This window comes from Epilithonimonas tenax DSM 16811 (assembly GCF_000428485.1).
Lineage (GTDB): Bacteria > Bacteroidota > Bacteroidia > Flavobacteriales > Weeksellaceae > Epilithonimonas > Epilithonimonas tenax.
Genome location: NZ_AUAA01000019.1, coordinates 1 through 57671, shown reverse-complemented (window position 1 = coordinate 57671; position 57671 = coordinate 1). Strand labels below are relative to the sequence as shown.

General features: G+C 37.3%; 52 protein-coding genes, 1 tRNA gene and 1 pseudogene (1 of these 54 running past the window's edge). 24 read left to right on the top strand and 30 right to left on the bottom strand.

Features of this window, described 5'->3' with window-relative positions:
- The 7 genes and pseudogenes from F564_RS19955 to F564_RS0110870 all read left to right on the top strand — a co-directional run.
- Positions 1 to 370: the 3' portion of a hypothetical protein gene (locus F564_RS19955; RefSeq protein ID WP_028122675.1), read on the top strand. Its footprint begins 344 nt before the window's first position; only the last 370 of its 714 coding nucleotides appear in the window; its start codon lies off the left edge, out of view; its stop codon occupies positions 368 to 370.
- A complete protein-coding gene (locus F564_RS21105; RefSeq protein WP_028122674.1) occupies positions 361 to 618 on the top strand; it encodes a S8 family serine peptidase in 258 nt (85 codons plus the stop codon). Before F564_RS19955 ends, F564_RS21105 begins: the two co-directional genes overlap by 10 nt.
- Positions 619 to 629: 11 nt before the next feature.
- Positions 630 to 1253: pseudogene (locus tag F564_RS20980) on the top strand (S8 family peptidase); the annotation flags it as partial.
- Positions 1254 to 1607 (top strand): T9SS type A sorting domain-containing protein, encoded by a 354-nt coding sequence (locus F564_RS20975; RefSeq protein ID WP_316928799.1) that lies wholly within the window; start codon positions 1254 to 1256, stop codon positions 1605 to 1607.
- Between the two features lie 11 nt (positions 1608 to 1618).
- Positions 1619 to 2269, top strand: a complete 651-nt coding sequence (locus tag F564_RS0110880; protein ID WP_028122672.1) for a T9SS type A sorting domain-containing protein — start codon at positions 1619 to 1621, stop codon at positions 2267 to 2269.
- A 144-nt stretch (positions 2270 to 2413) separates the two neighbouring features.
- A complete protein-coding gene (gene atpD, locus F564_RS0110875; RefSeq protein ID WP_028122671.1) occupies positions 2414 to 3922 on the top strand; it encodes a F0F1 ATP synthase subunit beta in 1509 nt (502 codons plus the stop codon).
- A gap of 55 nt (positions 3923 to 3977) precedes the next feature.
- The gene (locus F564_RS0110870) at positions 3978 to 4259 is read left to right on the top strand and encodes a FoF1 ATP synthase subunit delta/epsilon (RefSeq protein WP_028122670.1); all 282 of its coding nucleotides are present in this window, start codon (positions 3978 to 3980) and stop codon (positions 4257 to 4259) included.
- 64 nt (positions 4260 to 4323) lie between these two features.
- Here the strand turns inward: F564_RS0110870 and F564_RS0110865 are convergent, their stop codons facing one another.
- From F564_RS0110865 to F564_RS0110835, 7 genes are all read right to left on the bottom strand, one after another.
- A complete protein-coding gene (locus F564_RS0110865) occupies positions 4324 to 4965 on the bottom strand; it encodes a response regulator (protein WP_028122669.1) in 642 nt (213 codons plus the stop codon).
- Positions 4962 to 6284, bottom strand: coding sequence for a sensor histidine kinase (locus F564_RS0110860; protein ID WP_028122668.1), 1323 nt, complete (start codon positions 6282 to 6284; stop codon positions 4962 to 4964). The genes F564_RS0110865 and F564_RS0110860 overlap by 4 nt, the downstream gene beginning before the upstream one ends.
- Complete coding sequence (locus F564_RS0110855) at positions 6274 to 7140, bottom strand: sensor histidine kinase (protein WP_228373894.1); 867 nt, start codon at positions 7138 to 7140, stop codon at positions 6274 to 6276. The genes F564_RS0110860 and F564_RS0110855 overlap by 11 nt, the downstream gene beginning before the upstream one ends.
- 857 nt (positions 7141 to 7997) lie before the next feature.
- Complete coding sequence (locus F564_RS0110850) at positions 7998 to 10187, bottom strand: B12-binding domain-containing radical SAM protein (RefSeq protein WP_028122666.1); 2190 nt, start codon at positions 10185 to 10187, stop codon at positions 7998 to 8000.
- A gap of 41 nt (positions 10188 to 10228) precedes the next feature.
- Positions 10229 to 10303: transfer RNA gene (locus tag F564_RS0110845), tRNA-Arg, on the bottom strand.
- Between the two features lie 25 nt (positions 10304 to 10328).
- A complete protein-coding gene (locus F564_RS0110840) occupies positions 10329 to 10844 on the bottom strand; it encodes a helix-turn-helix domain-containing protein (RefSeq protein WP_028122665.1) in 516 nt (171 codons plus the stop codon).
- A gap of 941 nt (positions 10845 to 11785) precedes the next feature.
- Complete coding sequence (locus tag F564_RS0110835; RefSeq protein WP_028122664.1) at positions 11786 to 12844, bottom strand: TerC/Alx family metal homeostasis membrane protein; 1059 nt, start codon at positions 12842 to 12844, stop codon at positions 11786 to 11788.
- A 341-nt stretch (positions 12845 to 13185) separates the two neighbouring features.
- Here F564_RS0110835 and F564_RS0110830 point away from each other — a divergent pair, with 341 nt between their 5' ends.
- Positions 13186 to 14289 carry a M14 family zinc carboxypeptidase gene (locus F564_RS0110830; RefSeq protein ID WP_028122663.1) on the top strand — a complete coding sequence of 368 codons (1104 nt, stop codon included), beginning with the start codon at positions 13186 to 13188 and terminating at the stop codon, positions 14287 to 14289.
- Between the two features lie 193 nt (positions 14290 to 14482).
- Positions 14483 to 15004, top strand: coding sequence for a hypothetical protein (locus F564_RS0110825; RefSeq protein ID WP_051259647.1), 522 nt, complete (start codon positions 14483 to 14485; stop codon positions 15002 to 15004).
- A gap of 128 nt (positions 15005 to 15132) precedes the next feature.
- Here F564_RS0110825 and F564_RS0110820 read toward each other — a convergent pair whose 3' ends face one another.
- The 6 genes from F564_RS0110820 to F564_RS0110795 form a co-directional block, all read right to left on the bottom strand.
- Positions 15133 to 16572 carry a glycoside hydrolase family 30 protein gene (locus tag F564_RS0110820; protein ID WP_028122661.1) on the bottom strand — a complete coding sequence of 480 codons (1440 nt, stop codon included), beginning with the start codon at positions 16570 to 16572 and terminating at the stop codon, positions 15133 to 15135.
- A gap of 46 nt (positions 16573 to 16618) precedes the next feature.
- A complete protein-coding gene (locus F564_RS0110815) occupies positions 16619 to 17419 on the bottom strand; it encodes a glycoside hydrolase family 16 protein (protein ID WP_034981390.1) in 801 nt (266 codons plus the stop codon).
- 34 nt (positions 17420 to 17453) lie between these two features.
- Complete coding sequence (locus tag F564_RS19135; protein ID WP_051259646.1) at positions 17454 to 18920, bottom strand: glycoside hydrolase family 30 protein; 1467 nt, start codon at positions 18918 to 18920, stop codon at positions 17454 to 17456.
- Positions 18921 to 19097: 177 nt separating this feature from the next.
- A complete protein-coding gene (locus tag F564_RS0110805) occupies positions 19098 to 19970 on the bottom strand; it encodes a hypothetical protein (protein ID WP_028122659.1) in 873 nt (290 codons plus the stop codon).
- A gap of 10 nt (positions 19971 to 19980) precedes the next feature.
- Entirely contained in the window at positions 19981 to 21465 is a 1485-nt protein-coding gene (locus tag F564_RS0110800; protein ID WP_228373893.1) for a RagB/SusD family nutrient uptake outer membrane protein, read from the bottom strand.
- 54 nt (positions 21466 to 21519) lie between these two features.
- Entirely contained in the window at positions 21520 to 24426 is a 2907-nt protein-coding gene (locus tag F564_RS0110795) for a SusC/RagA family TonB-linked outer membrane protein (protein WP_028122657.1), read from the bottom strand.
- A 206-nt stretch (positions 24427 to 24632) separates the two neighbouring features.
- Between F564_RS0110795 and F564_RS0110790 the strand changes: the two genes are divergently transcribed.
- Together F564_RS0110790 and F564_RS19130 are read left to right on the top strand one after the other, a co-directional pair.
- Positions 24633 to 25826 (top strand): MFS transporter, encoded by a 1194-nt coding sequence (locus tag F564_RS0110790; protein WP_028122656.1) that lies wholly within the window; start codon positions 24633 to 24635, stop codon positions 25824 to 25826.
- The gene (locus tag F564_RS19130) at positions 25810 to 26577 is read left to right on the top strand and encodes an NUDIX hydrolase (RefSeq protein WP_034981371.1); all 768 of its coding nucleotides are present in this window, start codon (positions 25810 to 25812) and stop codon (positions 26575 to 26577) included. Before F564_RS0110790 ends, F564_RS19130 begins: the two co-directional genes overlap by 17 nt.
- Positions 26578 to 26689: 112 nt before the next feature.
- Here F564_RS19130 and F564_RS0110780 read toward each other — a convergent pair whose 3' ends face one another.
- Genes F564_RS0110780 through polA form a run of 5 tightly spaced genes read right to left on the bottom strand, consistent with a single transcriptional unit; the run spans position 26690 to position 31626 of the window.
- Complete coding sequence (locus tag F564_RS0110780; protein ID WP_028122655.1) at positions 26690 to 27715, bottom strand: M28 family metallopeptidase; 1026 nt, start codon at positions 27713 to 27715, stop codon at positions 26690 to 26692.
- A gap of 40 nt (positions 27716 to 27755) precedes the next feature.
- Positions 27756 to 28103, bottom strand: a complete 348-nt coding sequence (locus F564_RS0110775) for an SdpI family protein (RefSeq protein ID WP_034981367.1) — start codon at positions 28101 to 28103, stop codon at positions 27756 to 27758.
- A gap of 16 nt (positions 28104 to 28119) precedes the next feature.
- A complete protein-coding gene (locus tag F564_RS0110770) occupies positions 28120 to 28470 on the bottom strand; it encodes a bleomycin resistance protein (RefSeq protein ID WP_028122653.1) in 351 nt (116 codons plus the stop codon).
- 12 nt (positions 28471 to 28482) lie between these two features.
- Entirely contained in the window at positions 28483 to 28752 is a 270-nt protein-coding gene (locus F564_RS0110765; protein ID WP_028122652.1) for a YciI family protein, read from the bottom strand.
- Positions 28753 to 28791: 39 nt separating this feature from the next.
- A complete protein-coding gene (polA, locus tag F564_RS0110760; RefSeq protein WP_028122651.1) occupies positions 28792 to 31626 on the bottom strand; it encodes a DNA polymerase I in 2835 nt (944 codons plus the stop codon).
- Positions 31627 to 31758: 132 nt separating this feature from the next.
- Here polA and F564_RS0110755 point away from each other — a divergent pair, with 132 nt between their 5' ends.
- Both F564_RS0110755 and mgtE read left to right on the top strand, forming a co-directional pair.
- Positions 31759 to 32313 (top strand): hypothetical protein, encoded by a 555-nt coding sequence (locus F564_RS0110755; protein WP_028122650.1) that lies wholly within the window; start codon positions 31759 to 31761, stop codon positions 32311 to 32313.
- 89 nt (positions 32314 to 32402) lie between these two features.
- Complete coding sequence (mgtE, locus tag F564_RS0110750; protein ID WP_028122649.1) at positions 32403 to 33722, top strand: magnesium transporter; 1320 nt, start codon at positions 32403 to 32405, stop codon at positions 33720 to 33722.
- 305 nt (positions 33723 to 34027) lie between these two features.
- On the opposite strand, the gene F564_RS0110745 is transcribed toward mgtE, so the two are convergent.
- From F564_RS0110745 to F564_RS0110715, 7 genes are all read right to left on the bottom strand, one after another.
- On the bottom strand, positions 34028 to 34648 hold the full coding sequence (locus F564_RS0110745; protein WP_028122648.1) for an inorganic pyrophosphatase: 621 nt from the start codon (positions 34646 to 34648) through the stop codon (positions 34028 to 34030).
- Positions 34649 to 34663: 15 nt separating this feature from the next.
- Complete coding sequence (locus tag F564_RS0110740; protein ID WP_028122647.1) at positions 34664 to 35173, bottom strand: DUF7935 family protein; 510 nt, start codon at positions 35171 to 35173, stop codon at positions 34664 to 34666.
- 241 nt (positions 35174 to 35414) lie between these two features.
- Positions 35415 to 36320, bottom strand: coding sequence for a hypothetical protein (locus F564_RS0110735; protein WP_028122646.1), 906 nt, complete (start codon positions 36318 to 36320; stop codon positions 35415 to 35417).
- Positions 36320 to 36997 (bottom strand): RadC family protein, encoded by a 678-nt coding sequence (gene radC, locus F564_RS0110730; protein WP_028122645.1) that lies wholly within the window; start codon positions 36995 to 36997, stop codon positions 36320 to 36322. Before radC ends, F564_RS0110735 begins: the two co-directional genes overlap by 1 nt.
- Positions 36998 to 37021: 24 nt before the next feature.
- Positions 37022 to 37582 (bottom strand): murein L,D-transpeptidase catalytic domain-containing protein, encoded by a 561-nt coding sequence (locus F564_RS0110725; RefSeq protein ID WP_051259644.1) that lies wholly within the window; start codon positions 37580 to 37582, stop codon positions 37022 to 37024.
- A 202-nt stretch (positions 37583 to 37784) separates the two neighbouring features.
- Positions 37785 to 38453 carry an ABC transporter ATP-binding protein gene (locus F564_RS0110720; protein WP_028122643.1) on the bottom strand — a complete coding sequence of 223 codons (669 nt, stop codon included), beginning with the start codon at positions 38451 to 38453 and terminating at the stop codon, positions 37785 to 37787.
- A 93-nt stretch (positions 38454 to 38546) separates the two neighbouring features.
- Positions 38547 to 40874, bottom strand: a complete 2328-nt coding sequence (locus F564_RS0110715; RefSeq protein ID WP_028122642.1) for an ATP-dependent helicase — start codon at positions 40872 to 40874, stop codon at positions 38547 to 38549.
- A 147-nt stretch (positions 40875 to 41021) separates the two neighbouring features.
- Here F564_RS0110715 and F564_RS0110710 point away from each other — a divergent pair, with 147 nt between their 5' ends.
- Positions 41022 to 42110, top strand: coding sequence for an FUSC family protein (locus F564_RS0110710; RefSeq protein ID WP_028122641.1), 1089 nt, complete (start codon positions 41022 to 41024; stop codon positions 42108 to 42110).
- Here F564_RS0110710 and F564_RS0110705 read toward each other — a convergent pair.
- The 3 genes from F564_RS0110705 to F564_RS0110695 form a co-directional block, all read right to left on the bottom strand.
- Positions 42107 to 43150 (bottom strand): hypothetical protein, encoded by a 1044-nt coding sequence (locus tag F564_RS0110705; RefSeq protein ID WP_028122640.1) that lies wholly within the window; start codon positions 43148 to 43150, stop codon positions 42107 to 42109. The genes F564_RS0110710 and F564_RS0110705 overlap by 4 nt on opposite strands.
- Before the next feature lie 134 nt (positions 43151 to 43284).
- Positions 43285 to 44193 (bottom strand): glycosyltransferase family 2 protein, encoded by a 909-nt coding sequence (locus F564_RS0110700; RefSeq protein ID WP_028122639.1) that lies wholly within the window; start codon positions 44191 to 44193, stop codon positions 43285 to 43287.
- Position 44194: 1 nt separating this feature from the next.
- Positions 44195 to 44995 carry a class I SAM-dependent methyltransferase gene (locus F564_RS0110695; protein ID WP_028122638.1) on the bottom strand — a complete coding sequence of 267 codons (801 nt, stop codon included), beginning with the start codon at positions 44993 to 44995 and terminating at the stop codon, positions 44195 to 44197.
- Positions 44996 to 45119: 124 nt separating this feature from the next.
- Between F564_RS0110695 and F564_RS0110690 the strand changes: the two genes are divergently transcribed.
- The 4 genes from F564_RS0110690 (at position 45120) to F564_RS0110670 (ending at position 50461) form a co-directional block, all read left to right on the top strand.
- Positions 45120 to 46214, top strand: a complete 1095-nt coding sequence (locus F564_RS0110690) for a TlpA family protein disulfide reductase (RefSeq protein WP_028122637.1) — start codon at positions 45120 to 45122, stop codon at positions 46212 to 46214.
- Between the two features lie 81 nt (positions 46215 to 46295).
- A complete protein-coding gene (locus F564_RS0110685) occupies positions 46296 to 47483 on the top strand; it encodes an MFS transporter (protein ID WP_028122636.1) in 1188 nt (395 codons plus the stop codon).
- Between the two features lie 249 nt (positions 47484 to 47732).
- The gene (locus F564_RS0110680) at positions 47733 to 49328 is read left to right on the top strand and encodes a peptide chain release factor 3 (protein ID WP_028122635.1); all 1596 of its coding nucleotides are present in this window, start codon (positions 47733 to 47735) and stop codon (positions 49326 to 49328) included.
- A 194-nt stretch (positions 49329 to 49522) separates the two neighbouring features.
- Entirely contained in the window at positions 49523 to 50461 is a 939-nt protein-coding gene (locus F564_RS0110670; RefSeq protein ID WP_028122634.1) for a DUF4349 domain-containing protein, read from the top strand.
- Between the two features lie 54 nt (positions 50462 to 50515).
- Here the strand turns inward: F564_RS0110670 and F564_RS0110665 are convergent, their stop codons facing one another.
- Positions 50516 to 51067: a tetratricopeptide repeat protein gene (locus F564_RS0110665; RefSeq protein ID WP_028122633.1), complete on the bottom strand. Its 552-nt coding sequence runs from the start codon at positions 51065 to 51067 to the stop codon at positions 50516 to 50518.
- Positions 51068 to 51280: 213 nt separating this feature from the next.
- Between F564_RS0110665 and F564_RS0110660 the strand changes: the two genes are divergently transcribed.
- Genes F564_RS0110660 through F564_RS0110635 form a run of 6 tightly spaced genes read left to right on the top strand, consistent with a single transcriptional unit; the run spans position 51281 to position 55938 of the window.
- Complete coding sequence (locus F564_RS0110660; protein WP_028122632.1) at positions 51281 to 51946, top strand: MarR family winged helix-turn-helix transcriptional regulator; 666 nt, start codon at positions 51281 to 51283, stop codon at positions 51944 to 51946.
- A 3-nt stretch (positions 51947 to 51949) separates the two neighbouring features.
- Positions 51950 to 53419 carry a phytoene desaturase family protein gene (locus tag F564_RS0110655; protein ID WP_028122631.1) on the top strand — a complete coding sequence of 490 codons (1470 nt, stop codon included), beginning with the start codon at positions 51950 to 51952 and terminating at the stop codon, positions 53417 to 53419.
- 7 nt (positions 53420 to 53426) lie between these two features.
- Positions 53427 to 54263, top strand: coding sequence for a phytoene/squalene synthase family protein (locus F564_RS0110650; protein WP_028122630.1), 837 nt, complete (start codon positions 53427 to 53429; stop codon positions 54261 to 54263).
- Between the two features lie 51 nt (positions 54264 to 54314).
- On the top strand, positions 54315 to 54788 hold the full coding sequence (locus tag F564_RS0110645; protein ID WP_028122629.1) for an SRPBCC family protein: 474 nt from the start codon (positions 54315 to 54317) through the stop codon (positions 54786 to 54788).
- Positions 54785 to 55246: a sterol desaturase family protein gene (locus F564_RS0110640; RefSeq protein WP_028122628.1), complete on the top strand. Its 462-nt coding sequence runs from the start codon at positions 54785 to 54787 to the stop codon at positions 55244 to 55246. The genes F564_RS0110645 and F564_RS0110640 overlap by 4 nt, the downstream gene beginning before the upstream one ends.
- Positions 55243 to 55938 carry a lycopene cyclase domain-containing protein gene (locus F564_RS0110635; protein WP_028122627.1) on the top strand — a complete coding sequence of 232 codons (696 nt, stop codon included), beginning with the start codon at positions 55243 to 55245 and terminating at the stop codon, positions 55936 to 55938. Before F564_RS0110640 ends, F564_RS0110635 begins: the two co-directional genes overlap by 4 nt.
- Positions 55939 to 56212: 274 nt before the next feature.
- Here F564_RS0110635 and F564_RS0110630 read toward each other — a convergent pair whose 3' ends face one another.
- Complete coding sequence (locus tag F564_RS0110630) at positions 56213 to 57163, bottom strand: hypothetical protein (RefSeq protein WP_154656851.1); 951 nt, start codon at positions 57161 to 57163, stop codon at positions 56213 to 56215.
- Positions 57164 to 57671 lie beyond the last annotated feature (508 nt).

Here is a 57671-nt window from a genome sequence, read left to right as displayed (position 1 = left end):
CGGAGATGCAGAACCTGTTGGGATTTCTAAACATTTTTATGTAAAACTTAAAAACACAAATGACTTTAATGTTTTGCAACAAATAGCATTACAAAAAAATGTAGAAATTATTAAACAAGTTCCTCATATGCCACAATGGTATATAATGGCAGTATCGAATGGAAACACGAATACTTCGTTAGAACTAGGAAATCAATTTTACGAAACCGGATTATTTCAAGCTGTCGATCCTGCTTTTATGCTAAATTTTTCTACAGATCCTAGTATTGAAAGTACAGAAGTTGGAAATAAAATTCCAGTGGATGACGGTAGTAATAATGATGCAAGAATATGTGCAAATGATCCCAATTTTAGTTTACAATGGGGTTGAAAAATACTTCAAATCCTGCTATTGATATTAATGCTTGTGAAGCTTGGCGGATTTCTCAGGGTAAGAACATTAGTGTTGCGGTTGTAGATAACGGTATTTATTTCCCTCATTTAGATTTGAATCCAAATATTGGTAGTGCAGGATATGATGCAAAATCAGGCACAGCTGGAAGTGTTTATATCGTAGAAAGACCCCACGGAACACGTGTGGCAGGCATAATAAGTGCTGTTAGAAACAATAACAACTAGTTGGAGTTGCTCCAAAATCCAAGATTATCCCAATTAGCCATGATTTAAAAAATGACATTATTGAGGGTATTGTGGCAAGTACATTTTCTGCACAACTTGCTTCTGGTATTACTTGGGCTTGGGAAATGGAAAATGCTGACATAATCAATTGTTTTTGGTTCTCAAATGCTGGATGGTTAGATAGTGAATTATTAGAAGAAGCAATTATGAATGCTATTGAAAACGGTCGTGATGGAAAAGGATCTTTGGTTGTATTTGCAGCTGGAAATTTTGGAAATAATGGTCCTTCTATGATTTATCCGGGTAATTTTGATAATCGAATTTTAACGGTGGGAGGTGTAACACAAACTGGTAGTAGATGGTTTAAGTCTGGATATGGAGATAAATTAGATGTCGTCGCTCCAGGTGTTGGAATTTGGACAACAAGTCCAGAACAAAACATTATAGAAGAGGAGGGAACTTCTTTTGCAGCACCACATGTTTCCGGAATTGCTGCTTTGATTTTATCTGTTAATCCATGTTTATCAGGGCAACAAGTAAGAGACATTATCGAGCAAACGTCTCAAAAAATTAGAAGTGATACTTACAATTATACGATTTCTTCAAATAGACCAAATGGAACTTGGAATAACCAAATGGGTTATGGATTGGTAGATGCTCATGCAGCAGTTTTGATGTCAAGAAGTTTACTTTCTGCTTATCCTTGCGAACAAGGTTTCCAAGAACCACTCCAAAGGAGCACTTTAGAAATTATTGCTCCAAATCCTGTAATTAGCTTTGTTAATGTTCATTACAATTTAGTTCAAGCCAATTCTGCATCATTAGCAATTGCAAGCCAGACAGGAAATGGTTCAGTAAATACTTTTCATTTAGACCTACATACAAAGGAAACTACTATCAACCTTAGCAACTATTTGCCTGGCATTTACACCATTGCATTGGTTGTAAATGGTAACGTCGTAGATTCAAAAACCTTAATCAAACAATAAATACTATTATTATGAAAAACATACTTTTAATTTTTATAATAATTTTCACTACTGGAAAATTATCTGCGGAACAATATTTCTTTATTTCTGGATTAAACATTACACAAATAAATGAAAGCCAAATAAAAGTAAATGTAAAAATCGATGGTGGAGGTTTTACAGATTATAATTCTTATACAACTGAAACAATCGGAAATGTCGTTACACTTAAAGTTTGCTATGATCATTATCTTTTTGATGGAGGTCAAGCGCCTAATAATGATTTTTATATAGATATTTCGTCTGCGTCCGGTAATTACACCCTTAAAGTAGAAATTTATCGAAGTACTTTCCAAGGTTGTCTTTATCAGGCTTCGTTAATGCAAGATTCAGCAACTTTAGATTTCACAACACCCTTTACTGGAACAATATCACTAAGCACAAATGATCTCGAACAAAAAAATAAAAACATAGATATCTTTCCTAATCCTGTAAAAGATATCCTTCATTTTTCAGAAGAAGTTTCAAGTTTAAAAATAACAGATCTTTCCGGGAAAATAGAAAGACAATGTAGTGCTTCGGTGAAATCTATAGATGTTTCAAAGCTTTCAAAAGGGAATTATTTTATCACGTTTACGATGAAAAGTGGAGCTGTAATTTCTAAGAAATTAGTTAAGGAATAGTAAAGTTTTATGTTCAATAATAATTATAATGTCAAGATTTTATGTCTTGACATTTTTTAATTTTAAATATGATAAAAATCTTTTTTTCTGACAATGCAGATATACAAACTTTTATTATCTTTGCGCACAAGTAAAAATTTAGTAATGGCAAACCAAATTAAAGGAAAAATTTCACAAATTATTGGACCAGTTATCGATGTGGTCTTTAATGAAGTTGAACAATTACCAAACATATATGACGCTCTGGAAATCATCAAAACCAACGGAGAAAAAGTTGTTTTGGAGATTGAGCAGCACATTGGCGAAGACGTTGTAAGATGTATCGCAATGGATGCTACAGACGGTCTACAAAGAGGACAAGAAGTTCTTGGGACAGGTCAGCAGATCACAATGCCCGTTGGAGAAGGCGTAAACGGACGTCTGTTCAACGTTGTTGGTGATGCGATCGACGGGCTTCAGAACTTGTCAAAAGAAGGAGGTTTGCCAATCCACAGACCAGCACCAAAATTTGACCAGTTGACGACTTCAGCAGAAGTTCTTTTCACTGGTATCAAAGTAATCGACCTTATTGAGCCTTATGCAAAGGGAGGTAAAATTGGATTGTTTGGTGGAGCAGGTGTTGGAAAAACAGTATTGATCCAGGAATTGATCAACAATATCGCGAAAGGTCACGGTGGCCTTTCCGTATTCGCAGGAGTAGGAGAAAGAACAAGGGAAGGAAATGACCTTTTGAGAGAGATGCTAGAGTCAGGTATTATCAAATACGGAGACGAGTTTATGCACTCTATGGAAAATGGAGGTTGGGATCTTTCCAAAGTTGATCTTGAAGAAATGAAAGATTCAAAGGCTGCTTTTGTTTTCGGACAGATGAATGAGCCGCCAGGAGCAAGAGCTAGAGTAGCACTTTCTGGTTTGACATTGGCAGAGTATTACAGAGATGGAGGCGAAAGCGGACAAGGTAGAGATGTATTGTTCTTCGTAGATAACATCTTCCGTTTTACACAGGCTGGTTCTGAGGTGTCTGCACTTCTTGGACGTATGCCTTCTGCGGTAGGTTATCAGCCGACATTGGCATCCGAAATGGGTGCAATGCAGGAGAGAATTACTTCTACTAAAAACGGTTCTATTACTTCAGTACAGGCGGTTTACGTACCGGCGGATGATTTAACAGATCCAGCTCCGGCAACAACGTTTGCTCACTTGGATGCAACCACTGTATTGGATAGAAAAATTGCTTCATTAGGTATTTACCCAGCGGTAGATCCATTGGCTTCTACGTCAAGAATCTTGGCTCCGGAAATCATTGGTGAAGAACATTATAACTGTGCTCAAAGAGTGAAAGAAATTCTTCAGAGATACAAGGCATTGCAGGATATTATTGCGATTCTTGGTATGGAAGAACTTTCTGAAGAAGATAAATTGGTAGTTTATAGAGCTAGAAAAGTTCAGAGATTCTTGTCTCAGCCTTTCCACGTTGCTGAGCAGTTTACAGGTCTTAAAGGATCATTGGTAGATATCAAAGATACTATCAAAGGTTTCAATATGATCATTGATGGAGAATTGGATCAGTATCCAGAATCTGCTTTCAACTTGAAAGGAACTATCGAAGAAGCAATCGCAGCAGGACAAAAATTGTTAGCAGAGAACGTTTAATTTGCTGATTGCTGATAGCCAATAGCTATTTGCCAAAAGCTAAAAGCCAATTAAAATGAATATAAAAATTTTAACTCCGGAATTTGTGATCTTTGAAGGCGAAGTAGAATCTGTTCTTCTTCCAGGAAAAAGCGGGCAGTTCCAAATCTATAAAAATCACGCAGCTATCGTATCTGCTTTGGTTGGTGGAAAAGTGAAGATCTATACTGATAAAGTCAATGGTTCTTTTGAGAAATACCTGACCAAAGAAACAGAAACTAAAAGTGCTTACTCGTACGAGATCAAAAGTGGTGTTTTAGAATTCAACAATGATAAAGGAATTATTCTTTGCGAATAAATTTCCAACTCATATACATCAAAAATCCTGAAAAGCAATTTTCAGGATTTTTTGTTTTTAAGATCTATTTCTTGTAATCAAAATATTTTTTTATAGCTTCCGTGCGATTTCTTACTTGTAACTTTTGATAGATACTTTGCGTATTTTTTTTGATCGCATCTACGGATAAAAATAATTTATCTGCGATTTCTTTATTTAGAAGGCCATTTGAAATATGGTTGAGAACTTCTAACTCTCTTTCGCTCAATGTTTCAATTTCTGAAGTGTTGCTGTTAACAACTCTAAAATAATCGACGATCTTTTTCGCAATAGATGGTGCGATAGCAGCTCCGCCAGATTGTATCACCATGATATTTTCGGTCAATTTTTCTAAAGAATCTCTTTTAAGTAGATAGCCATCAGCGCCGGCTTTCAAAGCATTAAAAATATTTTCATCATCTTCCAAGACCGTCAGAACGATTAATTTTGTGTTTGGATAATCTTTTTTTATGATAGAAACAGCTTCCAAACCGTGCATTCCCGGAAGACTGATGTCCATTAAAACTATCTCCGGATGAATGTACGGAAAATCTTTAATACACGATTCTGCATTAGAAAACATCCCTACAATGTCAAATTGTTCACTGTCGAACAGCAGCAGCTTTAGCGCTTGATAGAAAAGGTGATTATCTTCTACAAAGGCAATTTTAATTTTGTTATCTTTCATTCTTTTGTGTTTATAAGTAGTTGGAATGTAGTTCCTGAATTATTGCTTTCTCCTAAAAAAAACTGTGCACCAATCAGTTCAGCTATTTTTTTCGCTTTTAATAAACCGATACCGGTTCCGTGTACATGCTCTGTCTTATTGATCCTGACATAGGGTTTAAAAATATTCTCACTGTATGATTGATTAATCCCAATGCCATTATCTTTAAAATGAATGCCAAGACTGTCTTTGTCCAGATGATAAGTGATAGCCAACAATCTGGTCTCATTTTCATTATAATAGTAAGCATTTTCAGCAATAATATGGACAAGTTTAGTCAATAATCCACCATCTATTTTTAGCTCTACTGGATCTTGTGGGATCGTATAAGCAAAGTTGGCTTTTGGTTTTTTGAAAACCTCTAAACTTTCTTCAATGATTTGGCTGATATTGATACTCTTTTTTTGGGGAATCGTGAGAATGATTTTATTATAATCAAACATATTATTAATGAATTTTTCTTCTTCCTCGATACTTTTTTTGATCACTGTAAAATAGGGTTTTAGGTCTTCATAAGATTTTTTTTCATACAAGCCTTGCTCAATTTTCCCTATAAACGTATTGAAAATATAAATCGGTGATTTTAAAAAATTACTGGACGCCTCGGCAAATTGAAAATAGTCATTGCTTTGGTTTTTCAATTTCAACTTTGCATCCTTCAGTGTTTTGTTGAATTTTATCAATCTTTTGATCTTCAGATGCATATAATAGGCGTACACAAAAAGGAGCCCTATAATAAAATTAATGTGAACAATTAAGATAATGACTGTTGTTTCTCCATTCGTCGTATCTTGATAATAAAGTGGAAGATATTGTTTTAATCCTGTGTTTGCTATGAGCATTAATGAGAAGGATACAAAGTTAATCAGGAGTAAGTATTTGAGCTCTTTTTTTTCGAAAACAATTGCAGAACTTATAATTGCAGGGATAAAGTAGTAAGATAGGTAAGGATGCGAAAAGTAGCAAAAAGTGATAAAAATGATCACATTATAATATAAGAAAATTAAAAATTTTGATAAAAGATACTGCCTTTTATAGTTGAAATAGTATACCAAAAATGGGGTAGGCATCAATATCAAAGAATAGATCGCACTATTATAAACGCCTATCAACAAATAGAGTATCGTCGCAACAAATTGATTTGCAATGTAACTTAGATTAAGGATATTTACGAAAATGACCTTTCCATTGGTCTCCTCAGAATTGTCTTTATGAAAACCAATATACATAATTCTCACAATCCTCAGTAGAAGCAGGTATTTGTATCTTTTAATTTTCATTTGGAATATGGAGCTTAAAAATTGAACCAGTATCTTTTGTACTATAAAACAGATCAAGCGAAGCATTCATTTTAAATGCCGCGAGTTTTGAGATCGTCAAGCCAAGTCCGCTACCTGCAGAAGTTTCTATCTCATTGATCCTGTTGAACGGATCGAATATTTTTTCTGCATAATCGTTCCCGATTCCTATGCCGTTGTCAGCAAAAAATATCGAAATATGGTCCTTTGCCAGCTTCTTGTAGATTCTGATGGTGGGAATCTCAGAAGTGTTGTATTTCAGTGCGTTATCGACCATGTTTTGGATGATTATTTCCAAAAGTGAAGGATTGCAATGGATGATAAGATGCTCAATATCATTAAGGATTCTGGCTTCCTTGTATTTGATTTGATAGATTTCTGTGCTTTGATTTACCAATTGCCGCAAATCAAAAAACATCAAATCACTGGTAACATTATAGATCGATAAATAGGAAATAAGATCGTTGGAGTACTTTTCATTGAGGCTGTTACTTTCTTTTAAGAGTTTAAAATAGTAACCGTTCAGATGGCTGTCCTCGTGATGAGTCAGATTATTTTCAATTTTATTAAGGAAACTGTTGATAATGAATAAAGGTGTTTTCAAAGAATGGGTGGCCGCCAATCCAAAAGTCTGCATCTCATTGTTTTGGACTCTGAGCGATTTTTTTACTAAAAATAATCTGTTTTTTACTTTTTTCAGTTTTTGCTCTTGGGTCTGTAAAATCAGGACAATAAAAAACACAAGACAAAACAAATAGCTGTTCAATGTCAAAAGTAATATCACATTGAACAGATCTTGTCTTTCCTGGCTGAGAATATTTAAGTTTATATGAAACAAATCAGCACTGTAAATGGACTGAACAAAGAATAACCCTATGAGTTGTACTATAAAAAAAATCATAAAATGAATCTCTTTCACAGAAAAAATAAACAAGCACGCAACCACCGGGATTAGGTAAAAATGTGTGAGGGTAATAGGGTAGTTATAAAATAAACCGCTTAAAAATAGAAATACAATGATACTCTGTAAACCAAGAAATTTCGCTAGCAGAAAACGACCCTTTTTTATGAAATCATTATTGATATAATACACTGAAAAAATGATACAGTCCAAAAAAGCCTGCCAGTAAAAACCATATAATAAATACACAGACGTGACAATCAATGTAAGATTAAAAATAGAGATTGAAATAGCGTTCAGAACCTGAATTTTATTTTTCTCCGCAACATTCTTATGTTGAAGAACTCCATTATTAACGATACGTAGTATTTTTATTTTTAATATATTTTTACTTATTTTCAATTTTTTCTGATAAATATAAATCAATTATCATATTTATCAAAAAAAATAATACATTTTCAAGAAAATAAAAGCAAAAAAATTGACTTCGGTTCAAAATAATCAAGCACTAAAATACTTTTTGATATTCGCCGTCACATCATTAGAATTATCATTGGAAAATTGTGGTAACACGAAAGTCTAAAAAAGATGCCATAAAAAATTCGGGAAACAACGGTCATAAGCCAGTTCCCCGAAAAACACAATGATGAATTGTTTATCTTTTTGCAAATCTAAGGCGTTTTTCAGATCAAAATATTACACTTTAGTAGATTAATACCAGCACTTTGGTGATAAAAATACAGAGAATCTAGTAGAATATTTAGAGGCAAAAGTATGAGCCCACACAACTTTTCTTATAAGGAAAGAATCACCCCGTTTTCCTTCAACTGCTGTATCGGTTTTGAAAACCAGAACAATTCAAAATCTTCAAAACATTCTTCGAAGTTATTTTTAAGCTGTAACAGACTTAATTTTTTGGCACTGTCAATAGAATTTTCGTTCAGCATTTTGATTAGCCATTGCGCCTGTTCTTTATCCAATTCAATTTTCAGAATGTTGGTTTTCAAATGAAAAGTAAGCTGACTCAATTCCCAGGAATTTCCTTTTTTAGTTTTGATATAATTGTCAACGATCACATTTTTGTCTAAGAAAATCACTTTTGCATTGGGTTTAAAACTAAAATGATCATCTTCCAAAAGTGCATCGTGAATGTAATCCGGATCTATCGTCGTTCTCGGAATTTTAAATTCAAACCAACTTTGCAAAGGCATTTCAAAATTGATCCCGTGCATATAATTGAACAGAGATTTCTTCAACCCAAAACTGAATTTACTGTGATCGATTCCGGTTTTATCCGTAAAATCAATATCATTATTAGCAAATAATATCTCTTGCTTCACAGGAATTACGCCATATTCCTCAGGATTGATCCCAACAGGTGAGTGCGCTGTCATCGCAAACTGATGCCAAAATCCACTTTGCAAAATGCCCATTTCGAAAAGCTGACGCACCATTTCCAAAGAATCCACTGTTTCCTGAACTGTCTGTGTCGGGTAGCCGTACATCAGATAAGCGTGAACCATAATCCCGGATTCGGTGAAATTTCTTGTCACTCTCGCCACCTGATCTACGGAAACGCCTTTGTCAATTAATTTTAATAACCGGTTGCTAGCCACTTCCAAACCGCCAGAAACCGCCACGCAACCAGAAATCTTGAGTAGAAAACACAGATCCTGGGTAAAACTTTTTTCAAATCTGATATTTGTCCACCATGTTACAACCAGGTTTCTTCTGAGAATTTCCAAAGCCACTTCGCGCATCAAAGCAGGTGGTGCCGCTTCATCCACAAAATGGAATCCTGTTTCGCCCGTTGTTGCGATCAATTCTTCCATCCTGTCAACCAGGATTTTGGCAGAAACAGGTTCGTACAGTCTGATGTAATCCAGAGAAATATCACAGAAAGTACATTTTCCCCAGTAGCAGCCGTGCGCCATTGTGAGCTTGTTCCATCTGCCATCGCTCCACAAACTGTGCATTGGATTGGCAATTTCTATGACAGAAATATACTTGTCTAGTTGCAAATCGGAATAATCCGGCGTTCCTACTTGCGCTTGTTTGTAATCGTGTTTGGTGGCGTTGTTTTTGTAAGTTACTTGTTCGTTTTCAATTAAAAAAGTCCTTTTTAGTTCGGGATTTTCAGTCTTATGATTGACGGTTTCATAAACCAGTTCCAAAGGCAATTCGCCATCATCCAAAGTAATAAAATCGAAAAACTCAAAAACCCTTTTGTCCTTGATTTCACGAAGTTCCGTATTTGGAAAACCGCCACCCATCGCAGTTTTGATGTGGGGATAATGTTCTTTGATGAATTTTGCACAGCGGAAAGCGGCATATAAATTACCCGGAAACGGAACGGAGAAGCAAACTAATTTCGGCTGAACCAACTCCAATTTTTCTCGAAGAATCTTCAGAGCCATATCATCTATAAAAGTCTGATGATCATTCAGTTTAAAGTATAATTCATCAAAAGAATTGGCACTTTTACCCAAACGTTCTGCATACCTGCTGAATCCAAAATCCGAATCCACATTTTCAACGATATAGTCTGAAAGATCTTCGAGATACAAGGTGGCGAGATGTTTCGCTTTGTCCTGCAATCCCATATTGCCGAAAGCAAATTCCATATCATCCAACTGATTGAATCGCGACGCTTCCGGAAGGAAATTCATTGAACAAATCTGTCGTGCTAAAGTTGGATTTTTGTTCTGTAAAAAAAGAATGACCTGATCAATGGTTTTGATATACGCGTCCTGTAAAGCAAAAATACGCTGGGCATTTTCAGAGGTCGTTTTCAGATCAATATCTATGGAAAATATCTGTCGAATGCCTTTTTTTGAAAACAACTGCAAAATCACTTCAATACCCAAATCGATCTGATAGCTTGATACATTTTTGGTATTTAGAAAACCTTTGATGTACGCGGTCGCTGGATAAGGCGTGTTGAGTTGCGTGAAAGGCGGCGTGATAAGAAGAATATCTTTCAAAAGAAATTTTTTGCAAAGATAAGGTTTAAAAGTTTTTCATGTGGTGACCTTACCAAGAATCGAACTTGGATCTAAAGTTTAGGAAACTTCTATTCTATCCGTTGAACTATAAGGCCAAATAATCTATCAAAAATAATACAATTAATTCTCATAGGTCTCAAATGTTCCGTCCTGATAGAAGAAAACAATTCTTTTGACTTTTTTGGTCTTTGATTCCTGTTTTTGATCGGATTTTTCTAATGGCTGAGAATTGGATAAAATATTTCTTTCTGATGTTGGTTCAGAAATATCGGGTTCTCGCAATTTTGTTTTTTCTACCTTATCTTCACTTTCTGTGCGGCCAAAATTCTCATCATTGATTAAGGAAAACAAATCTGGTAATGACGGTTTTTTCTTTTCGACAATTTCGAGTTCTTCCTCTACAGGATCAGGCAGTTTGTCAGAAGCCAGCATTTCACCTTCTCCAGTTATAAGCCAATCCCATTCTAATTTGGGAAAAGCAGATTTTACTTTGGTTATAAAATCTAAGGAAGGTTTGTTTCTACCAGAAACGATATGAGAAATACTGGACCGCTGCACACCAATTTCTTCAGCAAATTCTGCCGGCGTGAGACCTGAGTACTCGATTACTTTTGTAAATCTATCTGTCCATTCCATAATACAAATGTAATTAAATTAAAATGAATATAAATTACAGTTGTAAAAACAATTGTTTACTTTTGTAAATAGTTTAATTTTAGTATAATATGTTAATTATCAATCTATTACAATTATGATTGTGTATAAGTTAATTTGCAGATGCTCCATTGTGGACAATGTGGAAAACAGATTTTTTTTCTTCCCATGATATTCCATAAAAACAACATTTTAAAATTATAATACAAATAACTATTTTATATTTTACTTTAATTGAAACCTATAATGTACTATCAATCAAATGATTTATTAAAATAATACGATTTATTTTTTAATTGAGAAAAGCATATGAGGGAAGAGTTGTGGAATGTGGATAAAATAGCGCTTGTGATGGCTTTCAGGTTGTAAATATGGTATGTTACCGCTTTAATTTATTGTTCGATACGATGATCTTTCTGTAATGTTGCTACCATGGATATCGTATGCAACATTATTAGAATCATCAAATCCTATCATTTCCCGGCTGTCGGTTTTCTTTTTGTTGTAGATAGGACTAGCTCAGTATTTTTAATTCAGCTGACTCAGATATGGCAAAAAATCGCGCTTTATGATACTCATTAGTGCTCATAAAAGCAGTGTCAGGACCAAACTAATCAAAGGTCCAATACCGGTTTTTTGGTGTTAAAAATAAAACTCTACGAGCTCATTTAAGAATCAAACTGTGTTACTTGATTGGTGCAAAAAACCATTTTAAACATCGTTTTATTGGATCTTATTTATGCTGGCTTTACTCAGATAATTATCCAGTGTTTTATAGATACTAGGCGTCTTCCTGAGCTTATCTGTATTTCCGATACAGGCGAAATCAGCACTTTCAAAACAACGCTTCGAACTGCTATTTTCGCTTTTACACGCAAAAACATTGACCAATAAAATAGCGCATAAGTGCTACGTCGGAAGACTTACGGCTTTACTTTACGAGCCTTCTTCTCTGGAAACAAGAGAGAAGTGATGATGCTGAGAAATAATATGGAGACAATAACAATCAGAGAATGGGAAGTCCCAAAGCCTATGTCTTCCAGATAATGGTGGAAAATCATTTTCAGGCCGATAAATGCCAAAAGTGCAGCAAGGCCAATTTTTAAGAATCGGAACTTACTCACAATCCCAGCAAGCAAAAAGAACATAGATCTAAGACCTATAATGGCAAAAATATTGGAAAAGAAAACGATGTAAGGATCTTTGGTGATCGAGAAAATCGCAGGAATACTGTCCACTGCAAAGATAAGATCTGTAAATTCTACAATGACCAGAACCAGTAGTAGAGGTGTTATTTTCTTTACACCATCGATGACCACAAAAAATTTGTTGCCAACGAATTGGTTGTGAACTTTGAAATGTTTCTGAGCAAACTTGACAACTGGATGGTGTTGAGGATCTATTTCTTCGTCCTTATTGCGGTCAACAAACATTTTGATACCCGTGTACACCAGGAAGGCTCCGAAGACATACATGATCCACTCGAATTTCTGAATCAACGCTGCTCCTATAAATATAAATAAGAACCTCATCACGATAGCGCCAAAAATTCCCCAGAAGAGGACACGGTGATAATTTCTGGGTGCTACACCAAAACCACTAAAAACTAAAAGGATCACGAAGATATTATCTATAGAGAGGGCGTATTCTACTAGGTATCCTGTCAGAAATTCCAATCCCAGGTTTTTATCATACAGCATAATACTGTGCTCCAAATGATCAGGAATGATTTTGACCGGATGTTTGTGTTTGGCAACAACCTCCTGCAACCTCTCGATACTGTCGATCCCATGAATAAGATGACCATAATAGGTGAGTAGTATGTAAAAACCCAAAGAGAGTAGGAGGATAAGGACACTCATTAGCCCGGCCTGTTTCAAAGACACGGCTGAGTCTTTTTTATTAAAAATTCCTAAGTCCAATAAAAGTATAGTAAGGATAAAGACTAAAAATCCTGAAAGAAATAAAACTTCGTTGCTCATTGATTAAAAATAAGCACAAAAATAGGGAAAATTATTATAAATAAAGACTTTATACAATTGTAAAAACAAGCAATTAGGCACCGAATCTGCGTTTAGTCTTTTGATGAACAAATGAAACAACTGCACCAAATTGCAGCTTAAAGTAAACTTAAAAAAATACTTTATTTAAAATATGTAAAATACTGATATGATTAATTTTACATAAAAAAAATATCAATACATCAATCCACAAAATAATTAACAGACAAAGTGACATTATGTAATGTTTAATTCTTTTACAAATGTAATAAGGTTTTTATTCAGATTAAATCTTATTTTTGTGAAAATCTAAATCAGTACTCATGACAAACAGTTTTCCTTATTCAAAAAATCAAAGCTTCCCAGAACGCTATATTTCTCCTGAAAAATTATTTTCTTACCTACAGCACCATTACAGCGATTTGATAAAAGAGATCGGAAAGTCGAGTTTGGGGAAACCGATTTATATGCTGACCTTAGGAAGCGGCCCTGTCAAAGTTGCAGCATGGTCACAAATGCACGGTAACGAGTCTACAGCGACATTGGCAATGTTGGACCTTCTTTCGATATTTGAAAAGCATCCTCAGCTGCATGAAAAATTATTCGCACTGATCCAGTTGGATTTTATACTGATGCTGAATCCTGATGGCTCCGAAGCATGGAGCAGGAGAAATGCATATGATATTGATATCAACAGAGATTTTATCCGGAACTCTAGCAATGAAATGCGTGTTTTGAAATCCATTGTTCTAAACGGAAATTACAGCTACCTGCTTAACCTGCACGACCAAAGGACCATCTTCACGACGGACGGTTTACATCCTGCCACACTTTCGTTTCTGTCGCCATCCGAAAACGCTGAGAGAGACATCACGGAAAACAGAAAGAAAAGTATGGCCGTTATCGCAGCAGTTTATATGCAGATGAAACAGATCCTGCCAAACAGAATTGCTACATACACAGATGAATTCTATCCAACGTCCAGCGGTGATAATTTTATGAAATGCGGCATTCCGTCTATATTATTTGAAGGTGGTTTTTATGAGAATGATCTTGAGAGAACTAAAACGAGAGAATACTACACGCACGCTTTATATTTCGCTTTAAAAGCGATGTCTGTTCTGAAAGGTGATACGTTGAGTTATGAAACATATTTTGATATTCCTCAGAATAGAGAATCCCATTTTGATCTGATTTACAGAAATGTAAAACTCAATACAGAATTTGAATGCATTATGGACATTGGAATCCAATATAGAGAAATTTTGGACGATGATAAAAATCTAACATATCAGCCGTACGTGATTGAAGTTGGTGATCTGAACCATAAAAAAGGATGGAAAGAAATCGACTGTACTGATAAAAAATTCGTTTCTGTCAAAAAGTTTCCAAAATTGGATTCGCTGGTAGATTTCAGTATAGAATAATGCAATCTGATATATCCTGATTTTTAAAAAATTAACACGCTGATTAGATTATTGTTATATACCCGATTTAACATAATATAAATTATAGGACTTTTTGGAATCGTTAAAATCGTGCTGTTTACAACTGCCGTGCTCATTTGATAAGTTACTATGGTATCATATTTTCTTAGCTACTTTCATATCTATTTTATTAATGATGAGAAAAGCTATTATTATTTTGTCAGGAACATTTCTAATCATCTGTTCGTGCGAAAAAAACATTGAAAAACAGATCAATGTCGAAAACAGAAAACCTGATACACTAGCCGTTTCCGAAGATCCTAACTTAATCTCAGAAAAAGAAAATGTTGATTTTTGTTATATGAACGTGATCGGAAAAGATTCAATGTTTTTGTCCTACAAAATCACAAACAGTAACGTTACAGGAAAACTGATCTACAAAAACTTTGAGAAAGATTCCAATGCTGGCGATATCACCGGAAAAGTGGCCGGCGATACTTTGCGGGTCAATTATAGGTTTGCTTCTGAAGGCTCTGTGAGCGAAAGAGAAATTTATTTTCTACAAAACAGCGGCGTGTTGTTGGAAGGCATTGGTGTGTATGCTGATCCAGGTGCATCAAGATTGGTTTACTCATCTCCAAAAGCCATCAATTATTCTAAAGGTCGAAGACTCGCGCCGGCAGATTGTAAAATGATTGAAACGAAATTAAAATAAAACAGCAGCTAAAAAATGAGCTGCTGTTCCTTTGAAAATAATATATCACTATAAATTGAAACGCAGTTAAAATAAAATAAAACAGCAGCTAAAAAATGAGCTGCTGTTCCTTTGAAAATAATATATCACTATAAGATGATAGTCTGGATCGAATGTGCTGGTGCAGAAAGTTTTGTAGATTTTCCCTCGATCCAAAGATTGAAGTCTGTATCCACGTCACCTTCGTTCATCACCACCACTACCAATTCCCCACTCTCGTTCAGGAAGCTGGTAGATAAGAGAAAATCCTTATTGGTAGACGTCCCAACACGTTGCGCATTGGGTTTCACAAATTTGGAAATGTGCCCAATATAGTAGTATTCATAGGTGTAATGTAGTTCCTTTGTTTTTGAATCGTAAATGACCGGTGCAAAACAGAAATTCCCCACGTGATTTGGTCCACCTTTTTCGTCCAAAAGAATGTTCCAATCTGTCCATGCAGACGTTCCTTTGTTGAAATCATTGATCATATTTCGTCCGTATAATTCTCCTAAACTAACGTCATAGATTTTTGAAAAATCAAACTGCTCTTTGCAACCTTCTGTAAAAATCAAAAATTTGTCTGGGAATGCTTTGTGTGTTTCCGACAGATTATCAAATAGTTGGGATTTGTTATTCCAAGTTTCGTACCAGTGGTAACCAATTCCGGAAGCATATTTGGACGTCTCTGGATCTTGCAAGGTGGTCGTCGCACGTTGGTACATCAAGTCTCTGTTATGATCCCAAATGATGACCTTCTTATCTTTATAATTATTTTTCCAAAGAGTTGGTCCCAGGTTTTCTTTCAGAAATTTTGCTTCCTCGTCTGCCGTATAAATGCAAGATTCCCAAGTTTGCTTGGCCATTGGTTCATTTTGGATGGTCAGGCCCCAAATAGGAATATTTCTTTTTTCGTATTCCTGAATGAATTTGACATAATAATTAGCCCAAACCTGATAATATTGATCCAATAGTCGTCCGCCTTGCAGCATGTTATTGGTTGATTTCATCCACGCTGGCGGACTCCACGGGCTGAAATAAAATCTGAAATCCTTTGGGTCTATTGCTTTTTGGGCAGCTTTTATCAATGGGATTTTATACTGTTCATCGTGCTTGATGTCAAATGAAGTCAAAGATTCATCATTGTCTTTCACATAAGTATAAGAATCGCTGGAGAAATCACAGGAGTTCATATTGGTTCGGATCACGTTGTACCCTATCCCCGATTTTCCGTAATATGCCTCGATCAGTTCTTTCTGCTTGTTTTTTGGAATCTTTGCAAAAACTTCAGCGGAGGCATCTGTAATCGCACCACCAATTCCGATCAGTTTTTGATATTTGAAATCAGGATCTACGAAGACACAGATGTCTGTTTCCTTTGGCTGCGGAAAATCTGCAAAAACAGCATTGGCTTTCTTGGCAAATTTCTCATTATTTTTTTTCGATGTGATGATCACTTTCCCTTGCTTCATTCCGTTTTTCCAGTAATTCTGGGCATTCATATTTGCTGAAAGTGATAAGGCAGCAAACAAAATCATTGTCTTTTTCATTGTTATTTAGAATCTTCGATGCCGAAATTCGACATCTTTTTATGAGTTATTTCTTGTAAATTCTGACATAATCTATCAGGAATTTCTGCGGATATATGCTTTCGTCAATTCCTTCTTTTCCGCCCCAGAACCCTCCAACTGCCTGATTGAGAATCAAATAAAAAGGCTGGTCAAACGGCCACGCTTCATACTCCTTTTCGGTTTTGATGTAAGTAAAATACTTTTCATCATCCACAAACATTTCTATTTTTTCTGGCGACCAATCTGCTCTGTAAACGTGGAAATTCTCCGTTGCATCCTTAATGACAATCGTATCTGTTTTTTGAGTGCCGATGATGTGATTGTACTTTTTGGTATGTACCGATCCGTGAACAAAACCTTCGTTATAGCCCACGTGTTCCATAATGTCTATCTCGCCGTCATCCGGCCATTGTTTTATATTTTTGCTCAGCATCCATATCGCAGGCCAGGTGCCTTTCCCTTTTGGTAATTTTGCGCGTACTTCTACAGTTCCGTATTGAAATGGAAATGTGTTTTTTGTAATTAATTTTGCTGATGTATAGTCATTTTTTTGCCATTTTTCTTTCTTGGCTTCAATGATAAGATGGCCATCTTCTACTCTAGCATTTTCGGTTCTGTTCTTGGTATAAAACTGAAGTTCATTATTTCCGAAACCGTCGCCGCCCACTTCAAATTCCCATTTGGAGGCGTCTGGTAAACCTTTGCTACTGAATTCGTCCTGAAAAACCAATTGACCTTTCTCTGTGTTTTTTTGGTTGAGGCAAGATGTACTCATCAATGAGATCAATGAAAAAACCGTTAAAATTTGAATTTTGTTCAACTTCATAATTGATATTTTAGAATTAATTTTGATAAAAAAATTAAAAAACATACGTTGCTACAGCTCTTGCTGGTAAAGACGTTGCGGCAGATTTTCCATTCATTTTGATATTGAAATTCTCTGTTGTATTTCCTTCATTCAGAACGATTAAAGTGGTCTTCCCATTAGGCGTCGTGAAAGCCACAGAACTCAGATTTCCTGGTTGTGTAGAGGCAATTCTTTGGGAGTTTTGAGGAACAAATTTGGATGCGTGAGCAATGATATAGTAAGCCACATTTTTGGTAAAAGTTTCGCTTGTGCTCACTGTGATTGCCCCTTTACATTGGGTACAACCGCCGTCTGTATGCGGATTAAAACCAGGATCATTCGCAAGATTCCATTCTAGTGCAATTTTGCTCCAGTTTCTCATAGAACCAATGATGACGTTTTTGAAATGCCACATCAGGTCATCAGAAAAAGAAGATGTAGAACCAGTCCACTGTTCTGTAAAATAAAGATTCTTTGCAGGATAGGCCAAATGCACATTACTCAACACAGAAATGTTTCCTGCATAAAGGTGAAAAGCCGATCCGTCAACATATTTTGCAGCTTCTGCGTCTGCGAGGATTTCCAATGGATACTCCGGTTTGTCGCAATTGTGATCGTAAAGAACAATTTTGGTTGTGATATTAGCCACCTGAAAAGCCGGCCCAAGACTGTTTTTGATAAAAGCTGCCTGTTGAGGAGCGGTCATCAATAGACTTGGATTGTTTCCCGGATGCAGCGGTTCATTCTGAGGTGTTATGGCGTCAATGGTAATTCCTTGGGCTTTCATGCCTTGGATATATTTGACAAAATATTGGGCATAAGCATTATAATATTGTGGCTGCAGACTACCGCCGATAGGACTTCCATTGTCCTTCATCCAAACTGGTGGCGACCAAGGTGTGGCCATGAATTTGATTTTTGGATTGATGGTCAGAATCTTTTTCAACATATCGATCAAAGCCTGATCTTTTGATAAAGAAAAGTTTGTAAGAGAAACATCTGTTTGTCCTGCTGGCATATCATCATAAGAGAAAACACTGCTGTTAAGATCTGAAGCGCCGATACTCAGTCTGATGTAACTCACTCCGATAGAATTTTCCTTTTCAGAGAACAGATCCTGTAACAATTCTTCTTTCTTGGAAGCTGATAACTGATTGATCACCTCCACACTTCCTCCAGTTAATGTATAACCAAAACCATCAATCGTTTGATATTTCTGCGAAGCATCTACATCCAGCGTCTGGTAATTATTGGATGGATTACTGAACAAGATATCGGGTTGTTTTTGCAGTTTTGTAGATTCATCGGCTTTGGTAAGCCAGAAGCTTGCAGAACCAAAATTTTCGTTCCCGCCACCGTTTGCTGGCGGATTGGGAGTTTGCTCATCCACGGTGCTACTTTGGCAAAACAGAAGTGAAAAGATCGTTAATCCCAAGAAAAATGCTTTGTTGGGAAAAATACGTTTTGATTTGTTATACATTTTTAATTTAAGTTTTAGGAATCAGTCTTGATTTTAAGTGAGGAAAATTGTAATGGAAATATTTTCTTTCCCAGTACAGCTTTCTTTTGGTTAAAGAGTATCGACTGACGATATGTTAGAAAAAATGAAAGAGGTTTTTGAGGACCTCTTTCACCTAAGAAAATATGATAAGAAAAATTATTTAATGCCTCGGAATTCTATATTCTTGATAGAGATACCTTCCTTCATATCATTACCACCAGATCTGATGGCAAAATATACGGTACCATCTTTTGTTGCCGTGAAAGTTCCATTGGGATTATTAGAATTCACAGAACCTTTACTTGATATTTTACCATCAAAAAAAGATGTTCCGCTTCCAGCCCAGGTATTAATTCCCCGCAACCATGTAGAGTCATTGCCATCTCCTGTATAGTCAGTATTAGCAGTAGGTTTTGTATAGCCAACGTAGATCTCAAACCAAGAGTCAGAAACGCCTTTGGAAGTTACCACTGCATCAGCCATATATTTTCGGCCTTTAACCACCTGAACTGCCTGATACAATACGTTTCTATCCCAATTTTTGGCAGTGAAGGTTGCCAATCCGCCACCAAATGACCATAGGGCTGTATTAGAAGGATTTGGAAAAGCCATGGTCCATTTTGCAACATCTGCAGCGTCTAAAAATTTACCTCCCTGGATCAGATTTCCGGAGAGTGGATCAGACTTTTCCACTTTTACAGTCTGGCTTGCAGTACCCGCAACAACGCCACCCTGACCAATAATCTGGTGCTGAATTTTATAAGTTCCTTCATCCGGAATAAAAACATCATTGATATTCGCTCCCCTTCCGAAGCCACCGCCGTCACCTAGATCCCAATTGGAATAAAGATAATTTTGGTTTGAAGAAGTTAGCTTATAATGGTTTTCTGAAGTTTTGGTAACTGTAAAAGAGGCGTCTGTATTGGTTGGTGTAATACCGTTTCCGTCTCCGTCAACACTTTCCGGAACACAAGAAATCGCTAGTAATGAAACGCCTAAAAAGATTGTATGTTTTAGATATTTGTTCATGATAATGGTATTAGTATTGAGGATTTTGTTTTAATGCGGTATTTAGTAACTCTTTATAAGGAATTGGCAACACTTCATTTTTACCTGCAACAAATCCTTTTGAGGCTAATTTTGCTGGCGCTTCTCCCCATCTTACGAGATCAAACCAACGGTGTCCTTCTCCTGCCAATTCTCTTCTTCTTTCATCTTTTACAGCTTGTAATGTAACCTGAACTGAAGCCAAACCTACTCTAGAGCGAACGGCATCTAGCAAAGCCTGTGCTCTGCTTCCAGATCCTCCTAGAGCTTCCGCCTCCATCAGGTAACTGTCAGCTAAACGAATGACCATGTAATTCTGACGGAAGTTTAGTTCCATAGAACCCGGCAAAGGAGATACACCAGATCTGTAAGGTGCAAATTTTTTCAAAAAGTAACCTGTATCAGCATACGCCGGAGAGTATGATACCTTACCTTCCTCTTTTAGTTTTTTGACGTTGAGAATCGTAGCATCTGCCCTCGGATCATTTTGCATGAAGTTAAATAAATCATCTGTAACTGTATTAAATGCCCATCCAGAAACAATATCTGGAGCATTACTTCCTGCTAATAAATTATAAGATCTAGGTCCTGTCATGATACAGATAGAGTTCCCTTCATCTTTTCCCCATCCCCAAAAACTCCAATCCGACATACCTGCATTGGTATGAACTGCTTCAAGAATTGATTCCGAGGTGAATTTGTTATCCGTAGTCCACAAGCTGCTGTAGTTTCCTACCAACTTATAGCCATATTGACTTGTTTGGCCTGGTGTTCCATTAACATCTGCAAATTGTGCTGCAGCTTCTGCCTTTTTGTTATCATACAGATATATCTTTCCTAAAATTGCTTTCGCAGCACCTTGGGTTATTCTTCCTCTTTCGCCTCCAGAAACAGAAGTTGGCAAATCTGCCCAAACACGTGCAATATCTCCTTCTATCTGATTATAAACCTCTTGCTTTGGCGTTTGTGGTATATTCCAATAATCATCATCAGAATTGATTTGTTTCAGGATCAAAGGCACATTTCCAAATAATCTCACTAATTCGAAATAGTAGAGCGATCTAAGAACTGTTACTTCTGCTAATATTCTTTTTTTCAAAACATCACTGACTGGTGCTGTAGGAATTCTAGCTATGACCCAATTTGCTCTAGCGATACCTTGGTAATAATCTCGCCAATAACTTCCGGGTACTGTAACCGGCGTGATACTATAATTGTTAAACCCCTGAATCCCTGCGCCATCGGTAGCACTACCACCCCCGGAAAAGAAATCATCAGATCCTGCATTTAGGAAAGTCACGGTGTTTTCAAAACCACCCGCATATTTCTTCATGATATCGTACACAGAGGCCGTTGCGCTTAGACATTGTTCTTCACTTTTGAAGTAGTTTGCATCATCGAATGCTCCAATGTTTTCAACATCTCCGATGTAGTCACCGTTGCAGCTTACAGTACCGAAACTAAGACCGGCTAGCATTATAACTGCAACACTTTTATTTATAAAATTTAAATTTTTCATTGTCGTTAATAATTAAAATTGAATGTTTGCTCCAAATAAGAAAGTTCTTGCTTGTGGATAGTATGCTCTATCGATTCCATATTCATTTCCTCCAGCAATTTCTGGATCATAGCCTGTGTATTTTGTGAAAGTAAATAAGTTTTCTCCTGTAACATACAGTCTCACTTTGCTTGATCCAAATCTTGATGTTACCTCTTTTGGTAATGTATATCCTAATTGTACTAATTTAATTCTCATATAATCACCTTTTTGAAGATAATAGGCAGACATTTTTCTGTAGTTTCCATTAGGATCATCTCTTGTCAAACGTGGATTGTCATTGGTTGAGCCTTCACCAGTCCATCTATTAAGTATGGAGGTTTGATAATTGGCATCTAACATATCTAATCTTCTAAGTCCCTGCAGTATTTTGTTTCCTCCCTGACCTTGTGCGAAGACCATGAAATCAAAGTTTTTATAATTTAAATTAACTGTAAAACCATAGGTAAATTTAGGAACTGCACTTCCAAGGTCTACCATGTCTTCTGTTGAGTTCAAATCAACTTTGCCGTCTCCGTTGTTGTCTATCCAGATAAAATCTCCAGGTTTAGCGTTTGGAAGCAACATTTGACCATTACTATTCACATAAGAATTGATCTGTGCTTGATTTTGAAATACACCGCTGTAAGAATATCCATAAAATGTACCTATCGGTTTTCCAACCTGAAGTCTGTTAACGGTTCCTAGTGAATGTAGTCCAGACAATTCTCTCCATTCTACATCGTCTTCCAATCGTAGAACTTTGTTATTATTTGTAGAGAAGTTACCAGTGACTGAGATATTAAAATCCTCCCAGTTTTTCTTGTATCCAAGCTCAAATTCCATCCCTTTATTCTCCATGTCACCCACATTAGCAAAAGGATCCGTAGGAACCCCTACATAGCCAGGAACTGCTACTCTTCTAAGGATATCTGTCGTTTTTTTATGATACCAGTCAAAGCCAAGTGTAAAATTTCTTAGAAAACGAATATCAGCGCCTACGTTTGTTTGTGCAGTTTCCTCCCATTTAAGATTTGGATTTCCAAGAGTATTGGGGCTATAACCGATAATGATATTAGGATTAAGTTCTCCGTTTGGATAATTACTTCCTGCTACCAAAGAACTTCTGAACATAAAATCATCTATTGCATCATTTCCTAAGACGCCATATCCACCTCTAATTTTAAAAGTATTGATGATTTCATTATCTTTCCAGAAGCCTTCTTTATGAACATTCCATCCGAGTGAGAATGACGGGAAATTACCCCAATATTTCAAAAATTTTGAAGAGCCATCTCTTCGGAATGTTCCTGTAAAAAGATATCTGTCCTGATAATCATAGATTACGCGTCCGAAATAGGATGTTCTTCTTGTTTGAGTAGTATCCCAAGCGTTAGCAGTTATATTTTTTGGATCAACAGAGTAAAACGCGGCATCTTGCCAGTTTTCGATAGGTAAGTTCGTGTATGTTACACTTTCACCAGAGCCAATGTTGTTTCTATAAACTCCTTGTCCTAGTAAGACACTGAAGTTGTGATCACCTAATCTTTTCTGGAATGTCAGGGTATTTTCAAAACTCCATTCAAATTTGGTCTGAGTTGTTCTATTCAAACTATTAAAAGATAAATTACTTAAGGATGGACTCAAGTAAAATTTAGGATTAAAGCCTTGACTTCCCCAATAAGCTTTCTTTCCATTTAATGTTGTTTTGAAATTAAGTCCGGGAATAATTCTTAAATCGGCAAAGACATTTCCTACAAAATCATCAGACCACCCATTTCTGCCTTGTTGTGTATATCTGTAAGCCAAAGGATTTGACATTTCTTGATTGACATACTTAGAAATACCGTACGGATTACCATTGGGATCTCTGATAAGATACGGATTAACATAATCATCCGGATTGACCTGTGACCAATCTGTAACCACAGCCGGTGTCGTTGGATCCAAATTGATGGCAGAGCTTAGCGGTCCTCCAAATAATTCATTAGTTCCAATGCCCTGGCTTTTTTGGTGCGTATATAAGAAAGTTTGACCAATCGTCAAAAAGTCTAAGACTTTATGTGTAGAATTTAACCTTGCATTGATTCTTTTATAGTTCGATATATCACCCATTACAGTTCCAATCTGATCAAAGTATCCGAAGGATGCGTAATATGTCGATTTATCATTGCCTCCATTGATGCTGAACTCGTGCGATTGTCTCTCTCCAGTATTAAAAATAGTATCCTGCCAATCTGTACCCTTACCAAAAATTGACGGATTGGAATATCTAACTGGTTTACCATCATTTGCAAAACCTTCGTTAATAATTGTTGCATATTGGGTAGCATTCAAAAGGTCTAATTTTCTTGCGACATTGGATACGCCGTAGCTCCCATTGTAAGCTAAATTAAGAGTCCCTTTTTTGCCTTTTTTAGTCGTAACAAGTATGACACCTCTCGCAGCCGAAACACCATAGATTGCAGAGGAAGCCCCATCTTTTAAAACTTCTATACTTTCTATGTCTGATTGGTTTAACCAGCCAATTCCATCTACAATGATTCCGTCTACAACCCACATTGGCTCATTACCTCCTGCTCCAAAACTGGTAAGTCCTCTGATTCTGACTGTAGCACCAGATCCGGGCTGTCCAGAATTTGTAACCACGGAAACACCAGCTGCTCTACCTTGTAGCACTTGCTCCGGTTTACCCGCTGGGATATCCTCTATATCAGAAGCTTTTATACTGGCAATTGCGCCGGTCACATTGCTCTTTTTCTGTGTACCATAACCGATAACCACTACTTCTTCAATCGTTTTTTCCTTAGAAGCTGTGTCTTTTACCTGCTGCGCTGAATAGTTCGCTGTAAAATAAAGAACAGCTGCTAATCCGAGACATTTTGAATACTTTAAGTTCATACTTTAATTAATTTTTTGTTAATCTCAAACTGAGACAATAAAAGTAATTTTTTTTTTTACACTACAAAATAAATTTTTAATTTTTTTGTTTTCCGTTTATTGATGGTAATTTAACAATCATACTTATCATAAATTATATTAATTTATGTAGATTTGAAATCCCCAAAAACAGGTCCTATTGTTAAAAAAAGTTAATGACTCATTAAATGAATGTTAATAGCACAAAAATAAAGCTGCCATTGATGATGAGCTTTTTGATCTTCTCCATGCTGCTAAATAGTATGGGCGTTATCATTCTGCAACTGTCAGAGGAAGTGTCTTACAAAGGTCTAGGGGTTTTGGAATCTTTCAAGGATATTCCGATGGCCATTATGTCCATCTATTGTGTCAATCTCATCGCCAAAACGGGCAATAAAAATGCACTTCTCTTCTCTCTTCTTTTTATACTGGTCAGTTGTATCGCTTTGCCATTGGTAGATACATTTTGGTTTTTCAAAATATGGCTTAGTATTGTGGGCGTGAGTTTTGCTTTGGCAAAAATTGCAGTGTTCAGTATTATCAAGAATAATTTTAAAGATGCGCAACTTTCCAGCGCCATCAGCAGCGTGGATGCTTCCTTTATGTTTGGGATATTTTTTGTTAATATTGGTTTTGGAACTTTGTTGACGAGTTCTTATGCAGATTACTGGAAATTCGGATTTTGGGTGATCGCTTTGATAAGCACCATCACGCTGGTGATGTTAAAGTATGCGAAAATAGATGAAGAACCAGCATCAGAAAACGAAAAAAGACCTGGAGAATGGAGATTCTTCCTAACACCGAAGATTATTTATTTCTTCATCATTGTTTTCTTTATGGTCTTTGTGGAGCAGAGTTTTAACTCTTGGCTTCCCAGTTTTTTCAGAAATAATCTGAAGATCAATTCCTATTTCGCTTTGCAGGCTTCTGCATTTTTGGCCTTATTCTCATTTTTTGGACGGCTGATCACCAGTCGATTGATATTGCGGTTTCATTGGTTCAAATTTGTACTGATTTGCCTCTGCATTGTTTTTGTGATATTGGGACTTTGTCAGACCATTATCTCTTATTTTTACCAGGATTTCAAATTCTATCTGATATTCATTGTACCGCTCATCGGTTTATTTTTGGCGCCACTTTTTCCGCTTTATAATTCTGAAGTCCTCAACAAAGTTCCGAAGGAAAAAACACACCTGCTGGTATCAATCGTTGTTATATTTTCGTCCTTGGGAAGCTCGGTAGGTTCTTTGTATATGGCCGTGATTTTTTACAAAAATCTGAGTAATTTCTATCCTTTATTTATTTTATTACCTTTATTAATTATATTTGGACTTACTTTCCTTTTAAATAAAACGCCCATAACCTATGACCGAAAACAATAAAATTAAACAGAATCTTCAGGAACTTATAGAGACAAAGGATTTTGTAGAGCATGTATCCGTGGATTGTGTGATATTCGGGTTTCACAAAGACACGCTTAAAGTTTTATTACTAAAATACCACGATCTGGATCTATGGTCCGTTCCGGGTGGTTTTATCTTTAACGATGAAAATCTAAATGACGCTGCCGCCAGAACACTTTATGAAAGAACTCACCTTTCCAATGTTTTCCTGGAACAATTTTACACTTTTGGAGATATCAAAAGAACCGAAAACAATACCCATCAAAAACTTTTGGAGAATAAAAATATTGACGTGGATCAAAATCACTGGATCTATCAACGTTTCATATCCGTAGGGTACTGTGCATTAATAGATTATACCTTAACCTATACCTTTCCGGATTCTTTTAACGAAACAGACCGATGGTTTGACGTGAATGAATTGCCTAATATGGCTTTTGATCATCAGGAAATGATTGAAAAAGGACTACTCTATCTCAGAAAAAATATAGATTATCAGGTGATGGGTAGCAATCTTCTTCCGGACAAATTCACGATGAAAGAGTTGCAGCACTTGTATGAGGCTATTCTGGGAGAACCACTTAGACGCAACAATTTCCAAAGAAAGATCCTCAGCATGAACATCTTGGAGAGACTGGAAAAACACTACAGCGGCTCTGCGAACAAAGCCCCATACCTGTACAGGTTTTTAGAAAATTCGGAGATAAAACAGTCAGATTTTGACATATAAATTCTGAATTGGAACATAAAAAAAGACGGCAAAATTTGTCGTCTTTTCTATGAATCAATTGTTGAAGCCGTTTTAAAATCTAATATCTAGTTTCTAACCTATAACTTCTATTTTATCTGTTATTTTTGCCATCCACCTTGATTCTTTCTGCCCTGTTTGCCAGTTCCCAAGCTGTAGCAAAAACCAATTGCGTTCTTTTCTGCAATAGTGGATAATCAATTTTCTCAGGCCTATCCGTTGGTTTGTGATAATCCTCGTGGATACCATCAAAGAAAAACGCTACCGGAATATTATGCTTCGCAAAGTTATAATGGTCTGATCTGTAGTACAGTCTTTGCGGATCTTTCGGATCATCATATTTATAATTAAGCTCCAGCTTGACGCTTTTTTCATTCGCCGCAACATTGATTTTCTTCAGTTCAGAACTCAACATTTCAGAACCAATGACGTACACATATTGCTTACCTCTGTTTTCGGGATCGTCGCGCCCAATCATGTCAATATTAAGATCTGCCACTGTATTGGCCAATGGGAAAACCGGGTGATCAGAGTAATATTCGGAACCGAAAAGTCCGTGCTCCTCACCAGTCACGTGGAGAAAAAGAATCGATCTCTTCGGCCCATAACCTTTTTTCTTAGCTTCTTGAAAAGCCTGTGCAATTTCCATCACCGCTACAGTGCCACTTCCGTCATCATCCGCACCATTGTAAACTTCGCCTTTCTTTGTTCCTACGTGATCGTAGTGCGCAGAGATGACAATGACTTCATGGGGTTTTTCGCTGCCTTCGATGTACGCCATAATATTTTCAGAATCCGGCAATGCTTCACCATATTTTTTCATCGCTTCAGCCGGAACGTTTTGGTAGTAAGAACCCAAAGCCGCTGGAAAACCGATGCCATTCTTTTTGTACTGCTCTATGATATAAACGCCGGCTTTTTTCTGACCTGCGCTTCCCGTATCACGTCCTTCCATATCGTCAGCGGCGATCACATAAAGGTTTGTTTTCAGTTCCGCAGATGTGATCCCGTTGTAGGCCTCTTTGAAACCTTTACCTTCGTAGGTGAAATTCTTGGCGGTCGAGCAGCTCTGCAACAATGCAAAACCTACAAAAAAACCGTACAGTTTTATATTTTTCATAAAGTAAATTTAATATTAAGTCGGCGTTACAAAAGGATTGTTACAACATTTTTCCAAATTTTTTCTTTAAATCAAATTCAGTTTTTACAAATAAAAAGATGGCCAGTAATATTGTTTCTACTATTCCAATCGTATTGATCAAATTTTGATCTGAAAAGAAAAATAAGCCTGTAATTCCTGTTATTAGAAGTAGAACTCCAAAGATCATCAATAATTTTGAAGACAACTTTTGAGCAAAATTCCATCGCTCTAAGTTTTTCATAGAACTTGTTGTCCTGTAACCATAGAGGTAATTGATCTTTTTTGGAGGAAACACAAACATCAGAATTCCTGCAAACAGAAATACGGAACCGACGAGAAATGGTACAGATGTGGAATTTTCTATCATAATTGATGATTTATAATTAATTTTTCTCTCCGAAAGTCAATAACGTTCCGCTTGGATCGATTAGCGAAAACTCTTTCATATGCCAAGGTTTTGTTTCCAAATTCCCGTTGGGATGGATTTCAATGCCTTGATCCTGAATTTTTTGATAAAATTCTTCAATCTCATTATCGATTCTCAGATAGATCATAAAATCTGACTTCTCCGGATCCATCGTTTCAAAATTAAAAAAATGAATCTCCAGATCCTGATATGCTGTGATCAGATAATCGCCGTGATCCGCAACCAGTTCAAAACCTAATTTAGAATAATAATCAAGCGTTTTTTGCTTATTAATAAAGGGAAGCTTCGGAATTACCAATGACATCATAATGCGAAAATTTTAAGCTAATTCGTCATTCCATTCTCTGATGGTCACTTTTGCGATCAAACCTTCCTGCACAAAAGGATCGCCATTCACGAACTCTTCAGCCGCTTCCTTGTTGATAAAAATCGCCATAGCACCTTCACCTTGATTTGCAAAAGCACCTGTTCCCAAAACTTTTCCAGACTTGATAAATTCCTCTTCCAACATCTCATGACGTGGAAAAACGGCCATAAACTCATCCATTGTTTTCTCCGGGTTGTGCTCGTAAAATACGACTGCTTTCATATTATATGTTTTTATTAAAGATAAAAATTAATACTATAATTAATGCGCTTCCAACCAATTATTCCCAACGCCCACTTCCACCAAAAGCGGAACAGTCGTCACAAAAGCAGATTCCATTTCTTTTTTGATTAGTGACATTGCGACATCCACTTCATCCACCGGCGCTTCAAAAAGCAATTCATCGTGCACCTGTAAAAGCATTTTGGTTTGAAGTTTTTGGGTTTCTAATTCTTCATCAATTTTTATCATCGCCAACTTAATAATATCAGCTGCACTTCCTTGGATTGGTGCATTCACAGCGTTTCTTTCGGCGTGGGCTTTCACTACAAAATTGCTGGAATTGATATCTTTCAAATGGCGTTTTCTGCCAAGAATCGTTTGGACATATCCCAGATCCTGCGCTTTCTTAACTTGCTCTGCCATATATTCTTTCAGACGCGGATAGGTTGCATAATAAGAGTCGATCATCTTCTTCGCCTCGGTTCTGGAAAGTCCGGTCTGTTCGGCTAAAGCAAAGGCGCCCTGTCCATAAATAATCCCGAAATTCACGGTTTTCGCCTGACCTCTCTGGGTTTTCGTCACTTCTTCTAATGGAATATCAAATAATTTCGCTGCGGTAGAAGCGTGGATATCTTCTCCGTTTTGGAAAGCAGCAATCATATTTTGCTCGCCGGAGATTTCTGCAATCAACCTTAACTCAATTTGAGAATAATCGGCAGAGATGATCTTTTTCCCTTCTTCTGCGACAAAAGCACCACGGATTTGCTGACCTCGCAAAGTTCGGATCGGGATATTCTGTAAGTTAGGATTCACACTTGCCAAACGTCCTGTTGCTGCGACAGTTTGCGCAAAAGTCGTATGAACGCGCTCATCTTTTTTATCGATCTGACTTGGTAAAGCATCCACATAAGTTGACTTTAATTTCTGCAAAGTTCTGTATTCCAGAATGGAAGCAATGATCTCGTGCTTTGAAGACAGTTTTTGTAGGACATCTTCGGACGTTGCGTATTGTCCGGTTTTGGTTTTTTTCGCTTTCGGATCCAACTGCATTTTATCAAAAAGAATCTCGCCCAGCTGTTTTGGAGAATTCATATTGAAATTCTCTCCAGACAGTTCGAAGATCTTGGCTTCTAAAACCCGAAGATCATTTTCCAGATCGATGCTTTCCTGCGCAAGCCAGTTGTTATCAAGTTTAACGCCCGTCAATTCGATTTTCGCAAGCACTTTCATCAATGGCATCTCGACGGTGTAGAACAATTCTTCCAGATTTTCTTTGGCTAATTGTGGCGCAAACAATTCATATAATTGAAACGTCACATCTGCATCTTCTGCGGCGTAAGCCGTTTGCGTTTCCAGATCAACTTCACGCAGCGTCAATTGATTTTTCCCTTTTTTACCAATCAGAGATTCTATGGAAACGGGTCTGTAATCCAGATACATTTCGGACAGATAATCCATCCCATGTCGTCCATCAGGATTTAGCAGGTAATGTGCAATCATCGTGTCAAAAATTTGGCCTTTGACATCAATATGGTAATTCTGAAGAACTTTCGTATCGTATTTCAGATTATGAGCAACTTTTAAAACATTTTCAGCTTCGAAAAATGGCCGGAAAAGCTCAACCGTTTCTTGCGCTACTTCCCTATTTTCAGAAATGGGAATATAATAAGCCAAACCTTTTTTGTAGGAGAAACTCATCCCGATCAGTTCTGCTTCCAGCTCATTAAGCGAAGTGGTTTCTGTATCAAAACAGACTGCATTCTGTTTCAATAGATTGTTTAAAAGAATCTTCTGGGCTTTTGGTGTATCAATAAACTGATAAAGATGATCATTGCCATCGATATTTGATTTGGTCGTGGTGGACTGATCCAGCTGCTCGAACGTGGCAAACATATCCATCATTCCGTTTTTATTGGCAGACGGTGAAACTTCTGCTTTTTCGACTGTGGGATTTTCAACTTCCTGAAGTTCCTCCACATATTCTTTATTGGAAAATGCGCGGTACAGATTCTCGTACAGTCTTCGGAATTCCAACTCGTCGAAGATCTCTTTGACTTTTTCGAAATCAGGCATATCAAGATCATATTGCTCTTCGACAAATTCGATTGGTGCATCGCAAATGATGGTTGCCAGTTTTTTGGAGAGTATTCCTCTTTCCGCGCTGGCTTCTACTTTCTCCTTCATTTTTCCTTTCAGCGTGTGTGTGTTGGCCAAAAGATTTTCCATCGACCCAAATTCCTGAATGAATTTTCTCGCTGTCTTATCACCAACACCATCCAATCCCGGAATATTATCCACAGCATCGCCCATCATTCCGAGATAATCAATGATTTGCTTTGGATCGCTGATCTCATATTTGGCTTTAATTTCTTCAACACCAAGGATCTCGATATCGCTGCCTTTCATACTTGGTTTGTAGATCTTGATTTTGTCTGTGACCAGCTGTGCAAAATCCTTGTCGGGCGTTACCATAAAGACATTGTAACCCTGTTTCTCTGCTTTGCACGCAATAGTTCCGATGACATCATCTGCCTCATAACCTTCCACGCCCAAGATGGGAATGTGCATGGCATTCAGAATATCATTAATGAAAGGTTTTGCCAGGAGAATGGGTTCTGGCGTTTCCAGACGGTTGGCTTTGTATTCTGCATAATCATCGTGGCGGACATTGGTTCTTCCCACATCGAAAACCACTGCCAAATGCGTTGGACGGTCTCTTTTTATCAGTTCAATCAAAGAGTTTGTAAAACCGAAAATAGCGGATGTATTGATGCCTTTCGTCGTAATTCTCGGGTTTTTTATGAATGCAAAATAACCACGGAAAATCATTGCGTAAGCGTCTATGAGATATAATCTTTTGTCTGTTGAAGTCATAAAAACAAAAGTAAGAATTTTGTGTTGATTAATGCCGGAAAGCAATAAAAATAGAGAAGTTTAGATCTGTTAAAAAAATCTTAAAATTTTGATTGAAATGTTGAAATTTGATTGTAATTTTGCAAAAAACAAATGAAAAAATATCTACGCTCTTTTTGTCTAACATTCTATCTGTCAAGCCTCATTATTTCCTGTGCAAATTATGGAGATGCTTTGTTGTATAAGAATAAAGACATCACTGTTTCTAAGATCAAAACTGTTCTCTACTTCAACCCGGAGATTTTTCCGGATATTTCTGAAATCAAAGAACCAACTTATACTGCATTTTACAGCGCAACTTCTGACAAAATGAAATCTCTTGGCAATATCAAATACCTGCAAGTGGATACACCGATTTCTTTTGACGACGTGGATACCAAAACCGTGAAAGAAATCTGTGAAAACAACAATGCCGATGTGGCAGTAGTTCCGAAAGTGAAATATTTCAAGGTGGGTTTTGGTAAGTATGTGTTCTCTAACCAAGTGATCGTTAGTATGAAACTGTACGATTCTAAAGGTCATTTTATTATGGAAACTTCTTATGATACCTACAAAGGTAATGGCAGATTACTGGGTACCGCTTCCAATTCTGTGATCATAGGAACCAAAGGCGCTATCAGAAAAATGAACAAAGAACTTAGAAACTAATTTAATTCTGTTTTATTCACATTATATTAATGTATTTCTAAAGGATTTCTTTCAGATTTTAATACTTTTGCAATGCAAAAATCCAAAAGATCGAGAATCCAGAAATCATATTAAATCCAGCCGACGTCGCAGAAACACTGAGCAAATTGCCAGTGAAAGAACGTCTGCTGCAGTTTCTGAAATTGCCGAAATCTGAAAAGGCAGAAGTATTCTCACACTTGGATCCTGATTTCCAAGAAGAAACAATCAGAAGTATTGCCAGCCACGAAGTTTCTGACATCCTAAACGAGATGTCTCCTGATGACAGAACGCAACTATTTGAAGATTTTCCGGATGAACTGATCAAATCTTCCATCAATCTACTGAATCCTCAGGAACGACGGGTTGCTTTGAAACTGTTAGGTTATGAAGCCGATTCTATTGCGCGTCTGATGACGCCTTACTACGTCCAGATCAGAAAAGAATGGACTGTAAAACGTTGTCTGCAACAGATCAAAAAAGTAGGAAAAAAAGTAGAGACATTGAACTTCTTGTATGTTGTAGACGAGAAAAATATTTTGATCGATGACATTACGATCGGTTCTCTCCTGTTGGCTGATGAAGACCAACTGATTTCTGAACTTTCCGATGATCATTTTGTGGCCATCACCACCACCACTTCCAAAGAAGACGCCGTTCCTTATTTTGAAAAATATGACCGAAGTGCGTTGCCAATCATCACGGAAAATGGTGTTTTGGTAGGTATTGTAACCATTGATGATATCTTGGATCAGATTGAATCTCAAAATACAGAAGATATTCAGAAATTTGGAGGTTTGGATGCTTTGGATATGCCGTACACACAGACTTCTATTTTTGAAATGGTGAAGAAGCGGGGATTCTGGCTGATTGTTCTTTTCTTTTCCGAAATGCTGACGGCATCTGCAATGGGTTATTTTGAAGATGAGATCCAAAAAGCGGTTGTTTTAGCGCTATTTGTTCCGTTGATCATCTCGAGTGGTGGAAATACAGGTTCGCAGGCTGCCACGTTGATTATCCGGGCAATGGCATTACAGGAAATTGGTGTGAAGGACTGGTGGTACGTGATGAAAAAGGAAATCTTTACAGGTATTTTCCTGGGCAGCATCTTGGGAATTATCGGATTTATGAGGATTGCATTTTGGCAGAAAGTTGGACTCTTTGATTACGGTGAACATTGGGCTTTTGTAGGACTGAGTATTGGGATTTCTCTCATGCTGATCGTACTTTGGGGAACTATTTCCGGATCTATGGTTCCATTTGTTCTTAAGAAACTGAAGCTGGATCCAGCGACTTCTTCCGCACCGTTTGTTGCAACGCTGGTGGATGTTACGGGATTGATTATTTATTTCTCTGTTGCAGGACTGTTTCTCACAGGAAAACTTCTTTAGTTTTAGCGATTCAACATTTTAACGCAAAGAGTCCGCAAAGTTTTTAATTTTTCACTGAAAATATGTTAAGATTCACAAGGGCGTAAAACTCAGCAAAGTTGGAATAGCAAAAGATTTCAACTTGGCGAAGCGCGCCCCGGCTTGAGTGGAGCTCTTTTTTGTGATTGCGGTTGTAGAAAATTTCTTTTGAAATACTTGACGTAGCTCGCAATGACAAAAAAAGCGGGAACGGAAGACGGATAAAGGCGCCCAAATAAAAAATGCCACCTTTGAAAAGATGGCATTTGGTATTTTGAATCTGATTTTTACTTCAATTTGTCAACGAAATTGTCTGTGTAATCTTTTTGTGATGCTAGGATCACTTTTTTGGCCTGTTCTGCACCGTAGATCAAATCGATCTTCACTTTTGCAGGCTCTGTAGGCAGGTTTTTGTAGCTTAAGAAATAGTGCAAGAGACGGTTAACTTCTGCTGCTGGCAATTCTGAAATGTCTCTGATATGGCCATAAACCTGATCTTCTACCAATACAGCGATGATCTTGTCATCTGCTTCACCTTTGTCTATCATTTGGAAACCTCCGATAGGAATGGCTTGTAACAGAATATTACCTGAAGTAAAATTATGTGAGCTGAGAACACAGATATCCAAAGGATCGTGATCACCTTCTGTCACTTCTGTTGCGCCTGTTGCTACGGCAAGATTCTTCACTTCTTCTTCACAGTAAGTTCTTGGAACAAAACCGTACATTGCCGGGATGATGTTGGAGAATTTCTGTGGACGATCTACTTTCAGATAGCCACTTTCTTTGTCAACTTCGTATTTTATAGTATCTGTAGGGACGATTTCTACAAAAACGTTGACGACTTCTGGAGCGTTGTCTCCAGCTGAAATCCCGTGCCACGGATGGGCTTTAAAATTTGGAATCATGTATCTAATGAGTGTTTATATTATGTTGTTTAGTTCTTTTCTAAGATTTTCGATCGTATCAGCAATGTAATCTTCGGAATTAAGATAACTCATCAGGAAAACGGTCTTGAAGTCTTCCAGTTTTGAATTCTCATTCAGTTCCTCGTATGTTTTTCGGAGGCTTTGAAGCATGTTGTTTTTACACGTCATAATATCCTGCCAGGACGATTTTGAAATGTAGAGTTGCTGAGAGGCGTTGTACTCAAATTCTTCTGTAATGTTCTTTTCTGTAAGGTAAACAAACTCGTGTGGCTGTAGGTTTTTATCAAATTTCATCACGAGGTTTGAGGGTTTCAAACGCTCCAGAAACAAGGTCATTCTTTCCAAAGCCTGGAGTTTGATCTCGCTGTTGGATTTGCTTGCCAGGAAGTTGATTTCTTGTTTTTTGAGCTTGATAAAGCCATTCACAAATTGTTTCGCAAAAACCAAAAAAGGCAATGCGATGATAACTGCAACGGTGTAAGGAAAATATTCTGAATCAAACATATCTCAAATCGGATTGCAAAATTAAGACTTTTTGATCAAAAAATGAGACTTTTAGTCAATGCTAAAAAGAATTTTGTATTAAAGTTTGTTTAAAAATGATTCAAATCTTCATTTTTAATTAATTTTTTGTTCTCGCCAAACGCGAAAGGGAGCAAAAATCTATTAATCATTTTATAAATATTACGCCGTTTAAGGTTGGTGCAATATTTTTTCGTGGAATTTATCACGGGCTTTTCATTTTTTATTTCAGAAAAAATATGGTTTTGATCATCTCTTTCACCACTTCTTTTTTACTTTTCTGAAGGCAAGGATAAGGCCTCGATTCTGGACGGAAACCACGGAAAAATTCTTCAACAGCAGGGATTTCGCTTCCTTCAAAGTCAAATATTTTCTCTTCAATATTTTCTGAAATCACTTGATCTATCAGGTATGAAGATCCACTCAGCTTCACAAAATCCCTTTCATTATAAGTTCCCAAGAGCGTCAAAGTATAAGGTTCTCTGTAGATGGCAATGAGATTGATGAGTTTTTTGTGGTAAAAAAAACCGTAGAAATCTAATTGATCGTGATGGTAAAAATCTGTAAGAAGCGCAATAAAATCCTGTAAGTCACTCTCTCCTGCACCAAGGCCGGTTTTTTTTATGAAATGTTTGACCAGATCCAAATCAGGATTTTTGATCATTTCTGAATGATCAATCACTTCCTGATCCAAGCGTAATTTTCTTTTTCTTTTGGGTGAGTATTTTTGTCTGACAGTCTCATAGCGGTCCGGAAAAATCAGAAAGTTTTGTCTTAGTTTCAAGGATTCCGAAAATGTATTACAATCATTGAAAGCGTAGTACCAAACGATATAATTTGATTCTAGAAACTTGTGAAAAAGATCATTAATCTCCTTAGATTCAATATTTGAATAGATGCCTAACTGCTGACAAAGCTTGGGATTGATAACGATTTTGAAACCTAATTTCCAAACAAAAGGAACAGGCATAACGGCTTTATAATCCTTATAAACCAAAAGTTCCCAATTCTTTTTTGTGCTGATGTCCAGAAATATTCTTTCTGCATAGCATTTTTTCTGAACAGAATTTTGAATACAGGTGTTATACTTATCAAAATCAATGTCCTGGTATTTAATACGTTTTATCATTACAAAATGCCCTCGTCTTTAAAACTATAATATTTGTTCTGCGTTAGAATCAGATGATCAAGCAGTTCAATGTCTAATAATTGGCCACCTTCCTTAACTTTTTGAGTGATACCGATATCTTCTTTGCTCGGTTTCAGACTTCCCGCAGGATGATTGTGTGCGACAATGATTTGGGTTGAGAAATGTTCCAAAGCTGTTTTGAAGATCACGCGGACATCAGCAACAGAACTCGCTATTCCGCCTCGGAAAAGGCAGGTTTTGTACAATATTTTGTTTTGGTGATTGAGGAAAATTGCCCAAAACTCTTCCGTAGGAAGGTCTGACAAGTGAGGCTGCAAAATATCAAAAGCATCCTTGCTCGAACCAATTTGCTGTCTTTCTATCACTTCCTGCTGCGATCTTCTGTTGCCAATCTCCAAAGCCGTCACAATAGAAATAGCCTTGGCCTCTCCTATTCCTTTGTATTTCATCAAATCCTGCAAAGAAAGCTGACTGAGTCTGTGCCAATTGTTTTCGACTGAATTTAAAATCCTTCTTGCCAGTTCCACTGCAGACTCATCCCGATTTCCGCTTCCCATAATGATGGCCAACAGCTCCGAATCCGAAACTGCCGATTTCCCTTTCAATAGGAATTTTTCTCTTGGGCGGTCATCTTCCGCAAGGGATTTTAGGTTCAAAATTTTTGGTTCTGAGTTTGAAAATTAATTGTAGGCGTAAATTATCAATTTTTTATCAGATTTGTCGATATGTTGTTCCAAAATTTTAAAGAAATTATTAGAAACCATCGGGCAACCGAAACTTAAACAAATCTCTTCTGTCTGCTCCACGTCCGGAACGCAACTTAATCTGTGTAAAACAATGGCTCTACTTCTCGCATTGCTGTTAGTTTCATCAAGTCCAGTCAACCGATAAGACATTCCGAATTTTCCACTATATTTTTCATCCATCACATATTTTCCCAAAGATGAACAATGGGAACCATCTGTATTACTGAACTTTAAAAGCCCGTCTGCCTTTCCATCTTCCGAACCGTCACCGTGCGCTACTAAACCTTTCTGGATAATTTTTCCCGAATTCAAATCCACCACAAAAAATCTGAATTTGGAAGATGAAATTGAGAAATCTATTAAGAAGGCTTTATCCGAATTGTAATCTGATTCTTTCAAAAACGCTTTTAAATCGGCTATTTTCTGAGAGATTTTCGCTTCATGGCTAACATAATGAATGGATTGATTTTCCTGAGATTTGACTTCGCAGGACATTATTAGAAACGAGAGAAGATATAGTAAAAATGGTTTCAAGAAATTGTGTTTATCAACTTAAACGAATAATTAGAAAAAATAATATTGAAACAAATTCAAATTTCATCAAATTAATTTCCCCAACCCTAAAGGGAGTTAATTTGATGAAATTTGAGATGAATTTTGCTCCCTTTAGGGTTGGGGCAAACAAAATTCATAAAAATTACAAAACAATCTGCCCATCCTTCATCACCAGCTTTCTATCCGTACTTTCTGCCAATACGGAATTGTGCGTTACGATCACAAATGTCTGATGGTATTTGTCCCTCAAATCAAAAAACAATTGATGAAGTGCATCTGCATTTTTGGAATCGAGGTTTCCTGTTGGTTCATCGGCATAGATGATTTTGGGAGAATTGATTAATGCTCTCGCCACCGCAACTCTCTGAGATTCACCACCGGAAAGTTGAGATGGCTTGTGATGCAATCTGCTAGCGATGTTCAAATCTTCGAACAGTGAATGGGCTTTTTCCAAAACTTCTTTTTCAGGAATTCCGCCGATTCTCGATGGTAAAAGTACATTTTCCAAAGCGGTAAACTCCGGCAACAACTGGTGATTCTGGAACACAAAACCAATATTTTTATTTCTGAATTTTGACAGTTCACGGTCTTTCATTTTCAGAAAACTGCTGCCATCCAGAGCGATATCGGTTCCGTATTTATCGGGGTCAGATGGATTATCCAACGTTCCCAAGATCTGAAGAAGCGTAGATTTTCCGGCGCCGGATTCTCCAACGATGGAAACGACTTCTCCCGCTTTTATCGTGATGTCAACACCTTTCAGAACTTCCAGAGTTCCGTAGAATTTATGTATATTTTTTGCTCGAATCATAGTATTGCTTTTGGCTTCTGGCATATTGCTTTTAGCTTTTTTTAATTAAATCTATATTAAAAGTCTAACTTCTAACATCTAAAAATCTAACTTCTATATTTTTGTCAATTTAGCAAATTTCAGGATCAGATTTTTCTCGCCTTCATTTTTGAAAATCACTTTTGCTTTGATGTTTTGAGGATCGGTACCGTCCAGGAATTTCACTTCTCCGACCCCAAAACGGTCGTGTCTCACCATATCTCCTACCTCTATATCTTGGGAAGATTGCCCGGCAGGATTGATAATCTTTGCTGTTGCAACAGGTTTTAATTGTTTTGGAATTGGTGCATTGATATTTCTTTCCAGCGTTTTCTTCTCTTCTTTCTTTTTGAAGAATCGGGGTTCCGAAGGCTCGTCACCAAAGATGTTGGAGTCAAGTCCGGAGCGGTTGATGAATTTCAATTCTGTCACAGGATTGATCATTTCCAGATATTTCGAATCGATTTCACTTAAAAATCGAGACGGTTCTGCATCGGTAATTTTTCCCCATTGGAATCTGGAAACGGCGTAAGTGAAGAATACTTCTTTCTCGGCTCTCGTCAGTGCAACGTAAAACAAACGTCTCTCTTCCTCTAATTCCTCTCTTGTGGACGAACTCATGAAACTCGGAAAAAGATTTTCTTCCAATCCTACCAAGTGAACGACAGGGAATTCCAAACCTTTGGACAAGTGAATGGTCATTAATGATACTTTATTTGTATCGTCGTCCTTATCATTTTGAGTATCAGAAGAGAGCGCAATGTTTTCCATAAAATTGGATAGACTTGGATCACCGCCTTCTACTTGGATTTGTTCCTCGATAAAACCCTGCATCGAGTTCAGCAACTCCTGAATATTCTCGACTCTCGAAATCCCTTCCGGCGTTTGGTCTTCTTTCAGTAATTTGATGAGGCCGCTTCGTTTTGCGACTTCCATCGCAACATCGTAAACGTTATCTGTTTTCAACATCACCTGGAACGCTTTTATCATTGCCCAAAAATCGCCAAGTTTTGTAAGGATTCCGTTATTGAGGCCTAATTGTGGCGCATAGAATCCGAGATTATCCAAAACCTGAGTTGTAGGGACATTCTGAGAATCTGCAAAAACAATCAGTTTGTTTTGAGTGGTTTCACCAATTCCTCTTGCCGGAAAATTGATGATTCTGGCCAGAGCTTCAGAGTCATTTTCATTAACCAAAAGTCGGAGATAAGCCAGTAGATCCTTCACTTCTTTCCTTTGGTAGAAAGACAGACCGCCGTAAACACGGTACGGAATATTCTTTTTCCTCAGTGCATCTTCAAACGCTCTGGTTTGCGAATTGGTTCTGTAAAGAATTGCAAAATCTGAGAAATGACGCTGTTGGGTGTTGTGTTTTTCGAAAATATTGGCAGAGACAAAGTTGGCTTCGTCTGCATCAGAAAGACTTCGGTACACTTTTATCTTTTCGCCGACTTCATTTTCACTGAAAACATTTTTCTTGAATTGTTGTAAATTTTTAGAAATCACAACATTTGCTGCATCTACGATATTTTGTGTCGAGCGGTAATTCTGTTCTAAGGAAACCGTTACTGCATCGGGATAATCTTTTTTGAAATTAAGAATGTTGTAAATATTCGCACCACGGAAAGAGTAAATAGACTGCGCATCATCTCCAACCACACAGATATTTTCAAATTTGGAAGCTAAAGCTTTGACAATCAAATACTGAGAATGATTCGTATCCTGGTACTCATCCACCAAAATGTATCGAAATCTGTCTTGGTACTTTGCCAAAACTTCCGGAAATCTCGTCAACAACTCGTTGGTTTTCAATAACAAATCATCAAAATCCATCGCACCATTTCGGAAACAAGCTTCGACATATTTTTTATAAATCTCGCCAATCAGCTTCATATTTGCTTTTTCATCTGCTTCCATCAATTCCGGATTGTTGAAATAGGCGTTGACGGTGATAAGATTGTTTTTATACTGCGAAATTCTCGAAAGTACCTTCTTCGCTTTGTAAACATCCGAGTCAATGTTCAGGTCTTTGATGACCTTCTTCATCACATTCAGCGCGTCCTGCATATCGTAAATCGTGAAGTTGGAAGGATAACCGAGATGATGACCTTCGCTTCTCAAAATCCTTGCAAAAACCGAGTGAAAAGTTCCCATCCAAAGCGCCCTTGCATCACTTGGACCAGCAACTTTTGCAATACGCTCTTTCATTTCCTTCGCCGCTTTGTTGGTAAAGGTCAACGACAAAATATTAAAAGGATCTACGCCATTTTTTATCAGATGGGCAATCCGCATTGTGAGAACCCGAGTCTTGCCAGAACCTGCGCCTGCCAAAACCATCAGTGGCCCTTGTAATGTGGTAACTGCCTCTAGTTGAGGCTCATTCAGTCCTTTCAGATAATCCATTCTATTCTCAAAATTTTAAGATAACAAAAATAGCGTTTTTTATGCAATTTTCCAGTCCATTGTCATTTGATTTTGGTAGGTTATAGCTAATTTTGCACTTGTAAAAAATGAAATCCTTATCTGCCAAAAATCTTATAAAATCAAAATTTGAAATCCGACTATATTAAAAGTGAACTCCTCTCCTTCTTCAAACTAAAACCTTCGCCTAGAAGCTGGCACATCCCTTTTTTGGCAGGACTTGCAGTTGGGATTCCGTTGATGTTTGGTTACTTTTTGGGCGACGTAAAGTCCGCTCTCACGGCCAGTCTTGCAGGATTGGTTATCATCTACATTCCCAGTAACAGTGGCCTTATAGAGACGATGATGAAGATGTTCGTCTGTTCTTTTGGGATGATCATCTCGTACAGTCTGGGATTGGCCTTTAGTTTTAATCTTTGGATGGCTTCTTTGGTTTTCGGGATTTTATCGACGGTAGCGTATTATGTTGCAAGATATTTTAATCTGAAACCACCAGGAAGTTTTTTCTTTATAATGATGGCTTCTATAGCAATCGGACTGCCGCACGCGCCCGAATTGATTCCGAAACGAGTAGGTGTTTTCACGATTGGAACTTTGAGTGCTTGTCTTATCTGTCTTATTTACAGTGTGTTATTTTCAAAAAAAGATGCTAAGAACGGCATTGCAAGAATTGATATCAATCCTTATGTCAACCTGGTAGAATCTTTTATCGTCGGAATTTGTATGTTGGTTTCGGTTTTTGTGGGTAAGTTTTTTCATCTTGATTATCCTTATTGGATTCCTATTTCCAGTTTGGCAGTTTTGCAGGGCGTGAATCAATATCACATCTGGAAACGCGGTCTGCACAGGATTATTGGGACACTGGTAGGACTGGGCATTGCTTGGCTGATATTCTCTTTTGTGAGATCTCCATTTTGGATCTGCGTGTGTATCATCAGTTTACAGATCATCGTAGAAATGTTGATCACCAGACATTATGCTTTGGCTGTCGTGTTTCTGACGCCGATGGGAATTCTTTTGGCCGAAACCGGAAGTTCTACTTCACTAGAGCCGGATTACCTGTTGCAAATGAGGTTTTTAGAAATTCTAATTGGAAGTGCTATTGGCTGTGTTGGCGGTTGGTTTTTGTATAATGAAAGAATCAGATTCAATTCTGTCAAACATTTGAGACGATCAAAAATGGTCTTAAAAAAGCGTTTTCTTAGCGCAAAAATTTAAAGACTTTCCAGAAGTGATTTTAACCGTGCAGACACTCTCCTTTTCGAATAATGACTAAAATCAAACTCATCATCTTTGACATCTTCAAATTGCGTTTGCAGATCCTTTCTTTCTTCGATAATGAATTCTAAATCAGACGTATAAGTTGATGGGAAAACAGCAGGTTTGCAGTACTTTATAGCATCGCCAATGTTGCCGCTTATCTTTGTGTTTCCGTAGATCTCTTGCGTTGAAAAGAATTCGGTTTTGGTTTGAATTGGACAATATAAAACATCCGCCTTCAACATCCATTGGTCAAATACTTCTTGTTGTATTTTTTCTTTAAAAAACTGAATATGAATAAATGGAGGCAAAAACGCCGTCATAGACTGTAAATTCTCCAGCTCTTTCCCGGAAGCTTTTCCCAGAAAAACAATCTCATAGTTCTGATTCAGATCTTTAAAATCTTTCAGCTTTTCAAAGAAAGAATTATAATCTCTTCTGCTTTGCGAAACTTCGCCAGGAATGACCACTCTAATTAAATCTTTTTCCGAATTGTCAGAACTAAATTGATTAAAATAAATCGGTAAAAATTGCAGCTTATTTTTCTTTGACATCAGCTCATCAATTCCCAGAAGATATTTTGCTTTCCTGTAAACTTGTGGTGCTTCCAGAAGTCCTTCTTTCAGGAATAATTTGAGTCTGTACTGTTGGTCTTTTTTGAAGATACTTTTGAAAAGATCCAATCTTGAAGTTCTTGTAAAGTTCAGATTATGAACCAGTATTGCTGTTTTAAAATTCTCGGCAATCGCTTTGTAGAAAATGAAGTGACGGTGAACCGTACCGATAATCACGAGGTCATATTTTTTCTTAGCGAGAACTTCCAAAAGTTCTGAGTAGTCTGTCAGAAAAACACGATCGTCACTGATTTTTAAGAATTTGTAGATCTTTTCTGAGAAGTAGAAATCCACAGAAATACCGGTCAGATCTTTTGTAAGCTCAAAGAAATTATTGGCCAGTTCTGCATGTGTGTCGAGTTCTATGTAAGCGATCTTCTTCATTTTTTAAAGGTACTCATTTTAATCACCAGATCGAAAATAGCCCCGATTATAGCGGAAATCCTTTTGCTTTTTTTTCACCTGTGAAAAAGCAAAAGATTGCAGTGGAAAGCGGGAAAAAGCTCCTGAATATATCATTATCCGAAGTTCTTAAAAAACTGTTTCCAGCGCAGGTTTCTGATGAATTTGATTTCTTCCTTGCTCAGATCTCTTTTGTCTTTTTGTTTGAGAAAAGAGTTGAGCGTGATCCAAAACTCCTTTGCAGAGCGGTTTTTGAAAGAAGATTTTGCAGATGAGATCATTGCCAAAGGCAGACTGAGACCAATGTTGTAAAAATATTGTCCCAATTTTTCGGCCTTTTGATCTCTATATTTGTACGCGGTCGGGCGGAGATGTTTTACCCAAAGATCTTTGATGGTAAACACTTCCCAACCGTTTTTTTTGGCCAGCAAAACGTCCAGATTATCCCAGCCCAGAAGGGGGCGTAAGCCTTGCATATCCTGAAAACACGCTTTGCGGTAGGCTTTTACAGGACCGCGAACATGATCTTTGGATGAGAGGTTTTCAAAAATCCAGTCGTGGTTTTTATTGGTAAAGTCAAACAGATTTTCGCTCGGTAATTTTAGATTTTTGATCTCTGGATTCTGTTTGTAATTCCTGACATACACTAAGCCGGAGACCAAGCCTGCTTTGGGATTGCACTCAAAAATCTTGTTGACTTTTTCCAGGTAATTGATAGGAAAAATGATGTCCGCATCAAATTTACAAACCACATCAAAATCTTTGATATCAACAGATTGCAAACCTTTCTCAAATGTCCTGACGACCTTTGCGCCAGGCTGATGCTCAGAAGTTTGAAGATTTGTAAGTTGAAAGTTGGAATTTCTAAGTCCAAAATCTTGAACGATCTCTTTGGTTGCGTCTGTAGATCCATCGTTTACCACCACACAGACAAATTCTCTGAAACTCTGTTTTTGCAAAGATCCGAGACAGGAAGAAATACTGCTTTCCTCGTTATGGGCGGGAATAATGATCAGGAATTTCAAACTAAAATTGATTTGATTTTAACTTCACTTCAAATAGAACTTCTGGCGTTTTTGGACTTTCAAAAGCGCTCGTGTTATATTTTTTTCTGCTGAAAACGGCACACATCGTGTTCTGCGGATGGTACAGATTCTGATGCATTTCTTTTGGTAAAGCATCCAGAATAGCTCTGAAAACCTCGTAGCGGATCTTCTCCGGATTATAGGCATAATCGTGCCATACTACCACCGTTTCATCGTGGACCAAATGCTGAAAAACCTTTGCTGTGTCGTGTTTTACCATCTCGTAGGAATGGTCACCATCTATGAAAATCAAATCATAATTTTTACCAAGTCCTGCAAAATCGTAGGTTTTTGTATGGCCTTCCAAGTGGAGAATTTTGGGATTCTTTTTAGACAAAACCCCGTGTAGATCGGCATATCTTTTGTTCCAGCCCAGCGCTTGCATTTCTTGTTTTGAAAGGTTGAGCGTTGTGCAGTCATCTATTTCTGTCGCCACGTTCCAGACACTTTCGCCGCGCCATGTTCCGATTTCAAAGTAAGATTTTTTTCCTTTAGCTAATGTTTTCAACAATGCCAGATCCGTTGGCAGAGAGCCGCCGTCCAGAATACACAGATCAACATCAGTTTCAAATGGCCCACCAGAAATCTCATTTAAAGATACTTCCGGAAGGGACAAGAAGTTTGGATATTGTTTTCTGAATTCTTCTTTCTTAATATCATTCAGATCTAAGATAAGATTGAGAAGACTGGGTTGTTTTATGATGTGCTGAATGGCGTTTTTTAACTTCTGAAGTTTCGTCATTGATGAAAGAGATTAGTTTTTAAAATACTCATTGTTCAAATAGAGGCCGAAAGTTACTGATTTTACAGGAAATTTCTCCATTGATGAAAAAAAATGTATTTTTAAAATCTACAAATTACAAGTGATGAACAAGATCATTTTTCTGTTTTTGATATTGGCGATTCAGTCCTCGTTTTGCCAAAAAGTATCTAGTATTGAGATTTTAGCACCTGATTTGAAGATGGATTCTCTTTTCTTAGGTTATCCGTCCGGCGCGAGAAACACGCACCTTTTACACAAATATAACATATCCACTACAGGTGCAAAAAAACTGGATAAACAAGGTGATATGCAATTTCCTCTGAAAGAAAAAGTGACAATCATCACTCACTCTTCTTATCCTCAACCTGCTCATATTTCTTCTTATAACCGTGCGGAAAATACCGGAATGGCTTCTAAAACATTTTTTATTGAGGATAGAAATTTGAAATTACTTCTGAAGGACGACAAACTGAATTTCCAGATTTTATCGTCCACACCAGCCAATATGGAGTATGACAAACTAAAGGTCATCCTTGAAAAATACAATACCGGTCTGAAACCATATGAAAGCAACGAACCTCAAAAGATAGAGGCTAAGGAACTGGAACTTCAGAATTATATCAGGAAAAATCCAGGATCGTACGTTGCTCTATGGGAAATGGTAGATGATTTTTCCAGATACGGTTACCATCCGGTGTATTTTGATAATTTAAAATTATTCCATCCTAAAGTAAAAAAGACCTTCACCTTTGTAGAATTCAGTAAGCTTCTGAAGTTAGAAGCTGACAACATTTTTCCGGAAGTCACTCTTGACAACAATCATCTTTTATCAAGGGACGATTTTAAAAATTACAAATTAACGCTGATCGATTACTGGTCCACTACCTGCAAACCGTGCATAGAAGATATGCCGAAGCTTGTTGAACTTTACGGTCAATATAAAGAGAAAGGGATTAATTTTATCTCTGTTACAGATGAGCAGACACCCGAAAGGATTAAAAAAGCTCACGATATCCTGAAGAATAACAAAATCACTTGGGATAATTATTTTGATAAAAATAAAGAATTTCCGAAAAAACTGAACGCCTCAGGTTATCCATTGCAGATTTTGATAGATTCCAATGGAAATATTGTCAAAAGAACTTACGGCGAGCTGCAGGTGATACAGGAATTCATAAGAGATTACTTGATGCAGTAAGAACAAAATTATCCATTTATTAATATTCAGGAATTCGTCATAATTTATTTCCGAGGTATCTTTGCAAATTATTTCTCAGTTATGGATGCTTCATTAGAAAGATCAGGAGACATTACACTTTCCGTGATCTCCTATGTGTTCTTCACATTTATAGGTTATTTTATCATCGGTCTGTCACTTTCTGTCTTGCCTATTTTCATCCATCAAGGTCTAGGATTCAGTATGTTGGTGGCAGGAATTGTGATCAGTCTGCAGTACATTATGACTTTTGTGATGCGGGCTTACTCCGGAAAAATAATTGACGGCAAAGGTCCCAAACCTGCAGTTCTGGCCAGTATGTTGAGTTTTTCGGCCACTGGTTTTATTCTGATCGCCGCTTTTTATTTTAAATTTTCTCCTATCACAAGTTTAATTTTTCTTGTTTTCACCAGATTACTAACAGGCTGTGCAGAAGGGATGATTGGTGCAAGTCCTATCAATTGGGCCATCATGACGTTTGGCGAAAAACACACCGCAAAAATCATTTCCTACAATGGTGTTGCCTGTTACGGTGCATTGGCTTTGGGAGCATCATTGGGTGTTGTTATCATCAAACATTTTAGCTTTTATGGCTTGGGATCTCTGATTGTGATCTTAGGCTTAGTCGGGTTCTTCATTGCTAAAACCAAAGAAAACCGAACCACAAAAAAGTCCCTCAGTGATGAGCAAAAATCGTTTTGGAATGTGTTGGGAAAAGTGGCACCTTTTGGTTTATGTCTCGCTCTTGGTGGATTGGGCTTTGCAACCATCTCTACGTTTATCACACTTTACTATGATTATCACCATTGGCAAAACGGCGCCCTTTGCTTATCTGTTTTCGGGATTTTGTTTGTTGTTTCCAGATTGGTTTTCAGTAATGCTATTAATAGATTTGGCGGAATCAATGTTGCGATTGCCAGTTTAACGGTTGAAACATTGGGACTGACTGTCATCTGCCTGGCAACACATCCCTACTTTGCTTTGGTTGGCGCAGGCATTACAGGCGTAGGGTTTTCATTGATATTTCCTGCTTTGGGCGTGATGGCGATGAAAACCGTTTCTTCTTCTAATAAAGGTTCGGCGTTGGCTGGTTACGGATTATTTATCGATATTTCTTTGGGAATTACCGGTCCGTTGATTGGTGGCGTTGCCGATTATTTCGGATTGGCTTACATTTTTCCTTTTAGCATTGCGATCGTTTTGATTGGATTGGGATTGGCTTATTATCTTAAATCCAGTCAGGCGGAATAATTTTTACATCGGTCCTAATCAAAAGATGACGTTATTTTGGAATACAAACCCGCAGCCCGACTTGAACGGAGCTCTTTTTTGTCATTGCGATTGCCAACCATTTTTTGAATACTAAACGCCGCTCGCAATAACAAAAAAAGCGGGAGTGGAAGGCGGATAAAGCTGCCCAAAATAAAATCCCAATACTTTCAGAAACTCGATTTTCAGAATTCGATAAAAAACACGATTTTTGCAATCTCAAATTTTATTATGTCTTTAGAACAAGAAATCAGCAGGAGAAAAACTTTCGGGATCATCTCTCACCCCGATGCGGGAAAAACGACGCTTACAGAGAAACTTCTTCTTTTTGGAGGAGCGATCCAGGAAGCGGGCGCGGTGAAATCCAACAAGATCAAAAAAGGAGCAACCTCCGATTTTATGGAAATCGAGCGCCAGAGAGGGATTTCCGTAGCGACCTCGGTGTTGGCTTTTGAATACAAAGGTCATAAGATCAATATCCTGGACACGCCAGGTCACAAGGATTTTGCCGAAGATACTTACAGAACTTTGACGGCTGTAGACTCCGTAATCGTCGTGATAGACGTTGCAAAAGGGGTTGAGGAGCAGACGGAAAAGCTGGTTCAGGTTTGTAGAATGCGAAATATTCCAATGTTGGTTTTCATCAATAAACTGGATCGTGAAGGTAAAGATGCCTTCGATTTGCTGGATGAAGTGGAACAAAAACTGGGTCTTCGTGTGACGCCACTTTCTTTGCCAATTGGTATGGGAGCGGACTTTCAGGGGATTTATAATATTTGGGAAAAGAATATCCAATTGTTTTTGGAAGAGAAAAAACAGAAAGTTGGTGAGGCGATAAAATTTGATGACATCAATGACGCTCAAATCGATGAGTTGGTAGGTGCGAAAGCTGCTGCGACGCTTCGTGAGGAATTGGAATTGGTAGAATCTGTTTATCCGGAATTTGACCGAGATGATTATATGAATGGCGATCTGCAACCGGTTTTCTTCGGTTCTGCTTTGAATAATTTTGGAGTTCGTGAGTTGCTTGATGCTTTCATCGAGATTGCGCCAAAGCCTCAGCCAAAAGAAAGTTCGACAAGAATTGTAAAACCTGAGGAGAAAAATTTTACCGGATTTGTTTTCAAAATCCACGCCAATATGGACCCGAAACACAGAGACCGTCTGGCGTTTGTGAAAATCGTTTCCGGAACTTTCAAAAGAAATGAAAATTACCTGCTTGTAAGAGAAGGCAAAAAAATGAAGTTCTCCTCCCCCAACGCTTTCTTTGCAGACAAAAAGGAAGTTGTGGACGAGAGTTTCCCAGGCGACATTGTTGGACTTCACGACACGGGGAATTTCAGAATTGGTGATACTTTGACGGCTGGCGAGAAAATCAGTTTCAAAGGAATCCCAAATTTTTCTCCGGAGCATTTCCGTTACATCAACAACGATGATCCATTGAAATCTAAACAGTTAGCCAAAGGAATAGACCAGTTGATGGACGAAGGTGTTGCCCAGCTTTTCACGTTGACAATGAACAACAGGAAAATCATCGGAACAGTTGGAGCGCTGCAATACGAAGTTATCCAATACCGTTTGGAGCACGAATATGGCGCAAAATGTAACTACGAACCAATCGGAATCCACAAAGCTTGTTGGGTGGAAGCGGACGAAAGGTCTGAGGAATTCCAAGAGTTTGCACGACTGAAACAGCGATTTTTGGCGAGAGATAAATATGACCAATTGGTTTTCCTTGCAGATTCATCTTTCACGATTGTGATGACGCAGGAGAAGTTTCCGAATGTGAAATTGCATTTCATCAGTGAGTTTGCGACGGCAGAGTAAAATATTCAAATGTAGTTAAACAAAAGCATCCCAAATTAGGATGCTTTTTTCTTTTCCATCTCTTGTAAAATCTTTGTAAATCAATTTTAAAGGGCTTATTTTCAACCCATTAAAACCTTACAAAAACAATTCATTTCATTTACAAATTAATTTTTCACAGCCTTGGTAGTTTTACATCAACAAAATTATCCAAAATGAAAAAATTAATATTGACCGCAGTTATTCTCAGCACATTGACGATGTGTAAAAAATCAGAATTAGAACAAGCCAACAATACGATCGCTAGTGCAGATTCTTTGATTGATAAAGCTTCTGAAAGCGTAGCAAAATTTGATTCGACAGCCAATACGATTGTAGATTCTGTCAACTTGAAAGCTAAAGATCTTATTAAAAATAAAGAAGAAATCGAAAAAGCTTTTGAAAACAGCAAGAATAAAATCGATTCGATTGGTGAGAATGTTGAAAAATTCAAGAAGGAAATCGAGGAGAAAAAAATCAGTTCTAATTTAGATTCGATTCAAAATTCTATCAAAAAAGAAATTCCAAAACCTGTCATCAAAACCGTTAACAAAATTGTTTACAGAGACAAACCACAAGAAAACAGAGATCCAAAACCAGCTTCGATGATGAAGAAAGGCTATGTAGAAATCAATGTAGATGATATTGCCACAGGAAAAGCGATGGTTCAGGATCAGATTAGAAAATATGACGGCGTTGTAAAAACCGAAAATCTCATTAGCAATGACGAATTCCAAACTTATTACATCACGGCGAAAGTTCCGCTTCAGAAATTCGATTATCTGGTTGAGGAATTGGCAGACCTTGGAAGTGTCAAAAATAAAAATGTGGAAATTGTCGGAAATGATTACAATCAAAACAAAATGTCCGACATCGAAATCACTTTGTACGGTAACAGACTACATCCAACGGAAAGTGAAAAAGACAAAAGTTTCGGCTCCAAATCTCTTGACGCAATTTCCTCCGGCTGGGATGTGATCGGAAGTATTCTACTCTTTCTCCTACCCTTTTGGCCTGTTTTCCTTGTGGGTGGAATTGGTTATTATTTCTACAAAAAGAAAAATAACAAAAATCAAAATCCTCCTGATAATCACGATTTACAAGAGAATGTATAAAACAAAAGACGCTTAAATTAAGCGTCTTTTGTTATAATACAGTCTATGAAAATATTAGTTCATCAAACTTTTGCTCAATGCGAGCGCATCTTGATTTGAACCATCATATTGCAGAGATTTTGCGATGTACTGTTTCGCTTTTTCCTTGTCTGTATCCTTGTCTTGAAAGGCTACAAAGAAATAAGCATAAGCTAAGTTCTGTTTATTGGCATCTACTTCCGCAGGTTTTACTTTTGAAATATACTGCTCATACGCTGCTTTTGCACCTTCGTTATTTTTAGAAGATTGCTGGGCGTATCCAATACTGTAATATGCTGGTGCCCAGTCTGGAATTAAAGTTGTAATTTTATTCCAAGTCACAATTGCTGAGTTCCAATCACCCGCATCCTGATAAGCTGTTGCTAAAGTGACGAGAGTCTGCGTGTCATCTGGTTTAGCGGCTACTTGTTTTAGCAATGCATCAATGGTAGGATTGGTCACAGCTGCGCTCTGTGTCGTTTCTGGGGTTGCTGTTGTAATTGTATCGGTGGTCTGTGCGCTTATAAAACCTGTTGTCATTAATGTTAATCCAAAAAACAAGCTTTTAATTTTTATTTCCGTTTTCATAACTTTTTGTTTTAGTGTTATGGTTGTAGAGACAACAACAATTCCATAAAAATCAAAATTTGTCAAACTTTAAAGTTTTTAAGATTTCGTTAACTTAATTTGCTTGCTTATTAAGAAATTTTAAAATAATTGTTTACATTTAATTTAAATTAGAACAATAATGTACCATTGGTATAATATTTAGTATATTTACGTACTAAAATAAACACAAAAATGACTGTTAAAATGATTAAAGATGTGATCCAGTTGTTGGAAGACTTTGAGCTCGAAAACAAGGATCATATCTACCCTTCGGACGTAGAAGGTTTTAAGAAGTGGATTTCTGATCAAAAAGACAGAAAACTGAAAGAAGAACCAATCTGGGAAGGCAAGGAAAATGGAAGGTCTGCGGAAGGTGTCATCAGCACTTTATTGGTGCATATGAACCGTTACGCAAAAACCTATTCCAAATCGGCCATTGCGGATTCGGATTTTCATACGCAAGATGAGTTCAGCTATCTGATCAATCTGAGGGCATTCGCGGGTATGACCAAGATGGAACTTATCAAAAGAAATATTCACGATAAATCCTCCGGGATACTGATCATTAATAGATTAATAAAAAAAGGCTGGATAGAACAAACTGATTCTGATACAGATAAAAGATCAAAAGTTTTAAGAATCACAGATGAAGGTACGATGGCACTGGACCAGCAGATGGAAAAAATCAGAAATGCCTCCAAAATCGTAACAGGAAATTTAAACCAGTCCGAAAAGATGGAATTGATCAGAATTCTGAGTAAATTGGACCAGTTCCACCAACCGATATTTTTACAAAATATTGACAGTTCAAAATTGATAGAAACAGTTTACCAAGAATATACTTTTGGTCAAAATTAAAATATGAAAAAGAAAATAGCCATCATCGGTTCAGGATTCTCGGGTCTTTCAGCGGCAGCTTACGCTTCTAAACTGGGACACGAGGTTCAGGTTTTTGAGAAAAACAGCAGCATAGGCGGCCGTGCAAGGAGTTTCCAGACGGAGAATGGCTACACGTTTGACATGGGACCTAGCTGGTATTGGATGCCAGATATCATCGAGAATTTCTTTTCTGATTTTGGTAAAAAAGCTTCAGATTTTTACCAATTGGTAGCACTCGATCCGCAGTTTGAGATGGTTTTCCAAGACGGATTGATGGGCATTCCTCAGAATTATGAGGCTATGAAAACGCTGTTTGAGGAAACCGAAAAGGGTGCGGGAAAAAGACTAGACGATTTTATGAGAGATGCACAGTTCAAATACGAAGTGGGGATGAAGGATTTTGTGAACAAGCCTTGCCATTCTTGGTTTGAATTTGTATCACTCAAAATTCTTAAAAGTGCTTTGAGTCTTGATCTCTTAACAGATTTCAGCAATTTTGTAAGAACATATTTTTCAAATCCCAAATTGATCACCTTGATGGAGTTTCCGGTGATTTTTCTAGGCGCTGCGCCAAAAGATATTCCGGCTTTGTACAGCTTAATGAATTATGGCGGTTACAAATTGGGAACCTGGTATCCTATGGGCGGCTTTATCAAGATCATTGAAGGGATGCAACAAATTGGATCACAGCAAGGTGTCACCTTTAATCTCAATTCTAATGTTGAGCAGATCATCATTAATAATCAAAAAGCAAGTGCTTTGGTTGTCAATGGGGAAAGGATCGAATTCGATTCCGTCATTGCATCATCGGATTACGAACATACAGAAAGCAAATTACTGGCAAAAGAATACCGGAATTATGATGATAAGTATTGGGAAAAGAAAACTTTTGCGCCTTCTTGTCTGATATTTTATCTCGGAATCAAAGAGAAGATCCCGAACCTGAAACACCATACTTTGTTCTTTGAAAATGATTTGGATCTGCATACGACAGAAATTTATGATGATAAAAAGTGGCCTTCAAAGCCTTTATTTTATGTTTGTTGTCCATCCAAAACAGATCAAAATGTAGCACCTGCAAATAGTGAGAACGTTTTTTTACTCATGCCAATTGCCACAGGAATTGTAGATTCTGAAGAAGAGAGAGAAAAATATTTTCAGGAAATGATAACGAGACTGGAAATCCACACCCAAACATCTCATCTCATCTCAAAAATCGAATATAAGAGAAGTTACTGCATAGATGATTTCAAACAGGATTACAATGCTTACGCTGGAAATGCTTACGGTTTGGCAAATACACTGTCTCAAACTGCGGTTCTGAAACCATCATTACGAAATAAAAAAGTGAAAAATCTTTTCTACACAGGACAATTGACCGTTCCCGGGCCAGGCGTTCCTCCGAGTATTATTTCTGGGAAAATAGCTGCATTAGAAGCCCATAAAAACTAAGTTCATTATGAAAACATTATTTGACGAACTTTCTTACAAAATAAGTAAGCAGACGACCAAGCAGTACAGTACCAGTTTTTCGCTGGGGATTTTGGCTTTGTCTTCCAAGATTAGAAATCCGATCTACGCCATTTACGGTTACGTACGATTGGCGGACGAGATTGTGGACAGCTTTCATGGATTTGACAAACAGAAACTATTATCTCGTTTCCGGGACGAGACTTTTCTGGCTTTGGAAGAAAAAATTGCACTGAATCCCATTTTGCAATCTTTCCAGGAAACAGTCAGCAGATACCAGATTGATCACGAGCTCATCAGACAATTTCTGAGAAGTATGGAAATGGATCTACACAAGATAGATTATAATTCTGAACTGTATAAAGAGTACATTTTGGGATCTGCAGAAGTAGTGGGTTTGATGTGTCTTCATATCTTTGTAGACGGGGACAAAACTGAATTCGAAAGACTGAAGCCGTTTGCCATGATGTTGGGGTCTGCATTCCAAAAGGTCAATTTTCTGCGTGATATGAAGGATGATTATGAGGTATTGGGCAGAACTTACTTTCCAAATGTCGACATCGCCGCGTTTGATAATAAAGTAAAGGCTGAGATCGAAAAAGAAATTACTTTTGAATTTCATGAAGCTTTGGAAGGTATCAAAAAACTGCCGGCATCTTCAAGATTTGGTGTTTATCTGGCATTCAGATATTATCTTTCTCTTTTCAAAAAGATCAAAAAGACTTCGGCGAATGAGATCATAAACCAAAGGATCCGCATCTCAAATAGCAAAAAAATATCCCTGATGATGGGCTGTTATGTAGAGTATAAAATGTTATCGATCTAAAAAATTTCAGATCTGTCTAATGAAAATGAATGCATTAAAAATAAATTGAAAATGGTACACAGACTTTATAGAGAACAACAAATCAACTGCGATATAGAAACCACATGGAAGTTTTTTTCCGCTGCCAGTAATTTGGCCATAATTACGCCTCCTGAAATGAATTTTACCGTGCTTACAAAACTTAAAAATGATGAGATCTATGAAGGAATGATCATAGATTACACCGTTTCTCCTCTTTTGAATATTCCTATGAAATGGCAGACAGAAATTACACAGGTAGATTTCCAAAAAAGTTTTACAGATTTTCAGAAAAAAGGACCATACAAACTCTGGAATCATTTCCACGAATTTGTGCTGAATGAAGACGGCGTACTGATCAAAGACACCGTTACCTACGAGCTTCCCTTTGGGTTTCTAGGAGAATTGGCACACTCTCTTTTTGTTAAGAAAAAACTGGAAGGTATTTTTAAGTTCCGAAACCAAGTTCTGGAAGTGATGTTTAACAGTAATAGAGAAAACTCATGAATTTCCTGATCATCCTCATCACATTTTTCCTGATGGAAGGTTTCACATGGACCGTTCACAAATATGTAATGCACGGCTTTATGTGGTCGCTGCACAGAGATCACCACGATCACAGCACAGATCCGCCTTTGGAAAAAAACGATTATTTTTTTGTTATTTTTGCCATTCCTGCAATTGCCTTGATGTGGATAGGAACAATGAATAATTTTGATGCTTACTTCTACATTGGCATTGGAATCACGCTTTACGGGATGTCGTATTTCTTTGTCCATGATATTTTCATCCATCAACGTGTGAAATTTCTTAAGGATACAAAAAATCCCTATCTATTAGCTATCAGACGCGCGCACAAACAGCATCATAAGCACATCAACAAAGAAGACGGCGAATGTTTCGGATTTCTTTGGGTGCCAGTAAAATATTTCAAAATGTATTTTAATAAAGACAAGGCGAGATGACACAATACACTTATCTGCTAATTAATTTCTTTACGATATTCATCTGTTTCATTTTTTCTTTTCATCCGAAAATTAAATTTTACAGGCATTTCGTAGCGTTTGTAAAAGCCTCATCACTGGTAGGTTTGGTATTTATTCTGTGGGATATTTGGTTTACGAAAAATGGCGTGTGGTGGTTTAATTACCGTTATTTAACAGGTCTGAAAATTTCGGAATTACCGGTGGAAGAAGTTTTGTTCTTCATTTGTATTCCGTTTTCGTGCGTGTTTACTTATTTCTGTCTGGATAAGTTCTTCAAGCTGGACTGGAAACCGCTCCCAGAAAAGATATTGGTAATTGTTTCTATTATTTTTTATACCGGAATGGCGGTTTACTATCATGATAGGATCTATACCTTGGTCACCTTTTCAACAACTGCTGTGAGCTTACTGGTACTGTATTTTGTTTTAAAAGTGAAATGGATTGGAAAGGCTTCTTTCATTTATGTGATATTGATGCCTGGATTTTTAGCGGTCAATGGCGTCCTAACAGGAACGGGTTTGGACTCTCCTGTCGTAAATTATAATGCCGAAAATTTCATCGGTTATCGAATTCTAACAATTCCCATTGAGGATGTGTTTTATGGATATGAGATGATTCTTTGGAATCTTTTTTTCTTTAAAAAATTTAAGGAAAACGAGCTTGATTCGTGATCATCAATTCATTGAATCGTAATGAATTAAACAAGGTTTCTTTAAAAAATAGAAATCCGTCTACACCATTCGGTAGACGGATTTTTTTAATTGTAATTGAGTCTGTTATTTTCAAGTACTCTAGCTTTATTGGTTGCGCATTCGATGTAGTTCTGATCATATATTTCAATATTTCCAGATGAGTTTCTGATTATTGATCATCATATACTGCATTAGAGGGCATCTGAATACCAATAATGGCCACGTGATTATTAGAAATCTGTTATAATAGTATCTAGTATAAAGGGATCGCAATTATATTGTTTTCTGATAAAGATGTACCTCCAAAAGCTTGAAAACTAGTGCATGTCCCAGTTGGCGCTGGCCTATCGGAAATACCGCTATGAACCCAGTAATAGTAAGTTTTATTTGTTGAAGAAGTATTGTTTATGATGACAGAACCTGAAACATTATCGTACTTAAAGCTAATTGACGAAGATTTAGGCCCCGAAAACAAGCCACTAATCAATGTACTACCAATAATATCCGGCGAAGGGGTTGCACTTGTACTAGAATCACTGAAAGTGGTTTTAAGCCAGACCCAATCTGTCGCAGTTAAGGTACAAGTAGTAACTCCAAGACTGAAAATCATTGCTGCAGATACTTGCCATTTACCTGGTGGCAAAACAATGGTACTTCCTGTGTAAGCTGCAGTCGGGTAACTTGCAAAATTTACACTTGCACCAGCACCCAAGGTTCCTACAAGTCTTGTTACTCTGGGATATTGCCAATTTCCAACACCATTGGCATCGGCAGTAATTACTTTTCCTGTAGCCTGTGTACCGTCGTTTAATCTAAATCCTGTGACTGGAGCAGACACAGTACCGCCGGTGTGGATTTCAAATTTCTGCGCAGGACTTCCCGTACCAATTCCTACATTACCCGCACCTGTAATTATCATTCTCTGTTCACTCGTGGTGTTTCCCCCAGGCGTTGTGCTAAATGTTATGGGCGCTGATGCGTTTGTGAAACTGGTTGATAAGGCCAATCCTGTAGCCTCACCGCTTGACGTGATTTTGGTATCACCTTCCGGAAGCGCTTGTATATCCAGACGCGAAACGCTTGCATTGACATTACCATCTGCTGCAATAACAGCTACTGAAGCATTTTTAGATGTAGAGGATGGCAAGCCTATTTGCTGCAAGGATCCATTGCTTGTAAATAATGTTTTTTGATCACTTCCCACAAATTCTAAACTTTTCCCATCAATGGTAAGCGTACGATTAGAGGTTAGGGTTCCATTAATATTATAGATATTGTTGTTAATATTTTTAGATTTTTGCCAAACAGCACCATCAAAATAATAATAGCCTTCTGCATCAATCTGAGCCCTCTGCCCTATGGCGGTTCCAGTAGAGATATCTGTTATATAAATTAAAGCACCTTTTTGATCAAGGGCATAAGTTGCGGTATTTGCGGTAAGTTCTCCTCGTGTTAGACGAGGCGCCTGTAGTCCTATAAGTTGGTTGTTATCAGTTATTGTCCCAGAGGTGTCTCTTTTGGCAGTAATATCCATCGTTGTTTTAGGGGTCTCTGTATTGACTCCTACTTGTCCGTAAGCAATCACTGAAAATAGTGAAGCTGCAATAATATATGTTTTACTCGTAGTGCATTATCAAACTAATGCAATTTTAATATTATTCATTTTTCTATTAAATACAAAAACATTTACAAATTGAATGAAAGTTAATGCT

Excerpts from the sequence above, each read along its gene's own strand:
- F564_RS21105 (WP_028122674.1), top strand. The coding sequence starts at position 361 with ATGGGGTTGAAAAATACTTCAAATCCTGCTATTGATATTAATGCTTGT.
- F564_RS20975 (WP_316928799.1), top strand. The coding sequence starts at position 1,254 with ATGGGTTATGGATTGGTAGATGCTCATGCAGCAGTTTTGATGTCAAGA.
- F564_RS0110880 (WP_028122672.1), top strand. The coding sequence starts at position 1,619 with ATGAAAAACATACTTTTAATTTTTATAATAATTTTCACTACTGGAAAA.
- atpD (WP_028122671.1), top strand. The coding sequence starts at position 2,414 with ATGGCAAACCAAATTAAAGGAAAAATTTCACAAATTATTGGACCAGTT.
- F564_RS0110870 (WP_028122670.1), top strand. The coding sequence starts at position 3,978 with ATGAATATAAAAATTTTAACTCCGGAATTTGTGATCTTTGAAGGCGAA.
- F564_RS0110865 (WP_028122669.1), bottom strand. The coding sequence starts at position 4,965 with ATGAAAGATAACAAAATTAAAATTGCCTTTGTAGAAGATAATCACCTT.
- F564_RS0110860 (WP_028122668.1), bottom strand. The coding sequence starts at position 6,284 with ATGAAAATTAAAAGATACAAATACCTGCTTCTACTGAGGATTGTGAGA.
- F564_RS0110840 (WP_028122665.1), bottom strand. The coding sequence starts at position 10,844 with ATGGAATGGACAGATAGATTTACAAAAGTAATCGAGTACTCAGGTCTC.
- F564_RS0110835 (WP_028122664.1), bottom strand. The coding sequence starts at position 12,844 with ATGAGCAACGAAGTTTTATTTCTTTCAGGATTTTTAGTCTTTATCCTT.
- F564_RS0110830 (WP_028122663.1), top strand. The coding sequence starts at position 13,186 with ATGACAAACAGTTTTCCTTATTCAAAAAATCAAAGCTTCCCAGAACGC.
- F564_RS0110825 (WP_051259647.1), top strand. The coding sequence starts at position 14,483 with ATGATGAGAAAAGCTATTATTATTTTGTCAGGAACATTTCTAATCATC.
- F564_RS0110820 (WP_028122661.1), bottom strand. The coding sequence starts at position 16,572 with ATGAAAAAGACAATGATTTTGTTTGCTGCCTTATCACTTTCAGCAAAT.
- F564_RS0110815 (WP_034981390.1), bottom strand. The coding sequence starts at position 17,419 with ATGAAGTTGAACAAAATTCAAATTTTAACGGTTTTTTCATTGATCTCA.
- F564_RS19135 (WP_051259646.1), bottom strand. The coding sequence starts at position 18,920 with ATGTATAACAAATCAAAACGTATTTTTCCCAACAAAGCATTTTTCTTG.
- F564_RS0110805 (WP_028122659.1), bottom strand. The coding sequence starts at position 19,970 with ATGAACAAATATCTAAAACATACAATCTTTTTAGGCGTTTCATTACTA.
- F564_RS0110800 (WP_228373893.1), bottom strand. The coding sequence starts at position 21,465 with ATGCTAGCCGGTCTTAGTTTCGGTACTGTAAGCTGCAACGGTGACTAC.
- F564_RS0110795 (WP_028122657.1), bottom strand. The coding sequence starts at position 24,426 with ATGAACTTAAAGTATTCAAAATGTCTCGGATTAGCAGCTGTTCTTTAT.
- F564_RS0110790 (WP_028122656.1), top strand. The coding sequence starts at position 24,633 with ATGAATGTTAATAGCACAAAAATAAAGCTGCCATTGATGATGAGCTTT.
- F564_RS19130 (WP_034981371.1), top strand. The coding sequence starts at position 25,810 with ATGACCGAAAACAATAAAATTAAACAGAATCTTCAGGAACTTATAGAG.
- F564_RS0110780 (WP_028122655.1), bottom strand. The coding sequence starts at position 27,715 with ATGAAAAATATAAAACTGTACGGTTTTTTTGTAGGTTTTGCATTGTTG.
- F564_RS0110775 (WP_034981367.1), bottom strand. The coding sequence starts at position 28,103 with ATGATAGAAAATTCCACATCTGTACCATTTCTCGTCGGTTCCGTATTT.
- F564_RS0110770 (WP_028122653.1), bottom strand. The coding sequence starts at position 28,470 with ATGATGTCATTGGTAATTCCGAAGCTTCCCTTTATTAATAAGCAAAAA.
- F564_RS0110765 (WP_028122652.1), bottom strand. The coding sequence starts at position 28,752 with ATGAAAGCAGTCGTATTTTACGAGCACAACCCGGAGAAAACAATGGAT.
- polA (WP_028122651.1), bottom strand. The coding sequence starts at position 31,626 with ATGACTTCAACAGACAAAAGATTATATCTCATAGACGCTTACGCAATG.
- F564_RS0110755 (WP_028122650.1), top strand. The coding sequence starts at position 31,759 with ATGAAAAAATATCTACGCTCTTTTTGTCTAACATTCTATCTGTCAAGC.
- F564_RS0110745 (WP_028122648.1), bottom strand. The coding sequence starts at position 34,648 with ATGATTCCAAATTTTAAAGCCCATCCGTGGCACGGGATTTCAGCTGGA.
- F564_RS0110740 (WP_028122647.1), bottom strand. The coding sequence starts at position 35,173 with ATGTTTGATTCAGAATATTTTCCTTACACCGTTGCAGTTATCATCGCA.
- F564_RS0110735 (WP_028122646.1), bottom strand. The coding sequence starts at position 36,320 with ATGATAAAACGTATTAAATACCAGGACATTGATTTTGATAAGTATAAC.
- F564_RS0110725 (WP_051259644.1), bottom strand. The coding sequence starts at position 37,582 with ATGTCCTGCGAAGTCAAATCTCAGGAAAATCAATCCATTCATTATGTT.
- F564_RS0110720 (WP_028122643.1), bottom strand. The coding sequence starts at position 38,453 with ATGATTCGAGCAAAAAATATACATAAATTCTACGGAACTCTGGAAGTT.
- F564_RS0110715 (WP_028122642.1), bottom strand. The coding sequence starts at position 40,874 with ATGGATTATCTGAAAGGACTGAATGAGCCTCAACTAGAGGCAGTTACC.
- F564_RS0110705 (WP_028122640.1), bottom strand. The coding sequence starts at position 43,150 with ATGAAGAAGATCGCTTACATAGAACTCGACACACATGCAGAACTGGCC.
- F564_RS0110695 (WP_028122638.1), bottom strand. The coding sequence starts at position 44,995 with ATGACGAAACTTCAGAAGTTAAAAAACGCCATTCAGCACATCATAAAA.
- F564_RS0110690 (WP_028122637.1), top strand. The coding sequence starts at position 45,120 with ATGAACAAGATCATTTTTCTGTTTTTGATATTGGCGATTCAGTCCTCG.
- F564_RS0110685 (WP_028122636.1), top strand. The coding sequence starts at position 46,296 with ATGGATGCTTCATTAGAAAGATCAGGAGACATTACACTTTCCGTGATC.
- F564_RS0110680 (WP_028122635.1), top strand. The coding sequence starts at position 47,733 with ATGTCTTTAGAACAAGAAATCAGCAGGAGAAAAACTTTCGGGATCATC.
- F564_RS0110670 (WP_028122634.1), top strand. The coding sequence starts at position 49,523 with ATGAAAAAATTAATATTGACCGCAGTTATTCTCAGCACATTGACGATG.
- F564_RS0110665 (WP_028122633.1), bottom strand. The coding sequence starts at position 51,067 with ATGAAAACGGAAATAAAAATTAAAAGCTTGTTTTTTGGATTAACATTA.
- F564_RS0110660 (WP_028122632.1), top strand. The coding sequence starts at position 51,281 with ATGACTGTTAAAATGATTAAAGATGTGATCCAGTTGTTGGAAGACTTT.
- F564_RS0110655 (WP_028122631.1), top strand. The coding sequence starts at position 51,950 with ATGAAAAAGAAAATAGCCATCATCGGTTCAGGATTCTCGGGTCTTTCA.
- F564_RS0110650 (WP_028122630.1), top strand. The coding sequence starts at position 53,427 with ATGAAAACATTATTTGACGAACTTTCTTACAAAATAAGTAAGCAGACG.
- F564_RS0110645 (WP_028122629.1), top strand. The coding sequence starts at position 54,315 with ATGGTACACAGACTTTATAGAGAACAACAAATCAACTGCGATATAGAA.
- F564_RS0110640 (WP_028122628.1), top strand. The coding sequence starts at position 54,785 with ATGAATTTCCTGATCATCCTCATCACATTTTTCCTGATGGAAGGTTTC.
- F564_RS0110635 (WP_028122627.1), top strand. The coding sequence starts at position 55,243 with ATGACACAATACACTTATCTGCTAATTAATTTCTTTACGATATTCATC.